This window comes from Burkholderia sp. SR8, from assembly GCF_052851275.1.
Genome location: NZ_JAULUC010000032.1, coordinates 1 through 55,678 on the forward strand (window position 1 = coordinate 1; position 55,678 = coordinate 55,678).

Sequence of the window (55,678 nt, forward strand, 5' to 3'; positions counted from 1 at the left end):
AGGGCCTGGCCGGCCTCGGTGCGCTGCGCAAGTCGCTGCAAGGCGAAGCCGACCGGCGCGAACGCACGCGCGTCGAAACCGCGAAGGCGGCCCGCCAGGCGGAGGCCGACGCGAACCTGTTCCGCAACGAAATCGGCGCGATCCAGCCGTTGAACGCGCCGCCGCGCGCGAAGTCCGGCCGCACGCCGCCCGATCCGCTGCCGAAGCAGACGCAGCGCGACGAGGAAGCGGTGCTGAACGCGACGCTGTCCGACGAATTCGATCCGGAAACGCTGCTCGACAGCGACGAATCGCTGTACTACCACCGCCCCGGCATCAGCCGCGACGTCGTGCGCAAGCTGAGGAGCGGCGCGTGGATCGTGCAGGCGCAGCTCGACCTGCACGGGATGCGGCGCGACGAGGCGCGCGACGCGCTCGCGGAATTCATCCGCGAAGCCGGCAAGAAGGGGCTGCGCTGCCTGCGCGTGATCCACGGCAAGGGCCTCGGCTCGATCGGCAAGGAACCCGTGCTGAAAGGCAAGGTGCGTGCGTGGCTGGTGCAGAAGGAAGAAGTGATCGCGTTCTGCGAGGCGCGCAGCCACGACGGCGGCGCGGGAGCGGTGCTCGTGCTGCTGCAGCCGCTCGCGGCGCCCGCCGAACGGGGGCCGCGTGCCGCATCCTAGGCTGACGCTCGCGATCTCGATACTGGAGGCGATCGCCACGCTGGCTTTCGCGATCTCGGGCTTCATCGAGGCGCGCAAGAACCGCCTGGACTCGGTCGGCACGTTCGTCGTCGCGCTCGCGACCGCATTCGGCGGCGGCACGCTGCGCGACATCCTGCTCGAACGCCGGCCGTTCTACTGGGTCGTGCACGACGACTACGTGATCGCGATCTTCGTGCTGGCGCTGTTCGCGCCGTTCGTGCTGCGGATGCTGTCGCGGCTGTCGGCCGAGCGGCTGTTGCTGGTGGCCGATGCGATCGGGCTCGGCATCTTCAGCATCTCGGGCACCGCGATCGCGCTCGATGCCGAGATGCCGCGCTTCATCGCGGTGATGATGGGCGTGATCACCGGCGTGGTCGGCGGGATCGTGCGCGACGTGCTGTGCAACGACATCCCGCTGATCCTGCGCGATTCGCGGCCGTACGCGACCTGCGCATTCGTCGGCTGCTGGTTCTACCTGCTGCTCGCGTGGCTGCAGTTCGACTCGGTGTACAGCGTGCTGCTCGCGACCGGCTTCATCCTCGTCGCGCGGCTCGCGACGTTCAAGTTCGACGTGCGGTTGCCGCACTGACGCTGCAGCGCGACCGCGCCGCCAACGATCGCCAACCCGTCCAAACGAAAGGGGCCGTTCATCACGAACGGCCCCTTTTCTTTCACTCAGCGCACGCGCCGCGTCACGCGATCCGCTCTTCCGACGCCGGATCGAACAGCACCGCCTTCGACACGTCGAACAGCAGCGACTGCGTCTGCCCCGGTTGCGGATTCGCGGCCGGATGCACGCGGCTCACGATCCGCTTGCCGTTTACCTGCGCGAACACGTGCGTGTCCGGGCCCGTCGGCTCGGTCACGTCGACGCGCACGTCGATCGGCTGCAGCTTCGACGCCTCGCCGTGATGGGCGTTGCGCGCGTCGGTAATGCGCTCCGGACGCAGACCGAGGATCACCTCGCGGCCGACGTGGCCGTTCATCCGCTTCGCATCGAACGGCAGGTTCAGCGCGCTGCGCGCGAGGCCCGTGTCGATCTCGAGCGCGATCCCGCTGCCCTGCTCGACCAGCTTGCCGTTGATGAAGTTCATCGGCGGCGCGCCGATGAAGCCCGCGACGAACAGGTTCGACGGCGAATCGTAGATCTCCTGCGGCGCGCCGAACTGCTGGACCACGCCGTCCTTCATCACCGCGATCCGGTCGCCGAGCGTCATCGCCTCGATCTGGTCGTGCGTCACGTAGACGATCGTCGTGCCGAGGCGCTGGTGCAGCAGCTTGATCTCCGCGCGCATCTCGATGCGCAGCTTCGCATCGAGGTTCGACAGCGGCTCGTCGAACAGGAACAGCGACGGATCGCGCGCGAGCGCGCGGCCCATCGCGACGCGCTGGCGCTGGCCGCCCGACAGCTGGCCCGGCTTGCGGTCGAGCAGATGCTGGATCTGCAGCATCGCGGACACGCGCTCGACGATCTGCTGCTGCTCGCTCTTCGGCACCTTGCGGATGTTCAGGCCGAACGAGATGTTCTCGCGCACCGTCATCGACGGATACAGCGCGTACGACTGGAACACCATCGCGATGTCGCGATCCTTCGGCGACAGGTCGTTGACGACCTTGCCGTCGATGCAGATCTCGCCGCTCGTCACGGTCTCGAGGCCGGCGATCATGTTGAGCAGCGTCGACTTCCCGCAGCCCGACCCGCCGACCAGGATCAGGAACTGTCCGTCCTCGATCTCGATGTCGACACCCTTCAGGACCGGCACCCCGTTCGGGTAGGTCTTGTACACGTCACGGATGGAAAGGCTTGCCATGCTGTGAATCCTCTGTCTCGTCTCGCGCGGCGCTACGGCGCCGCGTCGGGTTCGTTTCGATGCGCCGCGCGTCGTGCGCGGCCGGTTCGTCGTATCGGATGAAGCCGCGCTTACCCCTTCACCGCGCCCGCCGTCAGCCCGCGCACGAAGTAGCGGCCGGCGACCACGTAGACGAGCAGCGTCGGCAGCGCGGCAATGATCGCGCCGGCCATGTCGACGTTGTATTCCTTCACGCCCGTCGACGTGTTGACGAGGTTGTTCAGCGCGACCGTGATCGGCATCGAATCGACGCCGGAGAACACGATCCCGAACAGGAAGTCGTTCCAGATCTGCGTGAACTGCCAGATCAGGCACACCATGAAGATCGGCAGCGACACCGGCAGCAGGATCTTCGTGAAGATCGTGAAGAAGCCCGCGCCGTCGATGCGCGCGGCCTTCACGAGCTCGGCCGGCACGCTCACGTAGAAGTTGCGGAAGAACATCGTCGTGAACGCGATCCCGTACACCACGTGCACGAACACCAGGCCCGGGATCGTGTTCGCGAGGCCGAGCATCCCCTGCAGGCGCGCCATCGGCAGCAGGATCACCTGGAACGGAATGAAGCAGCCGACCAGCATCATCGTGAACAGCGCATCCGCGCCGCGAAAGCGCCAGTGCGTGAGCACGTAGCCGTTGAACGCGCCGATCAGCGACGAGATCAGCACGGCCGGAATCACCATCTGCAGCGAGTTCAGGAAGAACGGCTTCATCCCGTCGCAACGCACGCCGGTACACGCGCCGCTCCACGCCTTCACCCACGGATCGACGGTCCAGTGCGACGGCGGCGTCAGCAGGTTGCCGGTACGAAGCTGGTCGAGGTCCTTGAACGACGTCGACAGCATCACGTAGATCGGGAACAGGAAATACAGCGCGAACAGGATCAGCGCCGCATAGATCACTGCCCGGCTGATCGTCATCTTAGGCTGCATTGCGGGTGCTCCTCGATTCCATATACATCAGCGGCACCAGCACCGCGACCACGGTCGCGAGCATCATCACCGACGACGCCGCGCCGAGCCCGAGCTGGCCGCGATTGAACGAAAACGTGTACATGAACATGGCCGGCAGCGACGACGACGTGCCGGGGCCGCCCGCCGTCAGCGCGACGACCAGGTCGAAGGTCTTGATCGTGATGTGGCACAGGATCAGCAGCACCGAGAAGAACACCGGGCGCATGCTCGGGATCACGATCTTGCGGTAGATGGTCGGCAGCGTCGCGCCGTCGACCTGCGCGGCCTTGAAGATCTCGGCGTCGACGCCGCGCAGCCCTGCCAGGAACAGCGCCATCACGAAGCCGGTCGACTGCCACACGGCGGCGATCACGATACAGAAGATCGCCTTGTCCGGATCGTCGAGCCAGCCGAACGAGAAACTCGTCCAGCCCCAGTCGTGCATCACCTTCTCGAGGCCGAGGCCCGGGTTCAGGATCCACTGCCACGCGGTGCCGGTCACGATGAACGACAGCGCCATCGGGTACAGGAAGATCGCGCGCAGCGCGCCTTCGTTGCGGATCCGCTGGTCGAGCAGGATCGCGAGGAACAGGCCGAGCCCGACGCAGATCGCGATGAACGGAATCCCGAACCAGCCGAGGTTCGCGGCGGAGGTCCACCACACGTCGTTCTGGAACAGGTCGGTGTAACGGCCGAAGCCGTCGAATTCGTAGTTCGGCAACAGCCGCGAATTGGTCAGCGACAGATAGCCGGTAATCAGGATGAAGCCGTAGATGAACACCACGGCGATCGCGAGGCTCGGCGCGAGCACGAGCTTCGGGATCCAGCGATCGGCGAAGGCCGACATCGGCGACGTGCGCCGCGCGACGGCAGCGCCGGATCCGTTTCCGCTAAGAGGGGCAGCCACTTGATTCGACTCCTGGAACGAGGACGGCGCAGGCCGGGCCGGCGCCGGTACGGCGCGGGCCCGCGGGCGAGCCCGTTTGCTGCACATGCAAAAACGCCCGGCCGACGATGCGCTTGCGGCCGGGCGCCTGTCGCGCTTTACTTCACCTTCGCGGCTTTCGCGAGCGCGGCGACCGCGCTCTTCGAATCCTGCTGCGAGTTCATGAACTTCGTCACGACGTCGGTGATCGCGCCGGCCGTCGCATCGCCCTGCGCCATCCCGTGCGCCAGCGACGGCACGAAGCCGCCCGACTTGATCGCGGTCTGCTCGTCGGCGTACGACTTCTTCGCGCAGTCGTCGAACTTGTCCATCTTCACGCCGAGACGCACCGGCACCGAGCCCTTCAGCAGGCTGAACTGCTCCTGGAAGTCCGGCGTCATGATCGTCTTCGCGAGCGCGATCTGGCCCGGCGTCGCGTTCTTCTCGCCCTTCTGCTGGAAGAACACGAACGAGTCGACGTTGAACGTGTACGAATTCACGGTGCCCGGCACCGGCGCGCAGATGTAGTCCTTGCCCGCCTTCTTGCCGGCGTTCTCGAACTCGCCCTTCGCCCAGTCGCCCATGAACTGCATGCCGGCCTTGCCGTTGATGACCATCGCGGTCGCGAGGTTCCAGTCGCGGCCGTTGCGGCCGGTGTCGAAGTAGCCCTGGATCTTGCGCACCGTGTCGAACACCGACAGCATCTGCGGCGAGGTCAGCGTGGCCTGGTCGAGGTCGACGAGCGCCTTCTTGTAGAACGCCGGACCCTGCGACAGCACGACGTCTTCCCACAGCGTCAGGTCCTGCCACGGCTGGCCGCCCATCGCGACCGGCTGGATGCCCGCGGCCTTCAGCTTGTCGGCGACCGCGAAGAATTCAGGCCAGGTGGTCGGCACCTTCGCGCCGACCTTGTCGAGCGCGGCCTTGTTGATGTAGAGCCAGTTCACGCGGTGCACCGAGAACGGCGCGGCGACGGTATGACCCTTGTACTTGATGATCTTGTCGATTTCCGGCGGCAGGTTCTGCTTCCAGTCGCCAGCGGCGGAGTCGATGTTGACGAGCACGCCCTGGTCGGCCCAGTCCTGGATCAGCGGGCCCTTGATCTGCGCGGCCGACGGTGCGTCGCCGCTGATCACCTTGGTCTTCAGCGCGGTCATGGCCGCCGCGCCCGCGCCGCCCGCGACCGCGAAGTCCTTCCACACGTAGCCCTGCTTCTGCATGTCGTCCTTCAGCACGCCGACGGCCTTGGACTCGCCGCCCGAGGTCCACCAGTGCAGCACCGTCACGTTCTCGGCTGCCTGCGCCGCCACGGCGCCAGCCATCAGACCCGCGGCGCAGAGCGCGCCCATGATCGAGCGAACTTTCATTACTTATCTCCTCCAGACTGAATCAACTCGTGAGGTTCCCCGACGGGGAACCGGCTTCTTGATAAACGACGGGGAAATCGAGCCGCGGGACGCATGCAGCGTACGGGCCGATGACCGGCCGGGCTCTTACAGAAAGCGTGAATCGAGATTCAACGGCGTGTCTCCTCTTTGTGTTTCTGGCCCGCCGCGATGCTGCGGCGCGAGCCCGGGGGCGACGGCGCGCGAACGATGCGCTCCGTCAATGTCCGATACCATTCGGCACAAGGCGCTCCCGAAGGCGAAGCTCGTGCAGTTCGTCGACCGCACATCTTTTTTTCTTCACCCAGGTGCTACCCCTTGCGGCGGATTGTAGTTAAACTACAATTCAGTGTCAAAAATATTTTTATCGCACTACGGATCGCTTCCCAGCACCCCAACCGGCGGAGACACATGCATACCGATTCCAGCTTTACCTTCGTACTTTTCGGCGGCACCGGCGACCTGTCGATGCGCAAGATCCTGCCCGCGCTGTTCGAAGCGCACCGCGGCAACATGCTCGCGGAAGGCGGCCGGATCGTTGCCGTCGCGCGGCACGAATCGGATCGGGCCCACTATCTCGAATGGGTCGACACGCACGTGAAGCCGCATGCGGCGAAGGCGGCCGGCAGCGCATTCGACGACAGCGCATGGAAGTCGTTCCTCGAGCGCATCCAATACGTGAATCTCGACCTCGGCCGCGAGGAAGACTACGTCGTGCTGCGCGACGCGGTCGCGCATCTGCCGGGCATCCGCGTGTTCTATCTCGCGACGGGCCCGTCGCTGTTCGTGCCGATCTGCAAGGCGCTCGCGTCGGTCGGGCTGAACGAAGGCGCGCGCATCGTGCTCGAGAAGCCGCTCGGCTACGACCTGCGCTCGTCGAACGCGATCAACGACGCGGTCGGCGAAATCTTCGCGGAAGACCAGATCTACCGGATCGACCACTATCTCGGGAAGGAGCCGGTACAGAACCTGCTCGCGCTGCGCTTCGGCAACGCGCTGTTCGAGCCGCTGTGGCGCCGCGAATGGGTCGAGAGCATCCAGATCACGATCGCCGAGGAGCTCGGCGTCGAAGCGCGCGGCGATTTCTACGACAATACGGGCGCGCTGCGCGACATGGTGCAGAACCATCTGCTGCAGCTGCTGTCGATCGTCGCGATGGAGCCGCCGCACTCGATGGATTCGGATTCGGTGCGCGACGAGAAGCTGCGCGTGCTGCGTGCGCTGAAGCCCGTCGATCCGCGCGACATCGGCAAGGTCGCGGTGCGCGGCCAGTATCATGCGGGCGTGATCAAGGGCGCGCAGGTGCCGGCGTACGCGACCGAGCCGGGCGTGAAGCCCGACAGCCAGACCGAGACCTTCGTCGCGCTGAAGGTGGAGATCGAGAACTGGCGCTGGGCCGGCGTGCCGTTCTTCCTGCGCACCGGCAAGCGGCTCGCCGACCGCGTCGCGGAGATCGTCGTCAACTTCCGTCCGGTGCCGCACTCGGCGCTCGGGGCCTCGGCGCTGCGCGCCGGCGCGAACCGCCTCGTGATCCGGCTGCAGCCGAACGAGACGATTCGCCTGTACTGCCTCGCGAAGCAGCCGGGCGAAGGGATGAACCTCGCGAGCGTGCACCTCGACCTCGCGTTCGACCAGTTCTTCAAGGAAGGGCAGATGGAGGCGTACCAGCGCCTGCTGCTCGACGTGATCAACGGCCGACTCGCCCTCTTCGTGCGGCGCGACGAGCAGGAAGCCGCGTGGCGCTGGGTCGAGCCGATCCTGAACGAATGGGCGCGCACGCTGAAGCCGCCGAAGCCGTACGCGGCGGGCACGTGGGGGCCGGCCGCGGCGAGCGCGATGCTCGCGCAGCACGGCACCTGCTGGCTCGAAGAGGAAAACTGATGCAAGCCGTTGCCGTGCGCCCCGTGCGCGCGGCAACGTGCGCCACGATTCACACGAATTGAACAGACAAAGCAGTCCGGAGGAGATGTGATCGAGATCCACGCTTTCGACACCCAGGAAGCGCAAAGCGAAGCGCTCGCGCGCGCCGTCGGCGATGCGCTGCGCGCGGCGCTCGCGGGCCCCGCGCGCCCGACGCTCGCGGTGTCCGGCGGCACGAGCCCGCGGCCGTTCCTGCAAACGCTGTCGCATGCGGCGCTCGACTGGGCCGGCGTCGACGTCACGCTGGTCGACGACCGCTGGGTGCCGGAGCACGACGCAGCCAGCAACGCGCAACTCGTGCGCGACACGCTGCTGCAGCACGCGGCGGCCCCTGCCCGCTTCCTGCCGCTCGTCGACACGCGCGTGCCGCTCGACGCGCACGTCGCAGCACTCAATGCAAACGCCGATTACCGTGTGCCGACCGTCGCCGTGCTCGGCATGGGCGAGGACGGCCATACCGCGTCGATTTTCGCGGATGCGCCCGAATGGGACCACGCGATCACGACGCCCGAACGCTTCGTCGCCGTGCATCCCGGCGCGGCGCCGCATGCGCGCGTGAGCTTTTCGCTCGATGCGCTCAAGCGCGTCGACCGGCTGTTCCTGCTGATCGCCGGCAGCCGCAAACGCGACGTGCTCGACGCCGCGGCCGCCACGCTGCAGAAGAACGCGATTTCCCAACTGGCCAACGACAAGGGGACCAAGCTCGATGTCTACTGGTGCGCAAAGTAAGGCTGTCGTCGCCGGCCAGCACGCCGACGGCCCGCGCCTGCTCGCGGACGTCGGCGGCACCAACGCGCGTTTCGCGCTGGAAACCGGTCCGGGCGAAATCACGCAGATCCGCGTCTATCCGGGCGCGGACTACCCGACGCTCACCGACGCGATCCGCAAGTATCTGAAGGACGTGAAGATCGCCCGCGTGAACCACGCGGCGATCGCGATCGCGAACCCGGTCGACGGCGACCAGGTCACGATGACCAATCACGACTGGAGCTTTTCGATCGAGGCGACGCGCCGTGCGCTCGGGTTCGACACGCTGCTCGTCGTCAACGACTTCACCGCGCTCGCGATGGCGCTGCCCGGCCTGACCGACGCGCAGCGCGTGCAGATCGGCGGCGGCGCGCGCCGCCAGAACAGCGTGATCGGGCTGCTGGGGCCCGGCACCGGGCTTGGCGTATCGGGGCTGATACCGGCGGACGACCGCTGGATCGCGCTCGGCAGCGAAGGCGGTCATGCATCGTTCGCGCCGCAGGACGAGCGCGAGGATCTGGTGCTGCAGTACGCGCGCAAGAAGTTTCCGCACGTGTCGTTCGAACGCGTGTGCGCAGGCCCCGGCATGGAGATCATCTACCGCGCGCTCGCCGCGCGCGACAAGAAGCGCGTCGCCGCGTCCGTCGATACGGCCGAGATCGTCGAGCGCGCGCATGCGGGCGACGCGCTCGCGCTCGAAACCGTCGAATGCTTCTGCGGGATTCTCGGCTCGTTCGCCGGCAGCGTCGCGCTGACGCTCGGCGCGCTCGGCGGGGTCTATATCGGCGGCGGCGTCGCGCTGAAGCTCGGCGAGCTGTTCACGCGCTCGTCGTTCCGCGCGCGCTTCGAGGCGAAGGGCCGCTTCGCGCACTATCTCGAGAACATCCCGACCTACCTGATCACCGCCGAGTATCCGGCGTTCCTCGGCGTATCGGCCATTCTCGCGGAGCAGTTGTCGAACCGCTCGGGCGGCGCGTCGTCGGCCGTGTTCGAGCGGATCCGCCAGATGCGCGACGCGCTGACGCCGGCCGAGCGCCGCGTCGCCGATCTCGCGCTGAACCATCCGCGCTCGATCATCAACGACCCGATCGTCGACATCGCGCGCAAGGCGGACGTGAGCCAGCCGACGGTGATCCGCTTCTGCCGCTCGCTCGGCTGCCAGGGCCTGTCGGACTTCAAGCTGAAGCTCGCGACCGGCCTTACCGGCACGATTCCGATGAGCCACAGCCAGGTGCATCTCGGCGACACGGCCACCGATTTCGGTGCGAAGGTGCTCGACAACACGGTGTCCGCGATCCTGCAGCTGCGCGAGCACCTGAACTTCGAGCACGTCGAGAACGCGATCGAGATCCTGAACGGTGCGCGCCGCATCGAGTTCTACGGGCTCGGCAACTCGAACATCGTCGCGCAGGACGCGCACTACAAGTTCTTCCGCTTCGGGATCCCGACGATCGCGTACGGCGACCTGTACATGCAGGCCGCGTCGGCCGCGCTGCTCGGCAAGGGCGACGTGATCGTCGCGGTGTCGAAGTCCGGGCGCGCGCCGGAGCTGCTGCGCGTGCTCGACGTCGCGATGCAGGCCGGTGCGAAGGTGATCGCGATCACGTCGAGCAACACGCCGCTCGCGAAGCGCGCGACCGTCGCGCTCGAGACCGACCACATCGAGATGCGCGAGTCGCAGCTGTCGATGATCTCGCGGATCCTGCATCTGCTGATGATCGACATCCTGGCCGTCGGCGTCGCGATCCGTCGCGCGTCGACCAACGGCGAATTGCCGGAGGCCGTCGCGCAGGCCCGCGCCCGCGCGAGCGACGACGAAACGGCCGACGTGCTCGACTGGCTGAGCCACGGCGCATCGCCGGCGGCGAAGGACGTCGCGCGCGACTGATGCACCACGCGATGCGGGAGGCAGGTCACGGCCTTCCGCTCGCCGTAAAAAAACGCCACCGCGCGCCGTGAATCCAACCGTCGAAGTGGTTCGCCAACTTTTGAGGTTCGGTTCACCGCGCGCGGTGGCGTTTCGTCATTCCACGGCCGGCGCCGCGGCACTTCACGCGCCCGCTTTCACCGGCCGGCCGTGCCAGCGCAGCACGAGATAACGTCCGACGAACACCAGCACGCCACAGACGCCGATCGTCACGCCCATCGCGAACGGCGTGCCGTCGGCAAGTGCGCCGATCGCGACGCTCGCGAGCGCGCCGAGCGCGAGCTGCATCGCGCCGAACACGGCCGCCGACGCGCCCGCGTTGTGCGGATAGCGATGCATCAGGTCGGTCGTGCAGTTCGCGGACAGGATCCCGACCACGCCGACGACGAAGAACAGGCACACGACGATCGACCACAGCCCGCCCCACCCGGTCAGCGCGACGAGCGCGACCGCAAGCGATGCGATGCCGCTCACGAGCGACGCGGCCGAGATGATGCGCAGCGAGCCGAGGCGGCCGACGAGCCGCGTGTTGGTGAAGTTGCCGATCATGATCCCGACGACGTTCAGCCCGAACAGCAGCCCGTAGTGCTGCGGCGACACGTGGAAATACTCGATGTACACGAACGGCGTCGCGGTGATGTACGAGAACATCGACGCGAACGCCATCCCGCCGCACAGCATGTGCCCCCACGCGACCGGATCGGACAGGATGCGGCCGTACGATGCGAACGACGCGAGCACGGCCGCGCTCTTGCGCCGCTCCTTCGGCCAGGTCTCGGGTACGCGCAGATACGCGGTCGCCGCGCACAGCGCGCCGAACGCGGCGAGCACGACGAACACGCCGCGCCAGCCGGCGAAGCGCAGGATCTGGCCGCCGAGCAGCGGCGCGAGCAGCGGCCCGACCGCGGTGACGATCGCGACCATCGACAGCACCTTCGCCGCATCGGTCGGCTCGTGCGCGTCGCGCGCGATCGCGCGGGCGAGCACCGACGCGGCACCGGCGCCGAGCGCCTGCAGGAAGCGCACGAGGATCAGCATGTCGATCGAGGTCGCCACGAAGCAGCCGATGCTCGCGAGCGTGAACAGCGCGATGCCGCCGAGCAGCACCGGCCGGCGGCCCCACGTGTCGGACAGCGGCCCGTACAGCAGCATGCCGATCGAGAAACCGGCCATGAAGCTCGTCAGCGTGCGCTGCGCGGCGCCGGGGCTCACGGAGAAGCCTGCGGCGATCGACGGCAGGCTCGGCAGGTACATGTCGGTGGCGATCGGCCCGCAGGCCGCGAGCGCGCCGAGCAACAGGATCAGCCGGGCATCGGGCCGGCGCCGGACGACGTGGGACATGGGTATCCGGATGGGAGGCCCGCGCGCATCGCGGCGCGCATGGCGGTGAAGACGGAGGCGCGCCGCGAGCGGTGCGTTCAGGCTCATGATTGTACGCGCAACTTTTTCGGATGCCGCGCGCGGCCCGAACGCGACCGCACGATCGGCGTCGCGAATTCGCACGCGGATTCGATTAAGCTTTCCGCTCTCCGCCTCTCTCGTCTGATCAATCCGACGCACGACCGAAACGATGACCGCCTTCCTGCTGATCTGGAGCCCCAAGAAATGGCCGTGGCCCGAACTGCCCGACGTCGCCGCGCGCGTGAAAGCCGGCGAGGCCGTGCACGACGTGTGGGGCTGCGGCTTCGCGCGCGGCATCCTGCCCGGCGACCGCGTGTTCCTGCACCGCGTCGCGAAGGAGCCGAAGGGCGTGTTCGGCTCGGGTTACGTGACGCGCGCGCCGTACGAGGTCCCCGACCCGGCGACGAAGCGCGGCTACCGGCTCTGCATCGACTTCGTCTACGACTGGCTCGTCGACGCGCATCGGGACGTCGTGATCCCGCGCGACGCGCTGCGCGTGCATCCGTACTCGGTGCAGACCTGGGATGCGCAAAGCTCCGGCACGTCGATCAAGCCGATGGTCGAGGGCCCGCTGGAAAAGCGCTGGGCCGAGCTGACCGGCAAGCGCAGGCCGCCGCGATAAAAGGGGCCGATCCGACGGGCACGCGCGGTTCGCGGGTGCCCGTCCGGTCCCGTTCCCCACGCGCCGAAAGGCCGCAGACCCGGCCGCGGGCCCGCCGCGCGCGTCTCTTGTACAATCGGACGATCGTTCCGCCCAGGCGCCGCGGCCCGTGCTCAAGGCCCCCGCGCCCTTCTCTCGCAGGTTTCGCCCATGTCCAACAATCAGATTCTCTTCGAACGCGCCCAGAAGACCATTCCGGGCGGCGTCAACTCGCCGGTGCGCGCGTTCCGTTCGGTCGGCGGCACGCCGCGCTTCGTGTCGCGCGCGCAGGGCCCGTACTTCTGGGATGCCGACGGCAAGCAGTACATCGACTACATCGGCTCGTGGGGCCCGATGATCGTCGGCCATGTCCATCCGGACGTGCTGTCGGCCGTGCAGAACGTGCTCGCCGACGGCTTCTCGTTCGGCGCGCCGACCGAAGCGGAAATCGAAATCGCCGAGGAAATCTGCAAGCTCGTGCCGTCGATCGAGCAGGTGCGGATGGTGTCGAGCGGCACCGAGGCCACGATGAGCGCGCTGCGCCTCGCGCGCGGCTTCACGGGCCGCAGCCGCATCGTCAAGTTCGAAGGCTGCTACCACGGCCACGCGGACAGCCTGCTGGTCAAGGCCGGCTCGGGCCTGCTGACGTTCGGCAACCCGACGTCGGCCGGCGTGCCCGCCGACATCGCGAAGCACACGACCGTCCTCGAATACAACAACGTCGCCGCGCTCGAAGAAGCATTCGGCGCGTTCGGCGACGACATCGCCGCGGTGATCGTCGAGCCCGTCGCGGGCAACATGAACCTCGTGCGCGGCACGCCCGAGTTCCTGAACGCGCTGCGCGCACTGTGCACGAAGCACGGCGCCGTGCTGATCTTCGACGAGGTGATGTGCGGGTTCCGCGTCGCGCTCGGCGGCGCGCAGGCGCACTACGGGATCGCGGCCGACCTCACGTGCCTCGGCAAGGTGATCGGCGGCGGGATGCCGGCTGCCGCGTTCGGCGGCCGCCGCGACATCATGGCCCACCTCGCGCCGCTCGGCGGCGTGTACCAGGCCGGCACGCTGTCGGGCAACCCGATCGCGGTGGCCGCGGGCCTGAAGACGCTGCAGCTGATCCAGGCGCCCGGCTTCTACGACGCGCTCACCGCGCAGACGAAGCGCCTCGCCGACGGCCTCGCGGCCGAAGCGCGCGCGGCCGGCGTGCCGTTCGCGGCCGACTCGATCGGTGCGATGTTCGGTCTCTACTTCGCCGAGCGCGTGCCCACGAGCTTCGCGGAAGTCACGAAGAGCGACGTCGCGCGCTTCAACCGCTTCTTCCACCTGATGCTCGACGAAGGCGTGTACTTCGCGCCGTCCGCGTACGAGGCCGGCTTCGTCTCGAGCACGCACGACGACGCGGTGATCGACGCGACGCTCGCGGCCGCGCGCCGCGCGTTCGCGGCGCTGGCCGCCTGACCCGGGTCCGCGCGCATGTTCTCGGATACCGACTTCGCCCACATGCAGCGCGCGCTGACGCTCGCGGCGCGCGGCATGTACACGACCGCGCCGAACCCGCGCGTCGGCTGCGTGATCGTCAAGGACGGCAGCGTGATCGGCGAAGGCTTCACGCAGCCGGCCGGCCAGGACCACGCGGAAGTGCAGGCGCTGAAGGACGCGCGCGCGCGCGGCCATGACGTCGCCGGCGCCACCGTGTACGTGACGCTCGAGCCGTGCAGCCACTTCGGCCGCACGCCGCCGTGCGCGAACGCGCTGATCGACGCGCGCGTCGCGAAGGTCGTCGCGGCGATGGAAGACCCGAATCCGCAGGTGTCGGGGCGCGGCCTCGGGATGCTGCGCGACGCGGGCATCGACGTGCGCTGCGGGCTGCTCGCGAACGAGGCGGGCGAGCTGAACATCGGTTTCGTGTCGCGGATGACGCGCGGCCGCCCGTGGGTGCGGATGAAGACGGCCGCGTCGCTCGACGCGCGCACCGCACTGCCGTCCGGCGAAAGCCAGTGGATCACCGGCGAGGCCGCGCGCCTCGACGGCCACGCGTGGCGCGCGCGCGCGTGCGCGATCCTGACCGGGATCGGCACCGTGCGGGAAGACAACCCGCTGCTGACCGTGCGCGGCATCGACACGCCGCGCCAGCCGCAGCGCGTGCTGATCGACAGCCGTCTCGACCTGCCGCTCGATGCGCGGCTGCTCGAAGGCGCGCCGCTGCTGATCTTCTGCGGCCGGCTCGATGCAGCCGGCGACATGCGCGCGAACGTGCTGAAGTCGCGCGGCGCGGAAATCGTGCCGCTCGCGAATGCGCAAGGCAAGGTCGACCTGCCCGCGATGCTCGCGGAGCTCGGCGCGCGCGGCGTGAACGAGCTGCACGTCGAAGCGGGCCACAAGCTGAACGGCTCGCTGCTGCGCGAGCAGTGCGTCGACGAGCTGCTGGTCTATCTCGCGCCGAGCCTGCTCGGCAGCGACGCGGCCGGCATGTTCGACCTCGCCGCGCCGGCGAGCCTCGACGCCCGCACGCGGCTCGCATTCCACAGCGTCGAGCGGATCGGCGACGATCTGCGCATCCTGGCGCGTGTCGCGCCGCCCCCTGCGTCCCATTGAACGGAGCCGTCACGATGTTTACCGGAATTGTCGCGGCCGTCGGCCGCATCGAATCGATCACCCCGCTCGGCGCGTCGCCCGATGCGGGCGTGCGGCTGACCGTGCAGGCCGGCGAGCTCGACCTCGCCGATGTCGCGCTCGGCGACAGCATCGCGATCCAGGGCGCGTGCATGACGGTCATCGAAAAGACCGCCACCGGCTTCGACGTCGACGTGTCGCGCGAAAGCCTGAACCGCACGGTCGGCCTCGCGCAGCCCGGCGAAGTGAACCTCGAAAAGGCGCTGCGCGCGCACGACCGGCTCGGCGGGCACATCGTGTCGGGCCACGTCGACGGCCTCGGCACCGTCACGCGCTTTGCGCCGGTCGGCGAGTCGCACGAGCTGCGGATCGTCGCGCCGCGCGAGCTCGGCCGCTATCTGGCCTACAAGGGCTCGATCACGGTCAACGGCGTGAGCCTGACCGTCAATACCGTCGACGATCGCGCGGACGGCTGCGAATTCTCGATCAATCTCATCCCGCATACGGTCGAGGTCACGACGCTGCGGCACGTGAAGGCCGGCGACAAGGTCAATCTCGAAGTCGACATGATCGCGCGGTATGTCGAGCGGATGCTGTCCGCATCGCAGGGCGTGCATCAGGACTGATGGCGGCGGTTCGGCCGCTGGAATCGCTGGATATGGAATGGCGGCTGCCGGCTCGGCGCCGCCCCTGGCCGAACGGCCAACGACGCGCACGCCCCGTCGCGTCGCGCTAAGATGCAACGGCAGCGGATCCGGCGCCGCGACGCACGGCGCGACCGGTGTCGGCTGCACCCTTTTCCACCAGGAGTCGTCCCCATGTCCATCTCGATGTACCAGGCTTCGCTGCCCGTCCTGATCCGCGGCCTCACCAACCTGCAGCACATCCTCGGCAAGGCGCAGGCGCACGCGGCCGAGAAGCAGATCGACCCGTCGGTGTTCATCGGCGCGCGCCTCTTCCCGGACATGCTGCCGCTCGTCCGCCAGGTGTACATCGCGACCGACACGGCGAAGGGCTGCGCCGCGCGGCTCGCCGGCGTCGACATCCCGAGCTATCCCGACGTCGAGCAGACGTTCGACGAACTGCATGCGCGCATCCAGAAGACGATCGACTATCTGAAGGGCTTCGACGCCGCGCAGATCGACGGCAGCGAAGCGCGGCAGATCGTGCTCAAGATGCGCGTCGGTCCGATCGAGTTCACCGGGCAGTCGTACCTGCTGAACTTCGTGCTGCCCAACTTCTTCTTCCACGTGACGACCGCGTACGACATCCTGCGCCACAGCGGCGTCGAGCTCGGCAAGCTCGACTACCTCGGCGGCCGCAACGAGCAAGGCTGACGCACGGCGGGCCGGGCCGCCGCCCGCGCGCGCCGTTCCCCGGCAGGCCGCGGTGCGCCCGGCCGGTCTGCCGCACGGGCCGGCCGAACCGCTTTCCGGCACGCTCGCCGGGCGCGGGCGGCCCGTGCCAGCCGAAACGTGCGCCGGCTGGCGTAAAATACGCACTTTCCTCTTTCTCGCCCCCTTATGACGCTCGCCTCCACGCTCGACATCATCGCGGAGTTGAAAGCCGGCCGGATGGTGATCCTGGTCGACGAAGAAGACCGCGAAAACGAAGGCGACCTCGTGATCGCCGCCGAATTCGTCACGCCGGAAGCGATCAACTTCATGGCCAAGTACGGCCGCGGCCTGATTTGTCTGACGTTGACGCAGGAACGCTGCAAGCAGCTGCACCTGCCGCTGATGACCTATCGCAACGGCACGCAGTACGGCACCGCCTTCACGGTCAGCATCGAAGCGGCCGAAGGTGTGACGACCGGCATCTCGGCCGCCGACCGCGCGCACACGATCGCCACGGCGGTCGCGCACGACGTCCGCCCCGAGCACATCGTGCAGCCGGGCCACGTGTTCCCGATCATGGCGCAGCCGGGCGGCGTGCTCGTGCGCGCGGGCCACACCGAGGCCGGCTGCGACTTCACCGCGCTCGCCGGGCTCACGCCGGCCGCGGTGATCTGCGAGGTCATCAAGGACGACGGCACGATGGCGCGCCTGCCCGACCTGCTCGAATTCGCGAAGGAGCACGGTCTGAAGATCGGCACGATCGCCGATCTGATCCAGTATCGCAGCCGCACCGAATCGATCATCGAGCGAATCGCCGAGCGCACGATGCAGACCGCGCACGGCACGTTCCGCGCGGTGCTGTACCGCGACCAGCCGAGCGGCTCGCCACACATCGCGCTGGTGCGCGGCACGCCGTCGCCGGACGTCGACACGCCGGTGCGCGTGCACGAGCCGCTGTCGGTCCTCGACCTGCTCGAGACGGGCATCTCGACGCACTCGTGGACACTCGACGCCGCGATGCGCGACATCGCGGAACGCGACCTCGGCGTGATCGTGCTGCTCAACTGCGGCGACACGAAGGAACATCTGATCGACGTCTTCAAGGCGTTCGACGAGGAAGAAAAGGCCGCTGCGCTGAAGCGCCGGCCGGTCGATTTCAAGACGTTCGGCATCGGCGCGCAGATCCTGCGCGATGTCGGCGTCGGCAAGATGCAGGTGCTGTCGAATCCGCGCAAGCTGGGCAGCATGTCCGGCTACGGCCTCGAAGTCACGGGCTTCATTCCGATGCCCGGCGGCGAAGCCAAGTCCTGCCCGGCGTCCAACGCGTAACCCGCCACGGCGCTTTCGCCCTATAACCGTTCATCCACACCACGGACCAGATCATGGAAATCGGACAATACCAACCGAATCTCGAAGGCGACGGCCTGCGTATCGGCATCGTGCAATCCCGCTTCAACGAACCCGTCTGCAACGGCCTCGCCGATGCATGCGTCGAAGAACTCGAGCGCCTCGGCGTCTCCGGTGAAGACGTGCTGCTCGTGTCGGTGCCCGGCGCGCTGGAAATCCCGCTCGCGCTGCAAAAGCTCGCGGAAAGCGGCCAGTTCGACGCACTGATCGCGCTCGGCGCGGTGATCCGCGGCGAGACGTACCACTTCGAACTCGTGTCGAACGAGAGCGGCGCGGGCATCACCCGCATCGGCCTCGACTTCAACCTGCCGATCGCGAACGCGGTGCTGACGACCGAAAACGACGAGCAGGCCGTCGCACGCATGACCGAGAAGGGTCGTGACGCCGCACGCGTCGCGGTCGAGATGGCCAACCTGACGATGGCGCTCGACCAGCTCGGCGACGACGAGGACGAAGAAGAAGACGAAGACGACGAAGAGGAGCGCGCATGAAGAAGAGCGCCCGCCGACAATCGCGCGAGCTGGCGACGCAGGGCCTGTATCAGTGGCTGCTGTCGAACGCGTCCTCCGGCGAGATCGACGCGCAGCTGCGCGGCGCGCTCGGTTACGACAAGGCCGACAAGGAACTGCTCGACGCGATCCTGCACGGCGTGATTCGCGAGCATGCGACGCTCGTCGAAGCCCTCACGCCGTCGCTGGACCGTCCGATCGACCAGCTGTCGCCGGTCGAACGCGCGGTGCTGCTGATCGCGACGTTCGAGCTCACGCACCACGTCGAAACGCCGTATCGCGTGATCATCAACGAAGCCGTCGAACTCGCGAAGACGTTCGGTGGCTCCGACGGCTACAAGTACGTCAACGGCGTGCTCGACAAGCTCGCCGCGAAACTGCGCCCCGCGGAAACGCAGGCGCGCCGCAACGGCTGATGCCGTCGCTCGACGGGCGCGCAAGCGCCCGTTTTTCGTTCTCCCCCGCCACTCCCGCCCCGCCCGACCGATGAATACCACCGCCGATTCGCTCGTCACGCTCGCCGCACGCGTCGACGCGATCCAGCCCTTCCATGTAATGGAACTGATGAAGGAGGCACAGCGGCTCGAGTCCTCCGGGCGCGATGTTATCCACATGGGTATCGGCGAGCCGGATTTCACCGCGCCGGAGCCCGTCGTCGAAGCGGCCGCGGCGGCATTGCGCCGCGGCGTCACGCAGTACACGGGCGCGCTCGGCATCGCACCGCTGCGCGAAGCGATCGCCGCGCACTATGCGCGCGCGTACGGCCTGACGATCAGCCCGGAGCGCATCGTCGTGACGGCCGGCGCGTCGGGCGCGCTGCTGCTCGCGTGTCTCGCGCTCGTCGGCCGCGACGACGAGGTGCTGATGCCCGACCCGTCGTATCCGTGCAACCGGCACTTCGTCGCGGCGGCCGAAGGCCGGCCGGTGCTCGTGCCAAGCGGCCCGGAAGCCCGTTTCCAGCTCACCGCCGACGACGTCCGCACGCGCTGGGGCAGCCGCACGCGCGGCGTGCTGCTCGCGTCGCCGTCGAACCCGACCGGCACGTCGCTCGAACCGGACGAGTTGAAGCGGATCGTCGAGGCCGTGCGCGCACGCGGCGGCTTCACGATCGTCGACGAGATCTACCAGGGGCTCAGCTACGACGCGGCGCCCGTGTCGGCGCTGGCGTATGGCGACGATGTCGTCACCGTCAACAGCTTCTCGAAGTACTTCAGCATGACCGGCTGGCGGCTCGGCTGGCTCGTCGTACCGCCGGCGCTGGTCGGCACGTTCGAAAAGCTGCAGCAGAACCTGTTCATCTGCCCGTCCGCGCTCGCGCAGCACGCAGCGCTCGCATGCTTCGAACCGGCCGCGCTCGACATCTACGAAGCGCGCCGCGTCGAATTCAAGCGCCGCCGCGACTTCATCGCGCCGGCGCTCGAAAAGCTCGGCTTCACGGTGCCGGTGATGCCGGACGGCGCGTTCTACGTGTATGCGAATTGCCGCGGCGTCGCGCATCCGGCCGCAGGCGACAGCGCGGCACTCACGCAGGCGATGCTGCATGACGCGGGCGTCGTGCTGGTGCCGGGCATGGATTTCGGTGTCCATGCGCCGCACGACTATATCCGGCTGTCCTATGCGACCGCCTACGCGCGCCTCGAGGAGGCCGTCGAGCGGCTCGCGAAGCTGTTCGGGCAGCACTGACGCCGCGCGTCGCCGGTTCCCTCCGGCGCTTCGGCCACCGCGGCCCCCTGCGCACGAAAAAAAGCACCCGGATCGGGTGCTTTTTTCGTTTCGGCGCGGCTATGGCTGACGCGGTGTTACGCGCCCAGCTCCGAATGATCGCCGCCGTGCGCCTGCTTCGCGGTATCGACGCTTGCGTCGTCCTGCTGCGGCGCGCTCTTCGGCGCGGCAGCGGCCTTCGCGGTGATCGGCTGAGCGCCGTCGAGCGTCGCGTGCACGCGCTTCGCGCCGCCTGCCGCGGCCGTCACCGAAGCGGTCACGATCGGCTTCGACGGCTGGGCCGGCGCCTGCGGCGCGTTGATCGGCACGCTGCGGCCATGCGCGACATCGCGCAGACGGCCACGCTCGGCCATCACCTTCGACCCGTATGCGTTGTCGTCCGGGTTCGTCGAGCCGTTGTACAGGCGCAGGCCGTTCGCGAGCGAGCCGCCGCGAGCGATGCAGTCCTTCAGCACCAGCGCGCCGACCTGCAGGTTCGCGAGCGGCTGCAGCGCGGTGTCGGTACCGCCGAAATATTCGAACTTGTCGGAATGGACCTTCGACATCACCTGCATCAGGCCCTGCGCGCCGACGCCGCTTTCCGCGTACGGGTTGAAGCCCGATTCGATCGCCATCACGGACAGCAGCAGCAGCGGATCGAGACCGACGTCGCGGCCGGTCTGGAACGCCGCCTTGACGAGCTGGCCGAGCGGCTCCTGGGCGACACGGTAGCGGCGCGACAGGTAGGTGGCGACGAGCGCCTGTTCGCGGTTCGACGCGAGCGCACGATCGTCGCGCGCATCAGCCGGAACCCGCTGGGTCGGAATCAGTTTCGCGAGCGCGACCGGCGACGGACCGTTGCGGGCCGGATCGGACGCGTCGTTCTGCGCGGCGGCTTCCGGGGCGACGTCGAGGCCCACGGCGAGCGCATCGGTTTCCGGCGCGTCTTCCTGCTGCGGCTGCACGCCGGCAGGTGCGAAATTCGGCAGCGGATGACCGGTCAGCAGACGGGCCGGACCGGCCTGCACGGCCGCGGATACGACCGGCATCAGCTTCGCGGCGAGATCTCCGCGCACGGTCGGCAGCAGCCACAGGGCAAGCGCAACCGCGACAGCGCAACAGCCGACAACGCTGAATAGATGGTGACTGACACGCGTCCCGCGACGCAGCATGTCGCGCACGAACTGCGCATGCTGCTCACTGGGACGCCACGATAACCAAGCGTTCATTCAGATCATCTCCCATGAACATGACTCGTGCGGCTCGCTCAGCTCGGTGGCGAGACAGAAAACGCGCCGCGGAATCACGACGCCGCACGCCTTGGTTGGGGCGCGCAAGCATCGGGGAAACGGTATAAGTACCGTTCAGGGCCACGGTGTAAGAGGGCCGGCGCCTTCGCACCATGGGCGAGGCGGGCATACGCGGTGGCACCCACGCAAAAAACCAGCGTCTGGTGGCGCTGGTTGGGACTACGACAAAGGCCGTCGAATACGCCGTGCAGGTTTCGGCGGACGGTGACGCGCTGCGTCAAAGATCGGTGATTGGCGGCTCGAAGCCGTTTACCCTGCAGCCAATGTGAGCGGATTCTAGCAGGGTTTTATAGATCGTCAACACTACAAAACCTCGAAATTATAACAAAAAGTAATTTAAAACCGCCCTTCAGATCGCAAGCCCCGTGCCGTAGGGGCTTCGCGCGCGATCGACTTTTTTCTCGGCCAGGCGAGCGCGCGGCGCCCCGGGTAAAATCGTCGGTCGATTGGGGGTCGCAGCGGCCGCTGCGCCCGACCATCGCTGCCCGTTCCGCGGGTAGCCCGGACCTTCTTCATGAAATACAAAGACTTACGCGATTTCATCCAGCGCCTGGAGGCGCTCGGCGAACTGCGGCGCGTCACGCAACCCGTGTCGCCCGTGCTCGAAATGACCGAGCTGTGCGACCGCGTGCTGCGCGCCGGCGGCCCCGCGCTGCTGTTCAATGCGCCGCCCGGCAATGCGTTCCCCGTGCTCGGCAACCTGTTCGGCACGCCGCGCCGCGTCGCGCTCGGGATGGGCGTCGATGCGGGCGACGACGCCGCGCTCGGCTCGCTGCGCGATCTCGGCCGGCTGCTGTCCGCGCTGAAGGAGCCGGATCCGCCGAAGAGCCTGAAGGACGCCGGCAAGCTGCTGTCGCTCGCGAAGGCCGTATGGGACATGGCGCCGAAATCGGTGTCGTCGCCGCCGTGCCAGGAGATCGTCTGGGAGGGCGCCGACGTCGACCTGGACAAGCTGCCGATCCAGACCTGCTGGCCGGGCGACGCGGGGCCGCTCGTCACGTGGGGCCTGACGGTCACGCGCGGGCCGAACAAGCCGCGCCAGAACCTCGGCATCTACCGCCAGCAGCTGATCGGCCGCAACAAGCTGATCATGCGCTGGCTCGCGCATCGCGGCGGTGCGCTCGACTTCCGCGAATTCGCGCTGAAGAACCCCGGCAAGCCGTACCCGGTCGCCGTCGTGCTCGGCGCGGATCCGGCCACGACGCTCGGCGCGGTGACGCCGGTGCCCGACTCGCTGTCCGAGTACCAGTTCGCGGGCCTCTTGCGCGGCAGCCGCACCGAGCTCGCGAAGTGCCTGACGCCCGGCGTCGACACGCTGCAGGTGCCCGCACGCGCGGAGATCGTGCTCGAAGGCTTCATTTATCCGCAGGAAGGCACGCCCGCCCCTGCCCCGGCAGGCGCGCCGCCGCGCCCGGCCGGCAATGCGGCGGCCGCATACGAGCACGCGCTCGAAGGCCCGTACGGCGACCACACCGGCTACTACAACGAGCAGGAGTGGTTTCCGGTGTTCACCGTCGAGCGCATCACGATGCGCCGCGACGCGATCTATCACTCGACCTACACGGGCAAGCCGCCCGACGAGCCGGCCGTGCTCGGCGTCGCGCTGAACGAGGTGTTCGTGCCGCTGCTGCAGAAGCAGTTCACCGAGATCACCGACTTCTACCTGCCGCCGGAAGGCTGCAGCTACCGGATGGCCATCGTCCAGATGAAGAAGAGCTACGCGGGCCATGCGAAGCGCGTGATGTTCGGCGTGTGGAGCTTCCTGCGGCAGTTCATGTATACGAAGTTCATCGTGGTTGTCGACGAGGACGTGAACATCCGCGACTGGAACGAGGTGATCTGGGCGATCACGACGCGCGTCGATCCCGTACGCGACACCGTGATGGTCGACAGCACGCCGATCGACTATCTCGATTTCGCATCGCCGGTCGCGGGCCTCGGTTCGAAGATGGGGCTCGACGCGACCAACAAGTGGCCCGGCGAGACCAGCCGCGAATGGGGCCGTCCGATCGAGATGGATGCGGCCGTGAAGGCGCGCGTCGACCGGCTCTGGCAGGAGATCGGACTCTAGACCCGCACGGCCGGCATGCGCCGGCGCGTGCATCGAATGCACCCGCAACACGAACGACGATGAGCTTTCCGCCCGCCTCGATGCTGTCCGATGGATTCTTCCTGTCGCTGTCGCTGTGTCTCGACATCGGCCTCGTCAACGTCGCGATGCTGTCGCTGACGCTGTCGCACGGCTTCCGGCCGGGCTTCTGGCTCGGCGTCGGCTCGTGCGTCGGCGATCTCGTGTACGCGGCGCTGGCGCTCGCGGGCATGGCGGTGCTGCTGCAGTTCGACGCCGTGCGCTGGATCGTGTGGATCGGCGGCGGTGCGGTGCTGCTGTTCCTCACGTGGAAGATGGCACGCGAAGCGCTCGCGCCGGCCAGCGACGTCGGCCGCGGCGACGCGGACGACACGCCGCAGCCGCGTGCCAGCGCGCGGCGCAGCTTCATGCGCGGGATGCTGCTCGCGATGTCGTCGCCGAGCGCGATCCTGTGGTTCGCGGCGGTCGGCGGCGCGCTGATCGCCAAAGCCGGCGCGACCACGCCGGCGACGGCGTCGGTGTTCCTGTCCGGCTTCTTCCTCGGCGGCCTCGCATGGACGCTCTTCATGTGCACGCTCGCGAGCCAGGGCCGCAAGCGCGCGGGCGCGGGGCTGATGCGCGCGTGCCATGTGGCTTCCGCGCTGCTGTTCGCGTATTTCTCGTACAGCGTGATCGTCGGCGGCTATCGCGACCTGATCGCCCACGCGGCGTAATCGCCGGGCCGGCCGCGCGTGCGGCCGCCGCCCAAATGAAAAACGGCGCAACGTCCAGTGAAGGACGTTGCGCCGTTTTGCCGCGCGCGGTCACGCCGCGCGGGCCGCGTCAACGACGCCAGTAACCGTGGTGGCCCCAGCCGCCGTACCCGTGACGCCAGTACGGACGCCCGTAGTAGCCGCCGACGACCACGGGCGGCGGCGCATAGTAGGCCGGCGCCGGCGCGTAATACACGGGCGGAGGCGGCGGTGCGTAATAGACGGGCGGCGGCGCCGCATACACGGGGTACGCCGGTGCGAGCGGCACACCGATGCCGACCCCGATCGACACGTGGGCCTGCGCGGCGCTCGCGGCACCCAGGCCCAGCGCGGCGGCGGCGATGAACGGAATGAGCTTTTTCACTTCGATTCTCCTGCTGGAGCGGTAATTTGTGCGCTCCTGTCGGCAACGGCGGGCATGCACGTCGCATGAAAGCAATGTAGCGAAAACCCGCCCGGCGCGTATCGTGCATTTGTTGCAAATTGCAATTCCATACGGCTGAAGCCACGGTGCGACATGGCTTTGCGGATCGTCGCCATCCCTTGCCGGCCGCGCGGCTCCGTCCGAGTTCGGAGATTGCCCCACGTGCGCCGGTCAGTCTTACCGGCTCCGGCCCGCGCTGTGGGGACGCTTGCGTAATGAACGATTACAAATTTGAGACAAGACGCCGACAATTCAAGCGTGGCGGAGATTCCGCTTGATTCGGGGACGGATCGAAGCATCGCAAGGATGTGGCGACATGACATGCTTTGCCGCCGCGCGCGAAGCCCGGACCGTTCTAGGCCGCGGCCTCCGATCATCCCGCGTCATCGCCATCCTCTCCGTCAGGACGGACACGCCCGGTTCACGGCCGCGCCGCCATTCCTGCGATACTGCCGTCTGCTCCGTTTTCGCGCGTTCCCCGATCATGGCCCTCCCCGACACTCCCCGCCTCGGCTTCATCGGCGCCGGCCGCCTCGCGCGCTGCGTCGCGCAGCGTTTCGCCACGGCCGGCTTTCCGGTCGTCGCGATCGCGAGCCGCACCGCTGCATCGGCTACGGCACTCGCCGCGCGCATCGACGGCTGCCGCGCAGCCGGCACGCCGCAGGAAGTCGTCGATGCCGCCGACCTGATCTTCCTGACGGTGCCGGACGACCATCTGGCGGCGACGGCCGCCGCGCTGCGGTTCGATGCGGCGCGCGCGGCGGACCAGGCGCTCGTCCACTGCAGCGGCGCGTCGGCGGTCGACCTGCTGGACCCGGCGAAACGGCAGGGCGCGGCCACCGGCGGCTTCCATCCGCTCTACCTGTTCGGCGGCACGGACGCCGATCTCGCGCGCATCGACGGCTGCTCGGTCACGCTCGAGGCCGACGGCGCGCTGCATGCGACGCTGCTGCGGCTGACTGCCGCACTCGGCTGCCATCCGCTGTCGATTCCGGCCGGCGGCCGGATGCTCTATCACGCGGCCGCGCACTACGCGGCGAGCTTCGCGCTGTGCGGTCTGTCGGAAGCGGTCAACCTGTGGCGCGGCCTCGGCTTCGACGAGGAGGCGGCGCTGCGCGCGCTACTGCCGATGCTCGCCGGCACCATCGAAACCGCGCGCGACAAGGGCCTCGCGAACGCGCTCGCGGGCCCGGTGTCGCGTGGCGACACCGGCATCGTCGAGCGCCAGCTCGCGCTGCTCGAAGCGCGCGGCGGCGATCACGCGACGCTGTATGCGCTGATGACGCGCCGTGCGGTCGCGCTCGCGGCGAAGCGCAGCGCACCGCCGGCCGCGCTGCCGGCGCTCGCGCAGGCCGTCGAAACGTCGCTTGCGCGCACCGCCGGGTCCCCCTCCCCGCCGCGAGACGAGGCGTGATAAGGTGTCGGCCGATGCGCCGCCATCCGGCGTTGGCGGCCGCACGCTACTCGACTGTATAAAAAGGATGCCAACGATGTTCGGCGAGATCGCCCGTTTTCTGCTCAATACCGTCTTCACCCTGTTCGGCGCCGCGCTGATCCTGCGCGTCTGGATGCAGGCCGTCCGCGTGCCGCCGTACAACCCCGTCACGCAGGCCGTGCTGCAGGCGACCAACTGGCTCGTGCTGCCGCTGCGCCGCGTGATCGCGGGCGTGCGCGGCATCGACTGGGCGAGCGTCGTCGCCGCGCTCCTCACCGCGCTCGTCTATGTGGTGCTGATGGTCGTGATGGCCGGCTTCGACCCGGCCGCCGTGATCGCGACGCTCGTCGTGGTCGCGCTGCTCACGGTCGTGAAGTGGGCGCTCAATCTGGTGATCTGGATGACGATCCTGATGGCGCTGCTGTCGTGGCTCAATCCGCGCTCGCCGGCGATGCCGATCCTCTACCAGCTCACCGCGCCGTTCCTGAACCCGCTGCGCCGCGTGATCCCGAACCTCGGCGGCATCGACCTGTCGCCGATCCTGCTGTTCGTGATCGTGCAGGTGCTGCTGATGGTCGTCACGCGCGCGGCCGTGTCGCTGACGATGTTCGGCATCTGACGCGCCGTCGCGCTACGCTGCCGGCCCCTGCGCCGGCGGCGCGCCGAGCGTGTCGATCACGCCGAAACGGGCCGGTATCATCGCGTAGCACACGCGCACCTTCTCGCGCGACAGCCGCTCGAGCAACTGCTGCGCCTCGTCCTCGGTGACGATGAATTCCACTTCGACCGCGAGCGAACCCTGCAGTTCGAAAAAGCGATCCTCGTGCAGCACGCGATGCCGGCCGAAGCCGGCCATCGCGCGGAATGCGGATCCGCCCGCGACGCCCATCCGGTTCCCTTCTTCGAGCAACCACTCCCACAGCGGTTTCCAGTGCAGCCGGTGCTGCTCGTGCACGTAGAAGCGCAAGAAGACCCTGTCCATCGCGCCCTCCCGATGCCGGCGCGCTCAGGCCGCCGCGAACCACGCGCGCGCGGTCCACATGCCGAGCGCCGTCAGCGTGAACGATCCAGTCAAGTGTAGGGCAGCCACCGCGAACGCCCATCCCAATTCGCCCTGCACCGCGTGCGTCATCACCTCGACCGAATAGGTCGAGAACGTCGTGAGGCCGCCGAGGAAGCCCGTGATCACGAACAGCCGCCACTCGGGCGGCAGCCCGACTCGCGTGGTGAACACGACGGCGGCGATGCCGATCACGTAGCCGCCGATCAGGTTCGCGGCGAGCGTACCGAGCGGCACCGCCGGAAAGAACGCGTTGAGCGCGAGGCTCAGGAACCAGCGCAGCAACGCGCCGAGCCCGGCGCCGACGAAGATCGCGACGATCGAATAGAACAAGGGAACTCCTCGCTGACGACGCCGCGTGGCGGGTGCGGCCTACGCCGAACTGTATGCGCAATCGCGCCGCGGCGGCAATGGCGGCAGGCCGGCGGCCGGGTCGCGAACCGGGCCGCACAGGCGCTGCGCATTCGATTATTCCTGCGCGGCTGCCGGTTTCGACATTTTCCGCCGGATTACGCAGGACATTACAAATTCATCCCAAAGCGAATCGATTATCGATTCGCTTTTCAACACCGAAAAGGCGGTTTTACGCCGCCGCCCATTAATCCTCGAGACCCGCGTTTTTCCGGGCTCCCCGCGTACTTTCCCTTATCAGACATTCCCGAATCCGGCCGATATTTGATGCAATCGGTGCAGCCGATTTCGTAAAATTATTTCGCCACCCTGCTCCATCGACATGGAGATTCAAAACATGAACAATATCCGCCTGTCATCCATGTTGATTCCGGCGTTGTGCGCGTCGCTGCTCGCATCGACCGTCGCGCTCGCCGACGACAACGGCACCGCGTCCTACGTCGAAGGCCACCGCGCACCGAAAGGCTATGCGCGTCCGCCGTTCCATACGAAGCCGCGCGCCAGCACGGCCACCGTGGCCGGCCTCACGCCCGCGCTCACCCGGCATGCGTACGGGTTCGACACGCTCGCGAACCAGGGCGACGGGATGGTCGTCGCGATCGTCGACGCATACGACGATCCGAAGATCGAAGCCGATCTGGGCGTGTTCAGCAATACGTTCGCGCTGCCGGCCTGCACCACGGCGAACGGCTGCTTCACCAAGGTGTACGCGCGCGGCTCCCGGCCGAAGACCGATTCGGGCTGGTCGCTCGAGATCTCGCTCGACGTCGAATGGGTGCATGCGATCGCGCCGAAGGCGAAGATCATTCTCGTCGAGGCCGCGTCGGCCAGCTTCAACGACCTGATGACGGCGGTCGACGTCGCGGTGAAGCGCGGCGCGTCGGTCGTGTCGATGAGTTTCGGCGGCAACGAATTCAGCAGCGAGACCGGCTTCGACGGCCACTTCAACGTGTCGGGCGTCACGTTCGTCGCGTCGTCCGGCGACAGCGGCACCGGTACCGAGTATCCGGCGGCATCGCCGTACGTCGTCGCGGTGGGCGGCACGACGCTGTCGACCGACGCGTCCGGCAGCTACGTCGGCGAAGCGGCGTGGAGCGGCAGCGGCGGCGGCGTGAGCAGCGTCGAGGCCGAGCCGGCCGGCCAGACCGGCTGGCCGATTCCGGTGGCCGGCAAGCGCGGCGTGCCCGACGTCAGCTACGACGCGAATCCGTCCAGCGGCTTCGCGGTGTACGACTCGGTCACGTATCAGGGGCAGGCCGGCTGGTTCCAGGTCGGCGGCACGAGCGCGGGCGCGCCGCAATGGTCGGCGCTCGTCGCGATCGCGAATTCGCTGCGCGCGGCGGCTGGCAAGAACCCGTTGAGCGGCGCCGACAACACACTCTATGCGGTCGGGAAAAGCGCGTACGGCAGCGACTATCACGACGTCACGACCGGCTCGAACGGCAGCTGCGGCAGCATCTGCAACGCGGCCGGCGGCTACGACTACGTGACGGGGCTCGGTTCGCCGGTCGCGCCGTCGCTGATTCAGGCGCTCGTCGGGCAGCCGTAAGCGCGCGACCGCCGTCGTGCAACGCGCGCCGCAGCGCTCAGCCGCCGTGCCAGGCGCGGTCGAGCGCGGCGAGCGTCGCGAGCGCGCCGCCTTTCAGTCCGATCACGTCCGCGCGGCGCGCGTGCGCTTCCCGCGCGTTGATGCGGATCACATCCGCGCCGAACCGTTCGCTCAGCAGCCGCACGGTCGGAATCGCGGTGCCCGCGCCGATCTCGACGACGGTCACCCGGCCCGCCCGGGCCATCCACGCGTCCAGTGCGCGCTGCTGCGCGTCGTAGCGTTCGCCGAGCCAGCCGCGGTCGCCGAACATCAGGATGTTCGGCCGCGCGAGGCCGCCGCAGCGCGGGCAGCGCGGCGACTCGCCGATCAGCCGGCACGCGGCCGCGTCGACGTCGGGCGTGAACGACGCGGCGTCCCACGTGTCGTCGGAGCACGGCCGCAGACACTGCATCGCGTGGATCGAACCGTGAATCTCTACGATTCGCGCGGGATCGAAGCCGGCCTTCTGGAACTGGCCGTCGACATTGCTCGTCAGCACGAAGCCGCCGTTCGGCATCGCATCCATCCAGCGCCGCAGGATCGCGAAGCCCGCGTGCGGCACCGTCTGCCGGTAGAGTTCGAGCCGATGCCCGTAGAAGCCCCACGCCAGTTGCGGCTGCGCGCGGAACGCCTGCGGCGATGCAATCTCGTGGAATTCGAAACGCTCGCGACGCAGCGCCGGATACGCGCGCCAGAAGCCGTCCGTGCCGCGGAAATCGGGCAGCCCCGAATCGACGCCGATACCGGCACCGGCCGTCACGAGCAACGCATCGGCACGCGCGAGCGCGTCGACGGCGGACGCGATCAGATCGGCCGGCAGTGACGCGCCGGCGGCGCTGGAATCGATAGAGTCGGGCGAATCGGAAAGCGGCATGACGGAGGAGCGGTGACGTCGAACGGTGCGCGGGTGGCGTCGCGCGATGATACGCCGGTTCGAGCGGCGCGCCGCTGCCTTATGAGGTCGAGGCGGTCGAGGCGGACGAGGCGGTCGCGCCCGCGTGCTCCCGCAGCGCGACGTACTGCAGCAGCATGATCGTCTTCGCATCGACGATCTCGCCGCGCTCGACCGCATCGAGCGCCGCGTGCAGCGGCATCTCGACGACCTCGAGATCCTCGCCCTCATCCGCGATGCCGCCGCCGTCGCCCGTGCGCAGCGACGCATCGTATTCGCCGACGAAGAAATGCAGCTTCTCCGTCACCGAACCCGGGCTCATGAACGCCTCGAACACCTTGCGCACGCCGCGCACGCGATAGCCGGTCTCCTCCTCGGCCTCCGCGCGGATACGCGCTTCGGGCGTCGCGTCGTCGAGCAGGCCGGCGGCGGCTTCGAGCAGCATCCCGTCGTGCCCGTTGACGAACGCCGGCATCCGGAACTGGCGCGTGAGCAGCACGTCGCCCGTCGCCGCGTTGCGCAGCAGGATCGTCGCGCCGTTGCCGCGGTCGTAGGTTTCGCGGCTCAGGCGCTGCCACGTACCGTCGCGGCGCAGGAAATCGAACGTCACCTTCTTCAGCACATACCAGTCATCGGACAGCACCGTCGTATCGACGATGCGCACGCGGTCTTGCGTTGCGGCCATGGCGGCCTCCCATTCGACAAGCGACGGCGCTCATGGTAGCGTGCATATTCGTGCAATTTCAAGAAATTTCGTGCAACCACGATGCTGACGACCCAACGCAAGAAAGCGATCCTCGACGCGCTCGGCCGCGACGGCCAGGTGCTGGCGGCGCAGCTGAGCGCGCAATTCGGCGTATCCGAAGACACGATCCGCCGCGACCTGCGCGAGCTGGCGGCCGAAGGGCTGCTGCAGCGCGTGCACGGCGGCGCGCTGCCGGCGTCCCCGGCCATCGCGCCGTTCGCGCAGCGCGAGACGCTCGATATCGCGGAGAAGCGCCGTATCGCGCGCCGTGCCGCGCAGATGATCTCGCCCGGGCAGGTTGCGATCGTCGACGGCGGTACGACGTCGGCGCTGCTCGTCAGCCAGTTGCCGCCTGACCTGCGCGCGACGATCGTTACGCACAGCCCGAGCGTCGCGGTCGCGCTGGCTGCGCACCCGTCGATCGACGTGATCCTGATCGGCGGGCGGCTCTACAAGCATTCGATCGTCGCGGTGGGCGCCGCGGCGATGGAAGGCATCGCGCGCATTCATGCGGACCTGTATTTCATGGGCGTGACCGGCGTTCATCCGGTCGCCGGGCTCAGCACCGGCGACTTCGAGGAAGCGGCGATCAAGCGCGCGCTGGCCGAGCGCGCGGCCGAGACGGTCGTGCTCGCGTCGCACTCCAAACTGCAGGCTGCGTCGCAGTTCGTGATCGGCGAACTCACCCTCGCGCAGGCCATCGTGGTCGAACAGGAGACCGATGCGGCGCTGACCGGACCGATCGAGGCTGCGGGCGTGACGGTCGTGCGCGCGTAGCCCCGCGGCGGCTTTGGCTTTGGCTTTGGCTTTGGCTTTGGCGCCACGATCGTTGCGCGGACCACGCTGCCGGCTGGATGTCAGCGTGCCGACAGGCGGCGCTTGCTACCATGGCCGACTGCCCACCCGCCGCGTCGAGTTCGCCCGATGTCTTCCGCCTCCCCTGTCGCACCCGTGCCGCCCGATGGCAATGCACCGCCGCCCGGCGTGCTCGCGTTGTTCATCGCGTTCGCGCAGATCGGCCTGACCAGTTTCGGTGGCGGGCTGAGCGGCCGGATGCTGCGCGACTTCGTGCACGAGCGGCGCTGGCTCGACGAAGAAGCGTTCCTCAACGGCCTCGCGCTGTCGCAGGCGCTGCCCGGCGTCAACGTGAAGAACCTCGCGATCTGGATCGGCTACCGGCTTGCCGGATGGCGCGGCGCAGTGGCCGGTTTCGCCGGCATCATCGCGCCGCCCGCCGTGCTGATCGTGCTGTTCGGCGTCGCGTTCTCGACGCTCACGCGCTTCACGCTCACGCATGTCGCGCTCGCGGGTGCGGCTGCCGCTGCGATCGGTTTGTCGATCTCGATGGCGATCACCGCGGTGCGGCGATTGTCGCGCCGCGCGCTGCCGTTCGCGGTGACGGCGCTCACGTTCATGTCGGTGGCGGTGCTGCACTGGCCGCTCGTATGGACGGTGCTGATCGGCGGCACGCTGAGCGTCGCGCTCGAATACCGCCGCGCGGGTAACTCTACCGGCGGCAGCGACGACCGATGAGCGGTTCGTCGCGCTACGTCGCGCTGTTCGGCGTGTTCGCACCGCTGTCGATCGCGACGATCGGCGGCGGTCAGGCGATCATCGCGGACATCCAGCGGCAGGTCGTCGACGTGCATCACTGGATGACGGCCACGCAGTTCGTGAACGACTTCGCGATCGCACGGATGGCGCCGGGCCCCGGCTCGCTGCTCGCGACACTGATCGGCTGGCAGGTGGCCGGCTTCTGGGGCGCAGTGATCGCGACGCTCGCGCTGTTCGGGCCCACGGCGTTCCTGATCTACGGCGTCGCGCATCTGTGGCGTCGGCACCAGGGCGCGCGCTGGCAGATCGCGCTCGAGGCCGGCCTGCGTCCGGTCGCGGCCGGCATGATCCTCGCGTCTGTCTGGGTACTGCTGCAGGCACTCGATGGCGGGTGGCCCGCGCGGGCGATCGCCGTCGCATCGACCGTGTGCGTGATGACGACGCGCATTCATGCGCTGCTGCTGATCGTCGTCGGGGCGCTGGTGCTGGTCGGCGTCCACGCGATCGGCTGATCGCGGACGCTGGACGGCAGCGAGGGGCGCATCGCTGCGTCGTGCGCCATTGCGCGATGCAGTGCAGGCTCGCGCTCGCGGCGGGGCCGTGACGAAATACGAGGCGAATTGATTGGCGAGCGACATCGTTTTAATCTCGCAAAATCACATCGGAATGCCAAGTAATCCTCCGCGATACGCGATACGCGATACGCGATTGGCCATTCGCCGCACGCCGCTCTCCACTTGCCGCTCGCCACGCGCAGCGTCCACGACGCGCATCGCATCGCGTCATCGCGCCCTACTGTCCCCGCCGAGAATTCGATGGACATCCAACATGAAGCGCGTATGATGAATTTGTCCGAGCATGCGTCATTTCTCTGACCGCTCGCCCCGCCGTCTGCCCTCTTGCGTCGCGCCTTCATCCGCACGCATTGCTGCCCTTTTCACCCCACCCGTCGCGCCGCACCGCGGTGATACCGGTCGGATGCGTTCGTCCACGCGATTTGTCGCGGCCGAACCGAGGAGTTCGTCATGAGCATGCATCTCTATCGCGGGTTCGAAATCTACCCGCTGATTTACCCGCACATTCCGTCGCAGAACGGCAATCCGCACAATTACGACGCCGGCTTCGACGCGGCAGTGAAGATCTGCCTGCGCGGCACGGCCGACACGCTGACGCGCAGCGAAACGTTCCGGCTGATCGAGCATGCGCCGTTCGAATCGGCTGGCGAAGCGCGTCGGGCGTCCCTTCGCTATGCGGAGGACATCATCGACGGCAATCGCGGCACGCAGCCGCTGTTCGCCGACACCCACTGATGCAGGCCGTCGCGGCAGCGACGCTCGCCCTTAGATTCGGAGCACGAAATGATCGTTGACGAATTCATCGACCTGATCGCGCGGCACGAGATCTCGCAGATCGACGCCGTGCCGCAAGACGGGCTCGCCGGTTCCGCGTTGCGCCATCAGCCGGAGCTGCAGATGTTCGCGGCCGTCCGCGCGCTGTCGCTCAGCGCCGGTTATTCGGAATTCGAGTCCGACAAGATAGCGAGCGCCGTCATGACGCGGCTCGGCTAGCTTTCCTTCACGTATTTTTCTAAATCCAGGACCTGCATGACGACGATCATCCTCAAGCCCAACGAACCCGTCGATGTCGCGCTCCGGCGCTTCCGGCGCAACATCGAGAAGACGGGCCTGATCCGCGAGCTGCGCAGTCGCACCGGCTACGAAAAGCCGACGACCGAGCGCAAGCGCAAGAAAGCCAGCGCCGTTGCGAGACAGCGGCTGCGCGCGAAGCGCATGCTGCCGCCTCGCAAGCTGTACTAGGAGAACATCGTGTACCAGCCGACCGTCGAAGAACCGCCGTTCTTTCCGTTGACGAAATGCGAAGTCGATTTCGATCGACAGAACGACGCGATCACGCTTCTGCCGAGCTTCTACGCATTCGGCTGCGAGTACACCAGTCGCGGCCTCCTGATCGGCCGCGACGATGCGTTCAGATTGATTGCAGCGATCGAAAAGGCGCTCAGCATCGAGATGTGATTGTCCCCGTGAAGCCGTCGCATCGCGTCCGGCAGCGCGGGCGCGGCGTTGCGACGACCGCGACAGACGCGATCCGCTCGCCGGACTTGCGCCTTGGACGGCCGGTTCTGCCGACGACATCTGTCCGCCGCCATCCCTCCTCCTCAACTGAATTGCGTCGACGACCAAAAGGCCGGTCTGTCGAATCGCTCCGCCGACCACGCCGGTCGCGGACGCGTCGCATCTCGGGCGCGAATTTCGGCGGGCATTCGGGATGTCGAGCGCGTATCGCGAGCGCCGGACACCCGGCGCGATCGGCGGGATGGCGGAATCGGCCGAACGCACGACGACGCTCGGCGAGTTGTTTCCGAACCGGAACGAATTCTATTGATGCGGAATCTGCCGTGCGCCCTCCCGGCTCCGCGAACCGGGAGGTGCGGGACCTCTGCGTTGCGCGCGGCCGTAGCGCGGCCGAATCGACTGGCGTTGCTCAGGCGAACACGAAGTACTTGCGCACCGTCTCCACCACTTCCCACGTGCCTTTCATGCCCGGTTCGATCACGAACACGTCGCCGGCCTTCAGGTGCACCGGCTCCTCGCCTTCCGGCGTGATGATGCAGTAGCCGTCGAGGAAGTGGCAGTATTCCCATTTCTCGTAGTTCACCTCGAACTTGCCCGGCGTGCAGATCCACGTGCCCATGATCTTGCTGCCGTCCTTGGACAGGTATGCGTTGAGGTTCACGGTATGCGGATCGCCGCCGATGCGCTTCCACTTGGTCGCGTCGACGACGGGCGTCGGGCAGGTCTTGCGCAGAACGGTGATGAAATCGGACATGTCGGCTCCAGACTAACGATCGGATAAGAGGTCTGTCACGTTAAGGCGAAAGCTTTGTCGGGGCTTGTATGGTTCCGACACCGACTCGTCTAATTTCGACACGGGGTTGCGGGCGGGGGAGCGGGCGCATTTCGTTGTGCATTCGCCGTATCCACGTTGCCGCCAATTGCGCTGACGCACGAGGACAGGTTGCCGTTGATTACGAAGCCTTCCGTTGGACTGGATATAGTTCGGCATCACGTGATACCGGGTAACTTCACTCGGTCGTGAAGCCAACCGTTAACTCAACCACGAGCTCGATGGGACGGGCCCGTCAGGCACTGCATGGCCAAGCCGCGAGGTGCCGTTACCTCTTGGCTCGGCAGCTATTCAATGATCCGGTTGAGGATCTGCGTAATGCCAAATGACCATGCCCCATGCTGTGCGCTGCGGCCCCGGCATAGACGCGCCGGCCTCGATATAAACCGAATCTTTCACGGCCGGGCTTTGCCAGTAACCCGTGCGCGGACAAGGCTCTCCAGGCAAGGCCCGTAGCCTCGGTTGCGCGACAGGCTTGGGTAAGTAACTTTCTTCCTCCGCCGGAATGCTGCCATCCCGGTAACGCGTGTCTTCCCACAGCAGCCGCCAGCGCACCACATGTTCGTCGTTGGTGCCTTCCAGCAGGTACTTGTGGGCAATACTGCCTTTGAGGAAGTAGCTCGGACAGCCGACCGTGCCGGCCGGAAACCATGGCTCCCAGATACCCTCGACAGGAATCTCTTGATCGCTGTAAATCTCGCCGCTGCTGGATTCGTTTTTAGGCGGGCAAGGAGGAAGCGATGCAGGATAGGTGCGCCCGGGCGGCCAATACCGCCACGCAGGAAGGGGGGCATTTTCGAACATAGATTCATAGGTCCAGTGCTCAAAAACGCGGGTTCCTCCATCCTTACGTGTTCCGTATGCAAGCATCCCGGTAAAACCGAATCCGACCGTGCACTTGAGCGCGTAGCAAATCAATCGCTCGATCCACACTCCCTCCGCAAACCCAGTCGCATACACCGGGTCCGCAAAGTTGGTATCCCTCAGTCCCAGCGAATGAAAAAAGGGATCGTATTTACGACCAATTTCTAGCGCACTACGTCCAAACAACAGGTCGCCACCTTGCTGGCTCCCTACAATCAATGCGTCGTACGCTGCTCGTTTGTCAAGACCTCGGCGCAATGCATCGATGCCCAAATCCATTTGCACCAGCGCTCCCAAGAAATCATGTACGTAAGCTTCCTCAAGCTCCGCCTGATTCGGGCTCGGCGTGTCCAGTTGCTTTGCGTACGCGCCGAGAAAGTCGCGATACAGTCCAACGGCGTAATCCAGGAACGTGAAACTCGTCCATTTCTTGAGCAAATAAAACGCCTTTGCTCGCGCATCCTGTTCCTGCTCGGGGGTCATGGTCAGAATATTCAACATTATTGAACCTGTTCGTCCGTCGATTGTTTCCCCGCATCGGCTACCGCTCTCCGCGCGTAGCCTTCCTGTCTGATCTTGGCCGATCGCTCGCGCTCGGCCAGCATCAGCGCTCGCGCAGTTGCTTGATTGGGTAGCTTAACGTCAGTCCAATGCGTCCGAAGCGCTTTGAGTTGCCCGTTCGCAAGCTGCGCGTCTATCCATTTTTTCACGGGGGCATTGAACGAGTGCTGAAAATCCACGAAGAATTGAAGGTCACCCCCGACCAGCAAACGCATGGTGGCAACCTCTTTTTCGTTGTCCCATTGCTCAGCAATCAACCCTTTCCACAGGCGCATCCCGTCCCATCCAGCTGGGACTTCGATGCCGAGCTTTTCCATCGCTTCGCGCGTCGGCACCTGCATCTTCACATAGCTGCCATTCATGCTCCAAGCGTGCTTGATCGCGCTGCGAATACGCCACCAAAGCCCGTTGGGAGCAAGGCGATCGGTCCAGAACTTGCCTGGGATTGTCCACGGCTTGTCCAGGTAACGAGTGTCGACCACACGAATCATCATCTGGCCCGGCGCGCCAGTAATTGCTTCAATCGGCACCTTGGCGCTGAACGTACCTATGGCCTCGCCCTCTTCCCAGTTGCGAAGATCGGGCCACCCGTCTTTATGCACGTATTGTTTGACGGTCATCGGCTTGTGCCCCAAGCTCTTCGTATCCTCGGCCAGATGAGCCAAACGCGCCTCCTCGGTCATCGTCCGAGTCGTCCCGCCCCCCACCTTCACATCCGCCCAGGTGCCCTCCACCAGATGACCCCGCACATGCTCCAGCAAGCGCATCAGATCCTTGATAGCCAACGCGATTTTCGTTTCGCCCAGCTTGCGCAGTTCCTCGAGGATCGGCAGCAGCTTCCTGATATAACGCGCCACCCGCGCCGGGATAACGGTACCCAGCCGGTTCAGAATGAAATTCAGCGCCTTGCTGATGCGATCCAGCATCATGCCGAACGCGTTGCTCACGACAAACTGATACTTGCTGAAGTCCAGTTGCCTGAACCACTCCACTGCATCGCCAAACCCAGCCTTGCGGATCAAGGCCAGGATTTCCTGGCATAGCTTGGCCAGATCTTCGGATTTGCTGACCGCTCGCATCAACAACTTGCCTATGCCCTTGAGCAAACCTCCGACCACCGGAACGACCGCGACAAGGCAAAGCACGAGCGCCACCCACTCCCACCCGTCGTCACGAACCTTCGGGTCGTCGCACATGCGAAGCGTAATGGCAATCGCGTCGCGCGCGGCCGTAATTTCTCCGGCGACAGGGAACATGCTGATGACGGCATCGATGATGATGGCGCCCGTATTGCGCTTTTGCGAGAACTCCCCCGCGACGGCGCCGACGACGGTATCGCCGACTGTAGCGGCGCCACTCCACAGATAGTCGCCGACCTCGGACGCCGCCTGACTGACCCAACTGCTGCTCATGCCCGACCTCCTTGCATCCGATCCAGAGAGGCTTGCATGTCGAATTCGTCCCAATGGGCCTTGTAGCTGGGATTATTCTCGGTAGCCTTGATTTCGTAAGGGCGGCTGTCCTCCCCCAATTCGATGCGCCCCGGCCCTTCCGGAGCACCTGTCAGATCGGCCATGCCTTTGCTGTCGACCATGCCGGAAAAGGTAGCGCCGCTGTCGTAGTGGATGGTGAATTTGGCGCCCTGCACGGGCGTATCGTCGTGGTAATGGTATTGCAGCACTGCAGCACCGCGCGACGTCGGCGCAGGCGATAGCGGATAGTCGATCCGCGTCGGCCCGCTGATTGCATGCTGCGCCCCCTTCACATCGATCTTTCCAGGCGCGTGAATCTCGATGTTGCCGCCCTTGAGCCGGATATAGGCGCCACCGGAGGTAAGTAGAATCTCTTGCTGCGCCGCCACCTCGATATTCTTGGCGGCCGACAAGACCTTGACGGTTTTCTGGGCCGTTATTTCGATATTGTCCGAATGCGCCTGAACCTCAACCTTTCCCTTCGCCGCGATCAGTTTCATCCCGGCGTTTTGCACAAACAGGCTGATCTTCTCCGCCACACTCGCGACCAACGACTTCCCGCTGGCGATGAACGTGCTCTGGCCGCTCACTAGATTCGTTTGCTGATCGCTCGACACATGCACGGATGCCTGCGTCGACAGCGCGATACCGGAAGGACTCGCGACCAGCATGACGGGTGTCTTGAACGCGTTCACACTCCCGCCACCGCCTCCCGCCGTCCGTCCTCCCGACTTCGAACCTTGCACGTTGCTTTGGGTCGCATCGGTAAACGTCTTCAGCGCGTCATACCCCTCTCCCAGGGTTTCCGCCTGATGCATCGTGCTTACCTGCGACATTGCCTCGATCATGCTCTCGGCATTGACGAGCTGCTGTTGTGCTTCGCGAACGTCAAGCGGCTGACTGTTCGCCGATTTTGGATACGTCGAAACATACAGCCCCCGCGAAGCGCGCACGGCGCCGTATGCATCCGTCCGCAGATCGAAGCCCGATCCGACATAAGCACCGCGAGTATTGCCGGCTTGCTCGATGAGATAGCCCAGATGCAGCAAACTATTTGCGCTGCTGCTCATCAACTGCACCCGGGTCTGGCCCGTCGCGTCGTCCATCACCATCTGGTTATAACCGCTACCGCCATACTCTTTCGAGCGATAGCCCGAAAGGATCCCGTTGCTATGCCATTGCGGACTGACGGCACCGTTGTAGACGCGATGCAGCACGATTGGCCGATCGCAATCGCCGCCAACGTAACCGACGATGACTTCCTCGCCGACTCGCGGAATATGCACACCACCGTAGCCGCCGCCGGTATCCGATTGCGCTACTCTGACCCAGCACGAGGCCCCGGCATCGCCCGGGTTCTGCCGATCCCAGACGAACATCACCTTCACTCGATTCAATTCGTCGGTATGGACTTCTTCCCCATGTGGCCCGACGACGATCGCCGTCTCGAGATGCATCTCCGGCTTCAAATGTTCGAACGGGCTGCGATACGGAGCCGTGGTGCGTTGCGCCTCCACTTCGATCAAATAGAAGCCGGCCGAACCGTCGTCGTGGAGGACCGATGCGCCCGAGCACCCCGCTTTCGCACGCGCCAGGTCGGCTTGCATGCTATGGGGAAAACTGGCCTCCTGATTTGACAGCGGCAGGTTGTTCTCGATGTAGCGTCGAACCTTGATCGCGGCAAACTCGCGTTGTTCGGCCGAATCGCGATCGTGTTCCGGATGGCCCGTCAATCTGAAGCGCTGGCCAGCGTCGATTCCTCGCACTCCCCCCATCCCGACGAACCGCTTGGCGCGCGACTCCCATTCCTCCAAATGGATTTTCGAGAGATGCTCACCTCGGTCATGACGTCCATAGGTATAGGCGCCGGTGTACTCGTAGACTTCGGCCCGTTCTGGCAAATTTCCCTGGCCGGCCTTCGTCGGCAACGTCGTTCCGTTCGGACTGTCGGCAAACGACGGCGCCTTGTAGTCAAACGTGCGGGTCGTATGGACTGTGCTTTGCAAAGTCCGCGAACCTGCCCACTGCGTGAACGCATCCGTGTCGCTACCTGTGCCCGACCTGTTGAATCTGATCGGGTCGTGCGACACCTCGTCCAACGCATAGATATCGTCGGTTACGACGAGTGTATGCGACTTGCCGTCCTTGCCTTGGCGCCAAAAGCCATATAGGCCCTCCTCTTCCATCAGCCGATGGACAAAATTCCAGTCGGTTTCGCTCTGACGGCAGTACGAGCGCGAGGGTAGAGGTTTCGACAACGCAAATTGATACTGCCCACGAGCCTGCGGATGCACATCGAATACGTCAGCGATGATGCGGTCGGCGCTATTGTCCTGCCAGTACCGCATATCGCGCCGGAATTTGAGGAAGTACATCCACGACGCGACGACAAACTGATAGCTAGAAAGGCTACCGTCGTCGCCCAGCCTGCGCGCCGTGTGAATATAACCGTTGACTGGCAGATAAGACTTGTTCCCCTGCTGAATCCACAGCGTCATCGGTTGCGCGATCAACGCCTTGAGTTCGATATCACCCGCCGTGGACACCATGTCGAGCGCGACGCTGAAGTCGCGACCGAGTTCTGAATAGGTCACGGCCCGGCACGGTATGAGAGCATTGTCCGGCAACGACGGAATGTCTGTCTTGAGCAAGCGATCTTGTTGGATCAAGCCCGCACGTATCGCCTGAGCTAGTTCGGTCATATTCATGCGTTATCGATTTTCTTATTTGTTGCAAGCCCACGGCGGCTCGCGCTCTCATGGGGACGGCTCCCCGGTAATATCGCCGGAATTGTAGCGGAGCCGACAAGCCAGGAGAATGTTGCTCGCTGAGGCCAGCAATATAATCGAACCGGGGCTTAAACACGAATCGCCTAAGAAGCGTATTCGACACATCCGTTGATCCATTGAAATGCGGCTCCGATACTACAGCCCGCAGAAGGGATGCACCTCGAGTGTGGACGGCAGACCCCGTGAATAGCGGGGCCGACCTGACAATGCCAGCAATGCCGCCGCGCCCCATCGAGCCACGCCATTTTCGATGTCAGCAGCCAAAACACCTGCTTGCCATCCACGTACCAACCCCTGTACAATCACCCGTTCTGCGGGCGTCGTATAATGGCCATTACCTCAGCTTCCCAAGCTGATGACGTGGGTTCGATTCCCATCGCCCGCTCCACTTTCTGCTGCCCTGCAGCCTGCGCGTGAGCCGCCTCGTCGAAGGCGGCTTTTTTGTACCATGTGCCCGATCACCCGGCGCACTGCTCCGCGCAACGGGCCCTCGCCTGCAACCAAGCTTTCTGTACCGATGATGCACGACGATCCGAACGAAGCCGGCCTGCCGCCGGACGCCGCCGCCCTTCCCGACGAAGCCGCCGATGGCGCCGACGAAGTCAATCCGCTGCACCGCCGCCGCATCCGCAGCTTCGTCACGCGCGCCGGCCGCGTGTCGACCGGCCAGCGCCGCGCGCTCGACGAGTTCGGCCCGCGCTTCGTCGTCCCGTACGCGCCGGAACTCCCCGACTGGGACGCCGTGTTCGGCCGCAGCGCACCGCGCATCCTGGAGATCGGCTTCGGGATGGGCGCGTCGACCGCCGAAATCGCCGCGCACCGGCCCGGCGACGACTTCCTCGGCGTCGAGGTGCATGAGCCGGGCGTCGGCGCGCTGCTGAAGCTGATCGGCGAACAGGGCCTGACGAACATCCGCATCATCCAGCACGACGCGGTCGAAGTGCTCGAGCACATGCTCGCGCCGGAGAGCCTGGACGGCGTGCACATTTTCTTCCCGGACCCGTGGCACAAGGCGCGCCACCACAAGCGCCGGCTGATCCAGCCGCCGCTCGTCGCGCACCTCGCGTCGCGCCTGAAGCCGGGCGCCTACCTGCATTGCGCGACCGACTGGCAGAACTACGCGGAACAGATGCTGGAAGTGCTCGGCGCCGAACCGACGCTCGAGAACACGGCCGCCGACTACGCGCCGCGCCCCGACTACCGCCCTGTCACGAAGTTCGAACGGCGCGGGCTGCGGCTCGGCCACGGCGTGTGGGACCTGGTGTTCCGCAAGCGCGCGGGCTGAACGCAACACACCGCCGCACCATGCAAAACGGCCCGATCGGCATCTGCCGATCGGGCCGTTCGTCATTGGACGCGCTGCCGCCCCACCCCGCGCATCACGCCCAGTTCAGCCATCCGCTGTAGCCGACGAGCAGCACGAACAGCCCGAACGCGATCCGGTACCACGCAAACATGGTGAAGTCGTGCGTCGCGACGAAGCGCAACAGCCAGCGCACGCACACGAACGCGCTGACGAACGCGGCAACGAGCCCGAGCGCGAACAGCCCGAGCGAATCGACGGTGAACGCCTGCCAGTCCTTCACGGTTTCATAGAGCGTCGCGCCGAAGATGATCGGAATCGCGAGGAAGAACGAGAATTCGGTCGCGACGCGCCGGTCGAGACCGAACAGCATCCCGCCGATGATCGTCGACCCCGAGCGCGACATGCCGGGCACCAGCGCGAAACATTGCGCGATGCCGACCTTCAGCGCGTCGAGCGGCGTCAGCGCATCGACCGACTGCACGCGCGGCGGCTCGCGGCGCTCGCGCTGCCGCGCCTCGGCCCACAGGATGATCGCGCCGCCGACGACAAGCGCGAACGCGACCGGCACCGGCGAGAACAGCACGGCCTTGATCTTCTTCTCGAACAGCAGGCCGAGCGCGATCGCGGGAATCGTCGCGATCACGACGTTCAGCGTGAAGCGCTGCGCATCAGGCCGGCTCGGCAGCCCCGTGACGACGGACACGATCCGTTGCCGGTATTCCCAGCAGACCGCGAGGATCGCGCCGAACTGGATCACGACGTCGAAGGTCTTCGCGTGCGCGTCGTTGAAATTCAGGAAACTGCCGGCGACGATCAGGTGGCCGGTGCTCGACACCGGGAGGAATTCCGTCAGCCCCTCGACGACGCCGAGGATCAATGCCTTGCAGATCAGGATCCAGTCCATCCGTGGCCCAACTCCGAAGTGGTCGAAAGAAAGGGCCACGCTACCGCCGCGGCCCGCCCGGCCGCGCGCGGTGCGCCGTCACTTTTCGACGATCGCCACGCGTATGCCGTTTGTAAGAATCGTAATTGTACCGGGTTCGTAGTTGACCCCGGCAAATTGCAACTGCTCGGGCTTGAACGTGTAGATCGGATAGTTGGTCAGCACCTGCGTCGCGAGCAGCCCTGCGGCCGCGCCGACCTGTTGCGCGTACATCTGCGCGTCGCCGTCGAGCACGAGGCTGTCGACGGCCGGCGCCTTCAGCACGACCGAGCGGCTCGGCGCGTCGTACGCGAGCTGGCCCGACACGGTGAACTTGCCGCTCACCGGTGCGCGCAGGAACGGGCTCGCGAAGTGCGCGTCGAGCTGCACGGCGACGCGGTTCTGGTCGGGCAGCAGGTTCACGGCCGGATTCGCGAGCGACACGTCGACGACCTGCGCGACCGTCTTCTGATACGGGAACTTGCGCGCGACGGCCTTCTGCACGTCGCCGCGCGAGAACGTGTAGTGATCGGGAATGAACGGGAACGTCGACGCGCAGGCGGCGAGCGATACCGACACGCCGATGGCACCGGCGCAGGCGGCGAGGAAGCGGCGCCGGCCGGGCGTGCGAGATGCGGTCATGCTGGACTTTCTCCTTCCTGTATCGGGCGAAGCGCCGGTCGGTCTGACGTCGGCTTCGCCACGTGTGGCAGCTGGCTCCGAAGCGAGCGCTTCGGTACGCGCAGCCGGGTTCCGTGCGAGCGTCGGCGCGCGATCGATCGCGCGTCAGCGGGCCGCGCCGGCGCCCGGGGACGGCTGCGTCGCGACCTCGAGGCGCGCGAGCCACGCGAGCGCATCGTTGCGCGACGCGCCGCACATCTCGACCGAAGGCTGCAGCCCCGAACAGCACGCGGGACGCTCGGGCCGGCCGAAGATCCGGCAGCGCAGGTCGTCGCCGAGCTGCACGCAGCGCACGCCGGCCGGCTTGCCGCCGGGCATCCCCGGAATCGGCGATGAAATCGACGGGGCGATGCAGCATGCGCCGCACCCTTCGCGGCACGCATGCGGCGGCGGCACCTCGGCAGACGCCGGACGGACAGGCATTTCGACGGACACTCGGCTCTCTCGACAAACGACCCAAATACGGTGCGGCAACCGGACGCAGCGTGCGGCGGCCCACTCCGCATTGTGCCACCGACGGCTGCGACGTTATTACACAATGCAGCGCAAACGCGCGTTCATATACTCGAAAGCATCTAAAAAAGCGCGAGACCATCATGAGTTCCGGTTCTGCCGACACACTGTTCCGTCCCGATTTGCTCGCGAAGTACGGTGCGAACGGGCCGCGCTATACGTCGTATCCCACCGCGCTGCAGTTTCGCGACGACTTCGATCCGGCCGACTACGTGCGCGCCGCACGCGATCCCGGCGCGTCGTCGAGCGATCTGTCGCTGTACTTCCATATCCCGTTCTGCAACACGGCCTGCTTCTATTGCGGCTGCAACAAGATCGCGACCAACAACCACCGCCGCGCGCGCCCGTATCTGGCGCAACTGAAGCGCGAGCTGGCGCTGCAGGCTGCGCTGTTCGATCCCGCGCGTGCCGTCACGCAGCTGCACTGGGGCGGCGGCACGCCGACCTTCCTGTCCGACGCCGAGACGGCCGAGCTGATGGCGGCGACGCGCGAACACTTCACGCTCGCGCCGGACGCAGAAGCCGAGTTCTCGATCGAGATCGATCCGCGCACGGTCACGCCGGCGACGCTCGTGCACCTGCGCAACATCGGCTTCAACCGGCTGAGCCTCGGCGTGCAGGATTTCGATCCGGTCGTGCAGAAGGCGATCAACCGGGTCCAGCCGCTCGCGATGACGGCCGAGCTGCTGTCCGCCGCGCGCGCGACGGGCTTCCATTCGGTCAGCGTCGACCTGATCTACGGGCTGCCGCACCAGACGGTGGCGGTGTTCGCGCGCACGCTCGAGACGATCATCGAACTCGCGCCGGACCGGCTGTCGGTGTTCGGCTACGCACACATGCCGCACCTGTTCAAGATGCAGCGGCAGATCGACGAGGCGACGCTGCCGCCGCCGGAAACGCGCATCGCGCTGCTCGGCCTCGCGATCGACATGCTGACGTCCGCCGGCTACGTGTACATCGGGATGGATCACTTCGCGCGGCCGTCCGACGAACTGGTGCGCGCGCAGCGCAACGGCACGCTGCAGCGCAATTTCCAGGGCTACAGCACGCGCGCGGATACCGACCTGGTCGGCTTCGGCGTGTCGTCGATCGGCAAGGTCGGCGACGTCTATGCGCAGAACGCGAAGGATCTGCCGGCCTATGGCGCCGCGCTCGACGCGGGCCGGCTGCCGCTCGCGCGCGGCGTGCGGCTCACGGCCGACGACCGGCTGCGCCGCGACGTGATCACGCAGCTGATGTGCAACCTCGAACTGCCGTTCTCGCACATCGAGGCGGCGCACGGCATCCGCTTCGCCGACCACTTCGCGCGCGAGCTCGACGCGCTGCGCGGCTTCGAGCAGGACGGGCTGGTGAGCGTCGCCGCGGACCGCCTGACGATCCATCCGGCCGGCCGGATGGTCGTGCGCAACATCGCGATGGCGTTCGATGCGTACCTCGGCCGGACGCCGCGCCAGCGCTACTCGCGCACGGTCTGACACGGCTTGGCCGCGGGCGGCCGGCCGGTTTGATACAGTAAGGGGCTCAACGCCCCTGCAAGAATCCGCACGATGCGCACCACCAAAGCAACCCACGCGGTCGAACGCCTGAAGACCCGCTCCGGCAACCCGCAGTTTGCAGCCGTCGCGATGGCCGGCGGCCTGTTCTATCTGGTCGACCGCTCGAGCGGCACCGCCGAAAAGCGCAGCGAACCGCTGCCGCTCGACGAATTCGTCCGGTTCGTCGACGACTTCGGCCCCAAAAAGCCGCGCAAGGTCAGCAAGCTCGATCTCGCGTTCGAGGCGCAGATCAAGAAGAGCAAGGCGTAAAGGTCTGTTGCAGGCCGCCTGAAGGCTTTCCCGCCGTCCCGTTTGGTACAATCACGAAGTTTCTCTATCCCCGCTGATGGCCGACCTGGCTGCGTGACCACACCATGAATATCGAAAACGCGCGTTTCAACATGATCGAACAACAGATCCGGCCGTGGGACGTGCTGGATCTCGACGTCCTGGGCCTGCTGTCGATCGTCAAGCGTGAAAAATACGTGTCGCCCGAACATCGCGACCTCGCGTTCGCGGACCTCGAGCTGCCGCTGCCCGGCGGCCGCGGCAAGATGCTGTTCCCGCGCGTCGAAGCGCGCGTGCTGCAGGAACTGGCGGTCAAGAAGCACGAGAACGTGCTCGTGATCGGCGCCGGCTCCGGCTACCTCGCCGCACTGTTCGCGCATCGCGCGCAGCACGTGACGGCCGTCGAGATCGACCCGGCCATCGCGAAGTTCGCAGCCGACAACCTGCGCAACGACGGCGTGACGAACGCGGAAGTCGTGGTCGGCGACGGCTCGCTCGGCTGGCCCGACAAGGCACCGTACGACGTGATCTGCGTCGCGGGCGGCCTGCCGCTCGTGCCGCAGCAGATGCTCGAGCAGCTGAAGATCGGCGGCCGCCTGTCGGCGTTCGTCGGCGGCCGTCCGGTAATGAAGGCGCAGATCATCACGCGCATCGACGACAAGCAGTATCGTGTCGCTGACGTCTTCGAAACCTACGTCGATCACCTCGTCAACGCGATCGAACCGTCGCGTTTCAAGTTCTGAGCGGCGGCCCCATGCAGATCCTGACAGCCGCGATGCTCGCGGAATGGCTGCGCGATCCGGCGCGCCCCGCGCCGGTCGTGCTCGACGTGCGCGAACCGTGGGAAGTGTCGACCGCGCAGATCGCCGGCAGCGTGTCGATTCCGATGCAGCAGATCCCCGCGCGCAGCGAGGAGCTCGACGACGAAGCGGAAATCGTCTGCGTGTGCCATCACGGGATGCGCAGCGCGCAGGTCGCGATGTTCCTCGAATCGCGCGGCTTCACGAAGCTGTACAACCTGCAGGGCGGCATCGACGCGTGGTCGCGCGACGTCGATCCGTCCGTGCCGCGTTACTGAGTTTCTGACCTTTCCGGCGGTGCGCGTTCGCGCGCCGCCAAGTCGTCCGGCGCATCGCCGCCGGTCGCACCGATCTGCCGAACGGGTGCGCATTGCGCGCCCGTTTTTTATTTCTGCTCCCGGTTCCCGTTCACCGCCGCTCGTGCCGGCTACGTCGCACGTGCTCCGCGCCAGCGACGCGTCCGGCATTACCCCCGCCCTTCAGCCGCTCACACCGCGCGCGAACCCACGCGTGCGCCGTGCGCTGCATCCCGTGCACCATTTGCGCCCGCGCCGACGCACCGCAACGGATCGCGCGTGCTGCACGACGCATCATGCGCACCGCGCCGGTACCCTGCCCGATCGCGCACAGGCACGCCCGGCGTGCATCCGCGCGACTGGCACATGCCTTGCGTTATTCCGATGCCGGCGCCGCCACGGCGCACGCACAACCAACACGTCAAGGGGAACCCGATGAAACGTCGCAGTCTGCTGAAGTTCGGTTCGATGGCCGGTGCGCTCGCGCTGGCGGGCAAGAGTCCGTTCGCGCAAGCGGCCGATGCGGGCACCGGCCCGATCAAGGTCGGCATCCTGCATTCGCTGTCGGGCACGATGGCGATCTCCGAAACGTCGCTGAAGGACACGGCACTGATGACGATCGCCGACATCAACAAGAGCGGCGGCGTGATGGGCCGCAAGCTCGAGCCGGTGGTCGTCGATCCGGCATCGAACTGGCCGCTGTTCGCCGAGAAGGCGCGCCAGCTGCTCACGCAGGACAAGGTCGCGTGCGTGTTCGGCTGCTGGACGTCGGTGTCGCGCAAGTCGGTGCTGCCGGTATTCGAGGAACTGAACGGCCTGCTCTACTACCCGGTGCAGTACGAAGGCGAGGAAATGTCGCGCAACGTGTTCTACACGGGCGCTGCGCCGAACCAGCAGGCGATTCCGGCCGTCGAGTACCTGATGAGCGCCGAAGGCGGCGGCGCGAAGCGCTTCTTCCTGCTCGGCACCGACTACGTGTATCCGCGCACGACCAACAAGATCCTGCGCGCGTTCCTGAAATCGAAGGGCGTGAAGGACGCCGACATTCAGGAGGTCTACACGCCGTTCGGCCACAGCGATTACCAGACCATCGTCGCGAACATCAAGAACTTCGCGCAGGGCGGCAAGACGACCGTGATCTCGACGATCAACGGCGATTCGAACGTGCCGTTCTACAAGGAACTCTGCAACCAGGGCATCAAGGCGGCCGACGTGCCGGTGGTCGCATTCTCGGTCGGCGAGGAGGAGCTGCGCGGGATCGACACGAAGCCGCTCGTCGGCCACCTCGCCGCATGGAACTACTTCATGTCGGTGAAGAACCCGACCAACACGAAGTTCAAGGACCAGTTCGCCGCATGGGTGAAGGCGAACAACCTGCCGGGCGGCGCGAAGCGCGTGACCAACGATCCGATGGAAGCCACCTATGTCGGCATCCACATGTGGAAGCAGGCGGTCGAAAAGGCAAAGAGCACCGACGTCGACAAGGTGCGCGTCGCGATGATCGGCCAGACGGTTGCCGCACCGTCGGGCTTCACGCTGTCGATGGACGGCAACCACCACCTGCACAAGCCGGTGATGATCGGCGAGATCCGCGGCGACGGACAGTTCAACGTCGTGTGGAAGACGAAGACGGCCGTGCGCGCGCAGCCGTGGAGCCCGTACATCGCGGGCAACCAGGGCAAGCCGGACATCGTCAGCTCGATTCCGGCGTTCCTGCGCCGGCAGCGCGCGGCGCTGGCCTGATGCGATGCGGGGGCGCCGTGCACGCGTGCATCGCCCCCGCCGCGCGGGCTCGCGCGGCAGCAACGCGTCGAAACCGGCATATCGGTGCGCCGGCATCACGCGCCGTCGCGATTGCCGAAGCCGCAGCCGTCACGCCGCTGCGTGAGACCGCTTCCCCACGCCTGACAGGAATTCCGATGCCGATACGCATTCACCGGACCGTCGTTGCGATCGTCGCGTGCGCCGCGCTGACGTGCGTGCTGCCGCGCGCCGCCTGCGCGCTGACGGCCGCCGATACCGCCGCACTCGCGGGCGACGACTTCGATGCCAAAACGGCCGCGATCGAACACCTTGCCGCCGATACCGATCCGCGCGCGGCCGCGCTGCTCGATGCGCTGTCGAGCGGCGACGCGCTCGCGACCGGCGACGGCCGCCTGCTGATCCAGACCGGCGACACCGCGCACGATGCGCTCACGCAGGCCGCCACGCCGGCCGGCGACGCGCAGCCCGTGATGCTGAACAACCTGCTGCGCGCCAGGATCGCCGCCGCGCTGTCGGGGCGCGCACTCGCGTCGCCCGATGTGGCCGCGCGTCGCGACGCGATCGATGCGCTGCTGAAGTCGCCCGACCCGGCGCTCAAGCCGATGATCGACCGCGCACGCGCCAAGGAAACCGACCCGGCGTTGAAGCGCCGTCTCGACGCGCTGTGGGCGATCGCCGCGCTGCACGACGCCGATCCGGCGAAGCGCCTCGAAGCCGTGCAAGTGGTGGCCGCGCGCCGGGATCTCGACATGATCGAACAGCTGCGCCCGCTCGTCGCGAAGAACGCGGACGGCAGCTACGCGGAATCCGACGCACGCGTGCGCGACGCCGCGCAACAGGGGCTCGATACGTTGCACGCGCTGCAGCGCCGCGGCGAGATCGCGGGCACCGTGTTCGCGGGCCTGTCGCTCGGCAGCGTGCTGCTGCTCGCCGCGCTCGGCCTCGCGATCACGTACGGGCTGATCGGCGTGATCAACATGGCGCACGGCGAATTCCTGATGATCGGTGCGTACGCAACCTATGTCGTGCAGACGCTGATCCAGCGCTACGCACCCGGCGCCTTCGACTGGTATCCGCTCGTCGCGGTGCCCGTGTCGTTCGCGGCGGCCGCGCTCGTCGGCATCGTGCTCGAACGGCTCGTGCTGCGGCATCTGTACGGCCGCCCGCTCGAGACGCTGCTCGCGACGTTCGGCGTGAGCCTGATCCTGATCCAGGCGACGCGCATGCTGTTCGGCGCGCAGAACGTGCAGGTCGTGAACCCGTCGTGGATGAGCGGCGGCGTAACCGTGATGCAGAACCTGATCCTGCCGTACAACCGGCTCGCGATCCTGGCGTTCGCGCTCGCGGTGGTGCTCGTCGCGTGGGCCGTGCTGACCAAGACGCGGCTCGGCCTGTTCGTGCGCGCGGTCACGCAGAACCGCCGGATGGCCGCGTGCGTCGGCGTGAAGACCGCGCGCGTCGACGCGTATGCGTTCGCGTTCGGCGCCGGCATCGCGGGCCTCGGCGGCTGCGCGCTGTCGCAGATAGGCAACGTGGGCCCGGACCTCGGGCAGAACTACATCATCGATTCGTTCATGGCGGTCGTGCTCGGCGGCGTCGGCCAGATCGCCGGCACCGTGCTCGGCGGCTTCGGGCTCGGCCTCGTCAGCAAGGCGATCGAGCCGTTCTGGGGCGCGGTGCTCGCGAAGATCGCGGTGCTCGTGATGATCGTGCTGTTCATCCAGAAGCGTCCGCAGGGCATGTTCGCCCCGAAGGGACGCAGCGCGGAGGCTTGACGTGACTTCATTCACCGATTCGTTGTCGAACCCGGTCGCCGACACGCCGAAGCCTGCCGCTGCCGCCGCGCGCGCGGAGGCACGCTTCGCGCTCGGCCTGCCGGCGCGCCCCGCGCTGCTGTCGCGCCGCGCGTGGCTCGCGCTCGTCGCGCTGTGCATCGCGATCGGCATCGGCGTGCCGCTCGCCGCGCTGGTCGCGCCGGAGTCGAGCGCGTTCCATCTGTCCGCGTATGCGATGACGCTTGCCGGCAAGCTGATGTGCTACGCGATCGCCGCACTCGCGCTCGACCTCGTGTGGGGTTACTGCGGCATCCTGAGCCTCGGCCACGGGCTGTTCTTCGCGCTCGGCGGCTATGCGATCGGCATGTACCTAATGCGCGAGATCGGCCGCGACGGCAAGTACGGCAGCGACCTGCCCGACTTCATGGTGTTCCTCGACTGGCATCGGCTGCCGTGGTACTGGAGCGGCACGCAACACCTGGCATGGGCGCTCGCGCTGGTCGTGCTCGTGCCGGCCGTGCTCGCCTGGGTGTTCGGCTTCTTCACGTTCCGCTCGCGCGTGAAAGGCGTGTACCTGTCGATCATCACGCAGGCGCTGACGTTCGCCGCGATGCTGCTGTTCTTTCGCAACGAGACGGGCTTCGGCGGCAACAACGGCTTCACCGACTTCAAGCGCATCGCGGGCTTTTCGATCACGTCGCCGGGCACGCGCACCGTGCTGTTGCTGCTGACCTTCGCGACGCTCGTGCTCGCGTTCATCGTTGCGCGTGCGGTCGTCACCAGCAAGCTCGGGCGCGTCGTGACCGCGGTACGCGACGGCGAGACGCGGCTGATGTTCCTCGGCTACAGCCCGCTCGCGTACAAGCTGTTCGTGTGGACGCTGTCGGCCGTGCTGTGCGGCATCGCCGGCGCGCTGTACGTGCCGCAGGTCGGCATCATCAATCCCGGCGAGATGTCGCCCGGCAATTCGATCGAAATGGCGATCTGGGTCGCGGTCGGCGGGCGCGGCACGCTGATCGGGCCGATCGTCGGCGCGTTCGCGGTGAACGGCGCGAAGAGCTTCTTCACCGCGTATTTCGCCGAATACTGGCTGTTCTTTCTCGGCCTGATCTTCGTGCTCGTGCCGCTGTTGCTGCCACGCGGAATCATGGGCCTCGTCGACACACTGCTCGCGAAGGGGAAACGCGGATGAACGGCACGGCTCTCTACCAGTTCACGCCACCGCCCGAAGACGAGCTGCTGGCCGTCAGCGGCACCGCATCGATGGGCCGCGTCGTGCCGGACGGCATCGACACGTCGCACGGCACGATCCTCTATCTCGAGGACATCGAGGTGAGCTTCGACGGCTTTCGCGCGCTGAACAAGCTGTCGCTCGCGATCGACGCGGGCGAGCTGCGCTGCGTGATCGGCCCGAACGGCGCCGGCAAGACGACGATGATGGACGTGATCACCGGCAAGACGCGTCCCGATGCTGGCAAGGTGTTTCTCGGCCAGACGATCGACCTCGCGCGGATGAACGAACCCGAGATCGCGCGCGCCGGGATCGGCCGCAAGTTCCAGAAGCCGACCGTGTTCGAACAGCATCCGGTGTGGGAAAACCTGGAGCTGGCGATGCAGACCGACAAGGGCTGGCTCGCATCGCTGCGCGCGCGGCTCGATCGCACCGCGCAGGCGAAGATCGAGGAGACGCTCGCGCTGATCGGTCTCGAAAGCGATGCGTATCGCGCGGCCGGCGAGCTGTCGCACGGCCAGAAACAGCGGCTCGAGATCGGCATGCTGATGATGCAGCGCCCGGCGCTCTTGCTGCTCGACGAGCCGGCGGCCGGGATGACCGATCACGAGACGATGGAGCTCGCAAAGCTGCTGAACACGCTGCGCGGCTCGTGCTCGATGATGGTCGTCGAGCACGACATGGAGTTCGTCGCGGCGCTCGCGGGCGATGCGGGCCGCGTGACGGTGATGGCCGAAGGCGCGGTGCTCGCGCAAGGCACGCTCGACCAGGTCAAGCGCGACGACGCGGTGATCGAGTCTTACCTCGGACGATGACGCAATGCTGAAGATCGATGCACTGAACCAGTACTACGGCGGCAGCCATATCCTGCGCAACGTGACGCTCGCCGCCGACGACGGCAAGCTCACCGTGCTGCTCGGCCGCAACGGCGTCGGCAAGAGCACGCTGCTGCGCTGCCTGATGGGCGTCGTCGCCGCGAAGAGCGGCAGCGTGTCGTGGCGCGGCACGTCGCTCGGCGCGTTGCCGCCGTATGCGCGCGTCGCGGCCGGGCTCGCGTACGTGCCGCAGGGCCGCGACATCTTTCCGCGGCTCACCGTCGAGGAGAACCTGCTCGTCGGCGCGGCGAGCCGGCGCGCGCCGTCGAAGGTGCCCGACCGCATCTACGATCTGTTCCCGGTATTGAAGGACATGCGCGCGCGGCGCGGCGGCGACCTGTCGGGCGGCCAGCAGCAGCAGCTCGCGATCGGCCGTGCGCTGATGAGCGAGCCGCAGCTGCTGATCCTCGACGAGCCGACCGAAGGCATCCAGCCGTCGATCATCCAGGACATCGGACGCACGCTGCGCCAGCTCGTCGACGAATCGAAGATGACGGTGCTGCTTGTTGAACAGTATTACGATTTCGCGCGCTCGATCGCGGACCATTACTGGGTGATGAGCCGCGGCGAGGTCATAGCGGGCGGCGATGCGCGCGACATGGAGACGAGCGGTGTGAGGGAGTTGATCGCGGTGTAGTGCGGCACGCGGCGCGGGATTGCGCCAATTCGCGGTGGCGGTGGTCGGCGGGTTTCAGGGGTGTCGCAGGTGTCGCAGGTGTCGCAGGTGTCGCTGGTGTCGCTGGTGCCGCTCGTGCCCCTCGTCGCGCCGTATCGCCGTCAATCTCCGCGCCACGCTCGGCAACGCCTGCGCCCGCGCGTATATTGTTGCGATAGCATCCTCGTTTTCCGTGCCCGTCCCCAGCTTCCCGCCGATGTCCGCCCCCGACTCCCACGCTCCGCTGTCCCGCCCCGCCGTCGCCAAGTCCTGGCGCGGCCGCCTCGAACTCGGCTTCGAACGGCACGGCGCGCGCACGACGCTCGTCCACCGGCTGCACGACGGCCCGCTGCGCGTGCAGCGGCCGCTGTATCCGGAAGGCGACGCGGTCTGCCACGCGGTGATCGTTCACCCCCCGGGCGGTGTCGCGGGCGGCGACCGGCTCGACATCGACATCGCGCTCGGCGACGGCACGCACGCGGTACTGACGACGCCCGGCGCGACGAAGTGGTACAAGTCGAACGGCCTCGACGCGACGCAGCGTATCGGCATCACGGTCGGCGCACATGCGAAGCTCGACTGGCTGCCGCAGAACAACCTGTTCTTCGACGCTGTGCACGCCGCGCTCGACTTCACGGTCAGGCTCGGCGCCGGCGCGAGCGCGCTCGGCTGGGATGCGACGCAGCTCGGCCGGCAGGCGGCCGGCGAAACGTGGTCGGCTGGCCGTATCGTGTCGCGCTCAGCACTCGTCGATGCCGACGGCCGGCCGCTGTGGACGGAGCGCGCACTGCTCGACGCGCACGATCCGCTGCGCGGCGCGCTGCAGGGCCTCGCCGGGTTTCCCGTGTACGGCACGCTGTGGGCGGCCGGCCCCGCGTGCGATGCGGCACTGGCCGAAGCGCTCGCCGCGCGCATGCCGTTCGATGAGACGCTGCGCACAGGCGCGACCTGCGTGACGCCGGGCGTCGTGCTCGTGCGTGCATTGTCGACGTCGATGGAAGCGCTGCAACGTCACTTCACCGACTGCTGGCTTTACCTGAGGCCAATCGTGCACGGCGTCGACGCACGACCGCTGCGTCTCTGGCAAACCTGAACATGCCGCACGCGGCACGCACCGTTTCGGCGCAGCGTTGCGGTCGGTACTGCCCACGATCCATGCACCGCGCACCAAGAACGCGCACCGCCGCCCGTTCGACCGGCATGGCACGCGCCTTGCTGCTTACATAACGGATACACGACGCACGCAAAGCGGCGCGGTGCTACGATGAGCCGCGCCCTGACCGCACCGCCACGCACCGCCACGCACCGATAAAAATTACGTTTTCCTGAACGACTGCCTTCATGAAACTGACTCCCCGAGAAAAGGACAAGCTGCTGATCTTCACGGCGGCGCTGCTGGCCGAGCGTCGCCGCGCGCGCGGGCTCAAGCTCAACTATCCGGAAGCGGTCGCGTTCATCACCGCCGCGCTGATGGAAGCCGCGCGCGACGGCAAGACCGTCGCCGAGGTGATGCACTACGGCACGACGCTGCTCACGCGCGACGACGTGATGGAAGGCGTGCCGGAGATGATCCCCGACATCCAGGTCGAGGCGACCTTCCCCGACGGCACCAAGCTCGTCACCGTCCACCACCCGATTCCGTGACCGAGGTACCGCGCATGATTCCCGGCGAAATCCTCACCGACGACGGCGAGCACGAACTGAACGCGGGTCGCGCGACGCTGTCGCTCGTCGTCGCGAACACCGGCGACCGCCCGGTGCAGGTCGGCTCGCACTACCACTTCTTCGAAGTCAACGATGCGCTGTCGTTCGATCGCGCGGCCGCGCGCGGCTTCCGGCTCAACATCGCGGCCGGCACCGCCGTGCGCTTCGAGCCCGGCCAGACACGCACCGTCGAGCTGGTCGAGTTGGCCGGCGAACGCGCCGTCTACGGTTTTCAGGGCAAGGTGATGGGGCCGCTGTAAGCCGCGCCCCGCTCTTCAGGAACAGCACATGACACTACGCTTGAGCCGCCGCGCGTACGCGGAAATGTTCGGGCCGACGACGGGCGACCGCGTGCGGCTCGCCGATACCGACCTGCTGATCGAGATCGAACGCGACTTCACCACGTACGGCGAGGAAGTGAAATTCGGCGGCGGGAAGGTGATTCGCGACGGCATGGGCCAGTCGCAGCG

The 55,678-nt window shown here is 66.9% G+C and carries 59 protein-coding genes and 1 tRNA gene (1 of these 60 cut by a window edge); 42 read left to right on the forward strand and 18 right to left on the reverse strand.

The window, feature by feature from the left end; translation table 11 throughout:
• Nucleotides 1–662 (forward strand): Smr/MutS family protein (locus Q3A80_RS28295; protein ID WP_446332112.1); only part of this gene is annotated, 662 nt, incomplete at its 5' end.
• Nucleotides 649–1,272, forward strand: coding sequence for a trimeric intracellular cation channel family protein (locus Q3A80_RS28300; RefSeq protein ID WP_446332113.1), 624 nt, complete (start codon nt 649–651; stop codon nt 1,270–1,272). The genes Q3A80_RS28295 and Q3A80_RS28300, both read left to right, overlap by 14 nt.
• Before the next feature lie 103 nt (nt 1,273–1,375).
• Here the strand turns inward: Q3A80_RS28300 and Q3A80_RS28305 are convergent, their stop codons facing one another.
• The 4 genes from Q3A80_RS28305 to Q3A80_RS28320 form a co-directional block, all read right to left on the reverse strand.
• Entirely contained in the window at nt 1,376–2,494 is a 1,119-nt protein-coding gene (locus Q3A80_RS28305; RefSeq protein WP_044846209.1) for an ABC transporter ATP-binding protein, read from the reverse strand.
• A 110-nt stretch (nt 2,495–2,604) separates the two neighbouring features.
• Nucleotides 2,605–3,462, reverse strand: coding sequence for a carbohydrate ABC transporter permease (locus Q3A80_RS28310; protein WP_040143627.1), 858 nt, complete (start codon nt 3,460–3,462; stop codon nt 2,605–2,607).
• Nucleotides 3,452–4,390, reverse strand: coding sequence for a carbohydrate ABC transporter permease (locus Q3A80_RS28315; protein WP_011883674.1), 939 nt, complete (start codon nt 4,388–4,390; stop codon nt 3,452–3,454). The genes Q3A80_RS28310 and Q3A80_RS28315 overlap by 11 nt, the downstream gene beginning before the upstream one ends.
• 137 nt (nt 4,391–4,527) lie before the next feature.
• Nucleotides 4,528–5,775, reverse strand: a complete 1,248-nt coding sequence (locus Q3A80_RS28320) for an ABC transporter substrate-binding protein (protein WP_446332114.1) — start codon at nt 5,773–5,775, stop codon at nt 4,528–4,530.
• 429 nt (nt 5,776–6,204) lie between these two features.
• Between Q3A80_RS28320 and zwf the strand changes: the two genes are divergently transcribed.
• The 3 genes from zwf to Q3A80_RS28335 all read left to right on the forward strand — a co-directional run bounded on the left by zwf (nt 6,205) and on the right by Q3A80_RS28335 (nt 10,348).
• Nucleotides 6,205–7,674 (forward strand): glucose-6-phosphate dehydrogenase, encoded by a 1,470-nt coding sequence (gene zwf / locus Q3A80_RS28325; RefSeq protein ID WP_446332115.1) that lies wholly within the window; start codon nt 6,205–6,207, stop codon nt 7,672–7,674.
• Nucleotides 7,675–7,761: 87 nt separating this feature from the next.
• On the forward strand, nt 7,762–8,442 hold the full coding sequence (gene pgl, locus Q3A80_RS28330) for a 6-phosphogluconolactonase (protein WP_446332116.1): 681 nt from the start codon (nt 7,762–7,764) through the stop codon (nt 8,440–8,442).
• Nucleotides 8,420–10,348, forward strand: a complete 1,929-nt coding sequence (locus Q3A80_RS28335; RefSeq protein WP_446332117.1) for a bifunctional transcriptional regulator/glucokinase — start codon at nt 8,420–8,422, stop codon at nt 10,346–10,348. Before pgl ends, Q3A80_RS28335 begins: the two co-directional genes overlap by 23 nt.
• 162 nt (nt 10,349–10,510) lie before the next feature.
• Here Q3A80_RS28335 and Q3A80_RS28340 read toward each other — a convergent pair whose 3' ends face one another.
• Nucleotides 10,511–11,728 (reverse strand): Bcr/CflA family multidrug efflux MFS transporter, encoded by a 1,218-nt coding sequence (locus tag Q3A80_RS28340; RefSeq protein ID WP_446332118.1) that lies wholly within the window; start codon nt 11,726–11,728, stop codon nt 10,511–10,513.
• Between the two features lie 229 nt (nt 11,729–11,957).
• Here Q3A80_RS28340 and Q3A80_RS28345 point away from each other — a divergent pair, with 229 nt between their 5' ends.
• The 9 genes from Q3A80_RS28345 (at nt 11,958) to Q3A80_RS28385 (ending at nt 19,974) form a co-directional block, all read left to right on the forward strand.
• On the forward strand, nt 11,958–12,410 hold the full coding sequence (locus Q3A80_RS28345; RefSeq protein ID WP_446332119.1) for a hypothetical protein: 453 nt from the start codon (nt 11,958–11,960) through the stop codon (nt 12,408–12,410).
• Nucleotides 12,411–12,599: 189 nt separating this feature from the next.
• A complete protein-coding gene (hemL, locus tag Q3A80_RS28350) occupies nt 12,600–13,883 on the forward strand; it encodes a glutamate-1-semialdehyde 2,1-aminomutase (protein WP_446332120.1) in 1,284 nt (427 codons plus the stop codon).
• Nucleotides 13,884–13,898: 15 nt separating this feature from the next.
• Complete coding sequence (ribD, locus tag Q3A80_RS28355) at nt 13,899–15,020, forward strand: bifunctional diaminohydroxyphosphoribosylaminopyrimidine deaminase/5-amino-6-(5-phosphoribosylamino)uracil reductase RibD (RefSeq protein ID WP_446332121.1); 1,122 nt, start codon at nt 13,899–13,901, stop codon at nt 15,018–15,020.
• Between the two features lie 14 nt (nt 15,021–15,034).
• A complete protein-coding gene (locus tag Q3A80_RS28360; protein WP_446332122.1) occupies nt 15,035–15,664 on the forward strand; it encodes a riboflavin synthase in 630 nt (209 codons plus the stop codon).
• A gap of 192 nt (nt 15,665–15,856) precedes the next feature.
• Nucleotides 15,857–16,375 carry a DUF1993 domain-containing protein gene (locus tag Q3A80_RS28365; RefSeq protein ID WP_446332123.1) on the forward strand — a complete coding sequence of 173 codons (519 nt, stop codon included), beginning with the start codon at nt 15,857–15,859 and terminating at the stop codon, nt 16,373–16,375.
• A gap of 186 nt (nt 16,376–16,561) precedes the next feature.
• Nucleotides 16,562–17,704, forward strand: a complete 1,143-nt coding sequence (ribBA, locus tag Q3A80_RS28370; protein ID WP_446332124.1) for a bifunctional 3,4-dihydroxy-2-butanone-4-phosphate synthase/GTP cyclohydrolase II — start codon at nt 16,562–16,564, stop codon at nt 17,702–17,704.
• A gap of 53 nt (nt 17,705–17,757) precedes the next feature.
• On the forward strand, nt 17,758–18,273 hold the full coding sequence (gene ribH / locus Q3A80_RS28375) for a 6,7-dimethyl-8-ribityllumazine synthase (protein ID WP_040143614.1): 516 nt from the start codon (nt 17,758–17,760) through the stop codon (nt 18,271–18,273).
• Entirely contained in the window at nt 18,270–18,707 is a 438-nt protein-coding gene (gene nusB / locus Q3A80_RS28380) for a transcription antitermination factor NusB (protein WP_021157083.1), read from the forward strand. Before ribH ends, nusB begins: the two co-directional genes overlap by 4 nt.
• Nucleotides 18,708–18,777: 70 nt before the next feature.
• Complete coding sequence (locus tag Q3A80_RS28385) at nt 18,778–19,974, forward strand: pyridoxal phosphate-dependent aminotransferase (RefSeq protein ID WP_446332125.1); 1,197 nt, start codon at nt 18,778–18,780, stop codon at nt 19,972–19,974.
• Between the two features lie 116 nt (nt 19,975–20,090).
• On the opposite strand, the gene Q3A80_RS28390 is transcribed toward Q3A80_RS28385, so the two are convergent.
• Nucleotides 20,091–21,221, reverse strand: a complete 1,131-nt coding sequence (locus Q3A80_RS28390) for a transglycosylase SLT domain-containing protein (protein WP_446332126.1) — start codon at nt 21,219–21,221, stop codon at nt 20,091–20,093.
• Nucleotides 21,222–21,816: 595 nt separating this feature from the next.
• Between Q3A80_RS28390 and Q3A80_RS28395 the strand changes: the two genes are divergently transcribed.
• Nucleotides 21,817–23,373, forward strand: coding sequence for a UbiD family decarboxylase (locus tag Q3A80_RS28395; protein ID WP_446332127.1), 1,557 nt, complete (start codon nt 21,817–21,819; stop codon nt 23,371–23,373).
• Between the two features lie 59 nt (nt 23,374–23,432).
• Nucleotides 23,433–24,104 carry a LysE family translocator gene (locus tag Q3A80_RS28400; RefSeq protein ID WP_446332128.1) on the forward strand — a complete coding sequence of 224 codons (672 nt, stop codon included), beginning with the start codon at nt 23,433–23,435 and terminating at the stop codon, nt 24,102–24,104.
• A 109-nt stretch (nt 24,105–24,213) separates the two neighbouring features.
• Here Q3A80_RS28400 and Q3A80_RS28405 read toward each other — a convergent pair whose 3' ends face one another.
• A complete protein-coding gene (locus Q3A80_RS28405; protein WP_446332129.1) occupies nt 24,214–24,507 on the reverse strand; it encodes a hypothetical protein in 294 nt (97 codons plus the stop codon).
• Nucleotides 24,508–25,051: 544 nt separating this feature from the next.
• On the opposite strand from Q3A80_RS28405, the gene Q3A80_RS28410 reads away from it, so the two are divergent.
• Nucleotides 25,052–25,981, forward strand: a complete 930-nt coding sequence (locus Q3A80_RS28410) for a Rossmann-like and DUF2520 domain-containing protein (RefSeq protein WP_446332130.1) — start codon at nt 25,052–25,054, stop codon at nt 25,979–25,981.
• A gap of 76 nt (nt 25,982–26,057) precedes the next feature.
• Entirely contained in the window at nt 26,058–26,621 is a 564-nt protein-coding gene (locus tag Q3A80_RS28415; RefSeq protein ID WP_069621147.1) for a YggT family protein, read from the forward strand.
• Nucleotides 26,622–26,633: 12 nt separating this feature from the next.
• Here Q3A80_RS28415 and Q3A80_RS28420 read toward each other — a convergent pair whose 3' ends face one another.
• Both Q3A80_RS28420 and crcB read right to left on the reverse strand, forming a co-directional pair.
• Nucleotides 26,634–26,984 (reverse strand): DUF190 domain-containing protein, encoded by a 351-nt coding sequence (locus Q3A80_RS28420; protein ID WP_446332131.1) that lies wholly within the window; start codon nt 26,982–26,984, stop codon nt 26,634–26,636.
• Nucleotides 26,985–27,008: 24 nt separating this feature from the next.
• The gene (gene crcB, locus Q3A80_RS28425; protein ID WP_446332132.1) at nt 27,009–27,395 is read right to left on the reverse strand and encodes a fluoride efflux transporter CrcB; all 387 of its coding nucleotides are present in this window, start codon (nt 27,393–27,395) and stop codon (nt 27,009–27,011) included.
• Nucleotides 27,396–27,420: 25 nt separating this feature from the next.
• On the opposite strand from crcB, the gene Q3A80_RS28430 reads away from it, so the two are divergent.
• The gene (locus Q3A80_RS28430) at nt 27,421–27,741 is read left to right on the forward strand and encodes a hypothetical protein (RefSeq protein WP_446332133.1); all 321 of its coding nucleotides are present in this window, start codon (nt 27,421–27,423) and stop codon (nt 27,739–27,741) included.
• A gap of 69 nt (nt 27,742–27,810) precedes the next feature.
• Nucleotides 27,811–29,022, forward strand: coding sequence for a S53 family peptidase (locus tag Q3A80_RS28435; protein ID WP_446332134.1), 1,212 nt, complete (start codon nt 27,811–27,813; stop codon nt 29,020–29,022).
• A gap of 37 nt (nt 29,023–29,059) precedes the next feature.
• Here the strand turns inward: Q3A80_RS28435 and Q3A80_RS28440 are convergent, their stop codons facing one another.
• A complete protein-coding gene (locus tag Q3A80_RS28440) occupies nt 29,060–29,935 on the reverse strand; it encodes an SIR2 family NAD-dependent protein deacylase (protein WP_446332135.1) in 876 nt (291 codons plus the stop codon).
• Nucleotides 29,936–30,014: 79 nt separating this feature from the next.
• On the reverse strand, nt 30,015–30,638 hold the full coding sequence (locus Q3A80_RS28445; RefSeq protein ID WP_446332136.1) for an NUDIX domain-containing protein: 624 nt from the start codon (nt 30,636–30,638) through the stop codon (nt 30,015–30,017).
• A gap of 81 nt (nt 30,639–30,719) precedes the next feature.
• Here Q3A80_RS28445 and Q3A80_RS28450 point away from each other — a divergent pair, with 81 nt between their 5' ends.
• The 7 genes from Q3A80_RS28450 to Q3A80_RS28480 all read left to right on the forward strand — a co-directional run bounded on the left by Q3A80_RS28450 (nt 30,720) and on the right by Q3A80_RS28480 (nt 34,285).
• Entirely contained in the window at nt 30,720–31,475 is a 756-nt protein-coding gene (locus tag Q3A80_RS28450; RefSeq protein WP_446332137.1) for a DeoR/GlpR family DNA-binding transcription regulator, read from the forward strand.
• 147 nt (nt 31,476–31,622) lie between these two features.
• The gene (locus Q3A80_RS28455) at nt 31,623–32,231 is read left to right on the forward strand and encodes a chromate transporter (protein ID WP_446332138.1); all 609 of its coding nucleotides are present in this window, start codon (nt 31,623–31,625) and stop codon (nt 32,229–32,231) included.
• Entirely contained in the window at nt 32,228–32,764 is a 537-nt protein-coding gene (locus Q3A80_RS28460; RefSeq protein WP_446332139.1) for a chromate transporter, read from the forward strand. Before Q3A80_RS28455 ends, Q3A80_RS28460 begins: the two co-directional genes overlap by 4 nt.
• Before the next feature lie 513 nt (nt 32,765–33,277).
• Nucleotides 33,278–33,562, forward strand: a complete 285-nt coding sequence (locus Q3A80_RS28465) for a hypothetical protein (RefSeq protein ID WP_446332140.1) — start codon at nt 33,278–33,280, stop codon at nt 33,560–33,562.
• Between the two features lie 48 nt (nt 33,563–33,610).
• A complete protein-coding gene (locus Q3A80_RS28470; RefSeq protein WP_446332141.1) occupies nt 33,611–33,820 on the forward strand; it encodes a hypothetical protein in 210 nt (69 codons plus the stop codon).
• 36 nt (nt 33,821–33,856) lie between these two features.
• Nucleotides 33,857–34,069, forward strand: a complete 213-nt coding sequence (gene rpsU, locus Q3A80_RS28475) for a 30S ribosomal protein S21 (RefSeq protein ID WP_059466995.1) — start codon at nt 33,857–33,859, stop codon at nt 34,067–34,069.
• A 9-nt stretch (nt 34,070–34,078) separates the two neighbouring features.
• Nucleotides 34,079–34,285 (forward strand): hypothetical protein, encoded by a 207-nt coding sequence (locus tag Q3A80_RS28480; protein WP_446332142.1) that lies wholly within the window; start codon nt 34,079–34,081, stop codon nt 34,283–34,285.
• 469 nt (nt 34,286–34,754) lie between these two features.
• On the opposite strand, the gene Q3A80_RS28485 is transcribed toward Q3A80_RS28480, so the two are convergent.
• From Q3A80_RS28485 to Q3A80_RS28500, 4 genes are all read right to left on the reverse strand, one after another.
• Nucleotides 34,755–35,099: a cupin domain-containing protein gene (locus Q3A80_RS28485; RefSeq protein WP_059466993.1), complete on the reverse strand. Its 345-nt coding sequence runs from the start codon at nt 35,097–35,099 to the stop codon at nt 34,755–34,757.
• Between the two features lie 369 nt (nt 35,100–35,468).
• Nucleotides 35,469–36,542 (reverse strand): Imm72 family immunity protein, encoded by a 1,074-nt coding sequence (locus Q3A80_RS28490; protein ID WP_446332143.1) that lies wholly within the window; start codon nt 36,540–36,542, stop codon nt 35,469–35,471.
• Complete coding sequence (locus tag Q3A80_RS28495) at nt 36,542–38,014, reverse strand: hypothetical protein (protein WP_446332144.1); 1,473 nt, start codon at nt 38,012–38,014, stop codon at nt 36,542–36,544. The genes Q3A80_RS28490 and Q3A80_RS28495 overlap by 1 nt, the downstream gene beginning before the upstream one ends.
• Nucleotides 38,011–40,782, reverse strand: a complete 2,772-nt coding sequence (locus tag Q3A80_RS28500; RefSeq protein ID WP_446332145.1) for a type VI secretion system Vgr family protein — start codon at nt 40,780–40,782, stop codon at nt 38,011–38,013. Before Q3A80_RS28500 ends, Q3A80_RS28495 begins: the two co-directional genes overlap by 4 nt.
• A 394-nt stretch (nt 40,783–41,176) precedes the next feature.
• Here Q3A80_RS28500 and Q3A80_RS28505 point away from each other — a divergent pair.
• Nucleotides 41,177–41,251: transfer RNA gene (locus Q3A80_RS28505), tRNA-Gly, on the forward strand.
• 129 nt (nt 41,252–41,380) lie between these two features.
• The gene (trmB, locus tag Q3A80_RS28510) at nt 41,381–42,148 is read left to right on the forward strand and encodes a tRNA (guanosine(46)-N7)-methyltransferase TrmB (protein WP_446332146.1); all 768 of its coding nucleotides are present in this window, start codon (nt 41,381–41,383) and stop codon (nt 42,146–42,148) included.
• A gap of 94 nt (nt 42,149–42,242) precedes the next feature.
• Here trmB and Q3A80_RS28515 read toward each other — a convergent pair whose 3' ends face one another.
• The 3 genes from Q3A80_RS28515 to Q3A80_RS28525 all read right to left on the reverse strand — a co-directional run bounded on the left by Q3A80_RS28515 (nt 42,243) and on the right by Q3A80_RS28525 (nt 44,195).
• Entirely contained in the window at nt 42,243–43,073 is an 831-nt protein-coding gene (locus Q3A80_RS28515) for an undecaprenyl-diphosphate phosphatase (RefSeq protein ID WP_446332147.1), read from the reverse strand.
• Nucleotides 43,074–43,151: 78 nt separating this feature from the next.
• The gene (locus Q3A80_RS28520; RefSeq protein ID WP_446332148.1) at nt 43,152–43,733 is read right to left on the reverse strand and encodes a DUF1439 domain-containing protein; all 582 of its coding nucleotides are present in this window, start codon (nt 43,731–43,733) and stop codon (nt 43,152–43,154) included.
• A 144-nt stretch (nt 43,734–43,877) separates the two neighbouring features.
• Nucleotides 43,878–44,195, reverse strand: coding sequence for a YkgJ family cysteine cluster protein (locus tag Q3A80_RS28525; RefSeq protein ID WP_446332167.1), 318 nt, complete (start codon nt 44,193–44,195; stop codon nt 43,878–43,880).
• 173 nt (nt 44,196–44,368) lie between these two features.
• Between Q3A80_RS28525 and hemN the strand changes: the two genes are divergently transcribed.
• From hemN to ureC, 13 genes are all read left to right on the forward strand, one after another.
• Nucleotides 44,369–45,760 (forward strand): oxygen-independent coproporphyrinogen III oxidase, encoded by a 1,392-nt coding sequence (hemN, locus tag Q3A80_RS28530; RefSeq protein ID WP_446332149.1) that lies wholly within the window; start codon nt 44,369–44,371, stop codon nt 45,758–45,760.
• Between the two features lie 72 nt (nt 45,761–45,832).
• Complete coding sequence (locus Q3A80_RS28535; protein WP_446332150.1) at nt 45,833–46,090, forward strand: hypothetical protein; 258 nt, start codon at nt 45,833–45,835, stop codon at nt 46,088–46,090.
• Between the two features lie 104 nt (nt 46,091–46,194).
• Nucleotides 46,195–46,851 (forward strand): protein-L-isoaspartate O-methyltransferase family protein, encoded by a 657-nt coding sequence (locus Q3A80_RS28540; protein ID WP_446332151.1) that lies wholly within the window; start codon nt 46,195–46,197, stop codon nt 46,849–46,851.
• Nucleotides 46,852–46,862: 11 nt separating this feature from the next.
• A complete protein-coding gene (locus Q3A80_RS28545) occupies nt 46,863–47,186 on the forward strand; it encodes a rhodanese-like domain-containing protein (RefSeq protein WP_446332152.1) in 324 nt (107 codons plus the stop codon).
• Nucleotides 47,187–47,639: 453 nt separating this feature from the next.
• Nucleotides 47,640–48,947 (forward strand): urea ABC transporter substrate-binding protein, encoded by a 1,308-nt coding sequence (urtA, locus tag Q3A80_RS28550; protein WP_446332153.1) that lies wholly within the window; start codon nt 47,640–47,642, stop codon nt 48,945–48,947.
• A gap of 176 nt (nt 48,948–49,123) precedes the next feature.
• Nucleotides 49,124–50,743 carry an urea ABC transporter permease subunit UrtB gene (gene urtB, locus Q3A80_RS28555; RefSeq protein ID WP_446332154.1) on the forward strand — a complete coding sequence of 540 codons (1,620 nt, stop codon included), beginning with the start codon at nt 49,124–49,126 and terminating at the stop codon, nt 50,741–50,743.
• Between the two features lies 1 nt (nt 50,744).
• Nucleotides 50,745–51,935, forward strand: coding sequence for an urea ABC transporter permease subunit UrtC (gene urtC, locus Q3A80_RS28560; RefSeq protein ID WP_446332155.1), 1,191 nt, complete (start codon nt 50,745–50,747; stop codon nt 51,933–51,935).
• Nucleotides 51,932–52,789: an urea ABC transporter ATP-binding protein UrtD gene (gene urtD / locus Q3A80_RS28565; protein WP_446332156.1), complete on the forward strand. Its 858-nt coding sequence runs from the start codon at nt 51,932–51,934 to the stop codon at nt 52,787–52,789. The genes urtC and urtD overlap by 4 nt, the downstream gene beginning before the upstream one ends.
• Nucleotides 52,790–52,793: 4 nt before the next feature.
• Nucleotides 52,794–53,486: an urea ABC transporter ATP-binding subunit UrtE gene (urtE, locus tag Q3A80_RS28570; protein ID WP_446332157.1), complete on the forward strand. Its 693-nt coding sequence runs from the start codon at nt 52,794–52,796 to the stop codon at nt 53,484–53,486.
• Between the two features lie 235 nt (nt 53,487–53,721).
• Nucleotides 53,722–54,597, forward strand: a complete 876-nt coding sequence (locus tag Q3A80_RS28575; protein WP_446332158.1) for an urease accessory protein UreD — start codon at nt 53,722–53,724, stop codon at nt 54,595–54,597.
• Between the two features lie 248 nt (nt 54,598–54,845).
• Nucleotides 54,846–55,148: an urease subunit gamma gene (gene ureA, locus Q3A80_RS28580; protein ID WP_006048588.1), complete on the forward strand. Its 303-nt coding sequence runs from the start codon at nt 54,846–54,848 to the stop codon at nt 55,146–55,148.
• Between the two features lie 14 nt (nt 55,149–55,162).
• On the forward strand, nt 55,163–55,468 hold the full coding sequence (locus Q3A80_RS28585) for an urease subunit beta (RefSeq protein WP_069241049.1): 306 nt from the start codon (nt 55,163–55,165) through the stop codon (nt 55,466–55,468).
• Nucleotides 55,469–55,496: 28 nt separating this feature from the next.
• On the forward strand, nt 55,497–55,678 hold the start of the coding sequence (ureC, locus tag Q3A80_RS28590) for an urease subunit alpha (RefSeq protein ID WP_446332159.1). It continues 1,525 nt past the right edge of the window; 182 of the gene's 1,707 nt are visible here — the first part of the coding sequence; its start codon is at nt 55,497–55,499; its stop codon lies beyond the right edge, outside the window.

Bases quoted from the DNA above. Each gene is read 5' to 3' on its own strand.
- Q3A80_RS28305 (WP_044846209.1), bottom strand. From the start codon at position 2,494: ATGGCAAGCCTTTCCATCCGTGACGTGTACAAGACCTACCCGAACGGG.
- Q3A80_RS28310 (WP_040143627.1), bottom strand. From the start codon at position 3,462: ATGCAGCCTAAGATGACGATCAGCCGGGCAGTGATCTATGCGGCGCTG.
- Q3A80_RS28320 (WP_446332114.1), bottom strand. From the start codon at position 5,775: ATGAAAGTTCGCTCGATCATGGGCGCGCTCTGCGCCGCGGGTCTGATG.
- zwf (WP_446332115.1), top strand. From the start codon at position 6,205: ATGCATACCGATTCCAGCTTTACCTTCGTACTTTTCGGCGGCACCGGC.
- Q3A80_RS28335 (WP_446332117.1), top strand. From the start codon at position 8,420: ATGTCTACTGGTGCGCAAAGTAAGGCTGTCGTCGCCGGCCAGCACGCC.
- Q3A80_RS28340 (WP_446332118.1), bottom strand. From the start codon at position 11,728: ATGTCCCACGTCGTCCGGCGCCGGCCCGATGCCCGGCTGATCCTGTTG.
- Q3A80_RS28345 (WP_446332119.1), top strand. From the start codon at position 11,958: ATGACCGCCTTCCTGCTGATCTGGAGCCCCAAGAAATGGCCGTGGCCC.
- hemL (WP_446332120.1), top strand. From the start codon at position 12,600: ATGTCCAACAATCAGATTCTCTTCGAACGCGCCCAGAAGACCATTCCG.
- ribD (WP_446332121.1), top strand. From the start codon at position 13,899: ATGTTCTCGGATACCGACTTCGCCCACATGCAGCGCGCGCTGACGCTC.
- Q3A80_RS28360 (WP_446332122.1), top strand. From the start codon at position 15,035: ATGTTTACCGGAATTGTCGCGGCCGTCGGCCGCATCGAATCGATCACC.
- Q3A80_RS28365 (WP_446332123.1), top strand. From the start codon at position 15,857: ATGTCCATCTCGATGTACCAGGCTTCGCTGCCCGTCCTGATCCGCGGC.
- ribBA (WP_446332124.1), top strand. From the start codon at position 16,562: ATGACGCTCGCCTCCACGCTCGACATCATCGCGGAGTTGAAAGCCGGC.
- ribH (WP_040143614.1), top strand. From the start codon at position 17,758: ATGGAAATCGGACAATACCAACCGAATCTCGAAGGCGACGGCCTGCGT.
- nusB (WP_021157083.1), top strand. From the start codon at position 18,270: ATGAAGAAGAGCGCCCGCCGACAATCGCGCGAGCTGGCGACGCAGGGC.
- Q3A80_RS28385 (WP_446332125.1), top strand. From the start codon at position 18,778: ATGAATACCACCGCCGATTCGCTCGTCACGCTCGCCGCACGCGTCGAC.
- Q3A80_RS28390 (WP_446332126.1), bottom strand. From the start codon at position 21,221: ATGAACGCTTGGTTATCGTGGCGTCCCAGTGAGCAGCATGCGCAGTTC.
- Q3A80_RS28395 (WP_446332127.1), top strand. From the start codon at position 21,817: ATGAAATACAAAGACTTACGCGATTTCATCCAGCGCCTGGAGGCGCTC.
- Q3A80_RS28400 (WP_446332128.1), top strand. From the start codon at position 23,433: ATGAGCTTTCCGCCCGCCTCGATGCTGTCCGATGGATTCTTCCTGTCG.
- Q3A80_RS28410 (WP_446332130.1), top strand. From the start codon at position 25,052: ATGGCCCTCCCCGACACTCCCCGCCTCGGCTTCATCGGCGCCGGCCGC.
- Q3A80_RS28415 (WP_069621147.1), top strand. From the start codon at position 26,058: ATGTTCGGCGAGATCGCCCGTTTTCTGCTCAATACCGTCTTCACCCTG.
- Q3A80_RS28420 (WP_446332131.1), bottom strand. From the start codon at position 26,984: ATGGACAGGGTCTTCTTGCGCTTCTACGTGCACGAGCAGCACCGGCTG.
- Q3A80_RS28435 (WP_446332134.1), top strand. From the start codon at position 27,811: ATGAACAATATCCGCCTGTCATCCATGTTGATTCCGGCGTTGTGCGCG.
- Q3A80_RS28440 (WP_446332135.1), bottom strand. From the start codon at position 29,935: ATGCCGCTTTCCGATTCGCCCGACTCTATCGATTCCAGCGCCGCCGGC.
- Q3A80_RS28445 (WP_446332136.1), bottom strand. From the start codon at position 30,638: ATGGCCGCAACGCAAGACCGCGTGCGCATCGTCGATACGACGGTGCTG.
- Q3A80_RS28450 (WP_446332137.1), top strand. From the start codon at position 30,720: ATGCTGACGACCCAACGCAAGAAAGCGATCCTCGACGCGCTCGGCCGC.
- Q3A80_RS28455 (WP_446332138.1), top strand. From the start codon at position 31,623: ATGTCTTCCGCCTCCCCTGTCGCACCCGTGCCGCCCGATGGCAATGCA.
- Q3A80_RS28460 (WP_446332139.1), top strand. From the start codon at position 32,228: ATGAGCGGTTCGTCGCGCTACGTCGCGCTGTTCGGCGTGTTCGCACCG.
- Q3A80_RS28465 (WP_446332140.1), top strand. From the start codon at position 33,278: ATGAGCATGCATCTCTATCGCGGGTTCGAAATCTACCCGCTGATTTAC.
- Q3A80_RS28470 (WP_446332141.1), top strand. From the start codon at position 33,611: ATGATCGTTGACGAATTCATCGACCTGATCGCGCGGCACGAGATCTCG.
- rpsU (WP_059466995.1), top strand. From the start codon at position 33,857: ATGACGACGATCATCCTCAAGCCCAACGAACCCGTCGATGTCGCGCTC.
- Q3A80_RS28485 (WP_059466993.1), bottom strand. From the start codon at position 35,099: ATGTCCGATTTCATCACCGTTCTGCGCAAGACCTGCCCGACGCCCGTC.
- Q3A80_RS28490 (WP_446332143.1), bottom strand. From the start codon at position 36,542: ATGTTGAATATTCTGACCATGACCCCCGAGCAGGAACAGGATGCGCGA.
- Q3A80_RS28495 (WP_446332144.1), bottom strand. From the start codon at position 38,014: ATGAGCAGCAGTTGGGTCAGTCAGGCGGCGTCCGAGGTCGGCGACTAT.
- Q3A80_RS28500 (WP_446332145.1), bottom strand. From the start codon at position 40,782: ATGAATATGACCGAACTAGCTCAGGCGATACGTGCGGGCTTGATCCAA.
- trmB (WP_446332146.1), top strand. From the start codon at position 41,381: ATGATGCACGACGATCCGAACGAAGCCGGCCTGCCGCCGGACGCCGCC.
- Q3A80_RS28515 (WP_446332147.1), bottom strand. From the start codon at position 43,073: ATGGACTGGATCCTGATCTGCAAGGCATTGATCCTCGGCGTCGTCGAG.
- Q3A80_RS28520 (WP_446332148.1), bottom strand. From the start codon at position 43,733: ATGACCGCATCTCGCACGCCCGGCCGGCGCCGCTTCCTCGCCGCCTGC.
- Q3A80_RS28525 (WP_446332167.1), bottom strand. From the start codon at position 44,195: ATGCCTGTCCGTCCGGCGTCTGCCGAGGTGCCGCCGCCGCATGCGTGC.
- hemN (WP_446332149.1), top strand. From the start codon at position 44,369: ATGAGTTCCGGTTCTGCCGACACACTGTTCCGTCCCGATTTGCTCGCG.
- Q3A80_RS28535 (WP_446332150.1), top strand. From the start codon at position 45,833: ATGCGCACCACCAAAGCAACCCACGCGGTCGAACGCCTGAAGACCCGC.
- Q3A80_RS28540 (WP_446332151.1), top strand. From the start codon at position 46,195: ATGAATATCGAAAACGCGCGTTTCAACATGATCGAACAACAGATCCGG.
- Q3A80_RS28545 (WP_446332152.1), top strand. From the start codon at position 46,863: ATGCAGATCCTGACAGCCGCGATGCTCGCGGAATGGCTGCGCGATCCG.
- urtA (WP_446332153.1), top strand. From the start codon at position 47,640: ATGAAACGTCGCAGTCTGCTGAAGTTCGGTTCGATGGCCGGTGCGCTC.
- urtB (WP_446332154.1), top strand. From the start codon at position 49,124: ATGCCGATACGCATTCACCGGACCGTCGTTGCGATCGTCGCGTGCGCC.
- urtD (WP_446332156.1), top strand. From the start codon at position 51,932: ATGAACGGCACGGCTCTCTACCAGTTCACGCCACCGCCCGAAGACGAG.
- urtE (WP_446332157.1), top strand. From the start codon at position 52,794: ATGCTGAAGATCGATGCACTGAACCAGTACTACGGCGGCAGCCATATC.
- Q3A80_RS28575 (WP_446332158.1), top strand. From the start codon at position 53,722: ATGTCCGCCCCCGACTCCCACGCTCCGCTGTCCCGCCCCGCCGTCGCC.
- ureA (WP_006048588.1), top strand. From the start codon at position 54,846: ATGAAACTGACTCCCCGAGAAAAGGACAAGCTGCTGATCTTCACGGCG.
- Q3A80_RS28585 (WP_069241049.1), top strand. From the start codon at position 55,163: ATGATTCCCGGCGAAATCCTCACCGACGACGGCGAGCACGAACTGAAC.